Annotated in this window: 53 protein-coding genes and 2 pseudogenes (2 of these 55 running past the window's edge); 45 read left to right on the top strand and 10 right to left on the bottom strand. The window is 71.6% G+C overall.

Annotated features, from left to right (window positions below; translation table 11 throughout):
* From DLJ49_RS12840 to DLJ49_RS12815, 6 genes and pseudogenes are all read left to right on the top strand, one after another.
* Positions 1-532 carry the end of a helix-turn-helix transcriptional regulator gene (locus DLJ49_RS12840; RefSeq protein ID WP_115393953.1) on the top strand. Its footprint begins 806 nt before the window's first position, so 532 of the gene's 1,338 nt are visible here — the last part of the coding sequence; the start codon falls outside the window, past its left edge; the stop codon is at positions 530-532.
* Between the two features lie 119 nt (positions 533-651).
* Positions 652-1,119, top strand: a complete 468-nt coding sequence (locus tag DLJ49_RS12835) for a response regulator transcription factor (RefSeq protein ID WP_115393952.1) — start codon at positions 652-654, stop codon at positions 1,117-1,119.
* Positions 1,120-1,129: 10 nt separating this feature from the next.
* Positions 1,130-1,612 carry a hypothetical protein gene (locus DLJ49_RS22880; RefSeq protein WP_369932526.1) on the top strand — a complete coding sequence of 161 codons (483 nt, stop codon included), beginning with the start codon at positions 1,130-1,132 and terminating at the stop codon, positions 1,610-1,612.
* Positions 1,609-4,338 (top strand): ATP-binding protein, encoded by a 2,730-nt coding sequence (locus DLJ49_RS12825; protein ID WP_115393951.1) that lies wholly within the window; start codon positions 1,609-1,611, stop codon positions 4,336-4,338. The genes DLJ49_RS22880 and DLJ49_RS12825 overlap by 4 nt, the downstream gene beginning before the upstream one ends.
* 153 nt (positions 4,339-4,491) lie before the next feature.
* Positions 4,492-5,754 carry a flagellar motor switch protein FliM gene (locus tag DLJ49_RS22795; protein ID WP_115393950.1) on the top strand — a complete coding sequence of 421 codons (1,263 nt, stop codon included), beginning with the start codon at positions 4,492-4,494 and terminating at the stop codon, positions 5,752-5,754.
* A gap of 446 nt (positions 5,755-6,200) precedes the next feature.
* Positions 6,201-6,734, top strand: a pseudogene (locus DLJ49_RS12815) (IS5 family transposase); the annotation flags it as partial.
* Between the two features lie 48 nt (positions 6,735-6,782).
* Here the strand turns inward: DLJ49_RS12815 and DLJ49_RS12810 are convergent.
* The 8 genes from DLJ49_RS12810 to DLJ49_RS12775 all read right to left on the bottom strand — a co-directional run bounded on the left by DLJ49_RS12810 (position 6,783) and on the right by DLJ49_RS12775 (position 13,749).
* The gene (locus tag DLJ49_RS12810; protein ID WP_115393949.1) at positions 6,783-7,325 is read right to left on the bottom strand and encodes a TIGR02444 family protein; all 543 of its coding nucleotides are present in this window, start codon (positions 7,323-7,325) and stop codon (positions 6,783-6,785) included.
* Complete coding sequence (locus DLJ49_RS12805; protein ID WP_115393948.1) at positions 7,322-7,903, bottom strand: UbiX family flavin prenyltransferase; 582 nt, start codon at positions 7,901-7,903, stop codon at positions 7,322-7,324. The genes DLJ49_RS12810 and DLJ49_RS12805 overlap by 4 nt, the downstream gene beginning before the upstream one ends.
* Before the next feature lie 108 nt (positions 7,904-8,011).
* A complete protein-coding gene (locus tag DLJ49_RS12800; protein ID WP_115393947.1) occupies positions 8,012-8,515 on the bottom strand; it encodes a hypothetical protein in 504 nt (167 codons plus the stop codon).
* A complete protein-coding gene (locus tag DLJ49_RS12795) occupies positions 8,512-9,045 on the bottom strand; it encodes a permease (RefSeq protein ID WP_199533366.1) in 534 nt (177 codons plus the stop codon). The genes DLJ49_RS12800 and DLJ49_RS12795 overlap by 4 nt, the downstream gene beginning before the upstream one ends.
* A 96-nt stretch (positions 9,046-9,141) precedes the next feature.
* The gene (locus DLJ49_RS12790; RefSeq protein ID WP_115393946.1) at positions 9,142-10,128 is read right to left on the bottom strand and encodes an NADPH:quinone oxidoreductase family protein; all 987 of its coding nucleotides are present in this window, start codon (positions 10,126-10,128) and stop codon (positions 9,142-9,144) included.
* Positions 10,125-10,559: a PaaI family thioesterase gene (locus DLJ49_RS12785; protein WP_115393945.1), complete on the bottom strand. Its 435-nt coding sequence runs from the start codon at positions 10,557-10,559 to the stop codon at positions 10,125-10,127. Before DLJ49_RS12785 ends, DLJ49_RS12790 begins: the two co-directional genes overlap by 4 nt.
* Positions 10,559-12,250 carry a class I adenylate-forming enzyme family protein gene (locus tag DLJ49_RS12780; protein WP_115393944.1) on the bottom strand — a complete coding sequence of 564 codons (1,692 nt, stop codon included), beginning with the start codon at positions 12,248-12,250 and terminating at the stop codon, positions 10,559-10,561. Before DLJ49_RS12780 ends, DLJ49_RS12785 begins: the two co-directional genes overlap by 1 nt.
* A 191-nt stretch (positions 12,251-12,441) precedes the next feature.
* Complete coding sequence (locus tag DLJ49_RS12775; protein ID WP_115393943.1) at positions 12,442-13,749, bottom strand: amidase; 1,308 nt, start codon at positions 13,747-13,749, stop codon at positions 12,442-12,444.
* A gap of 141 nt (positions 13,750-13,890) precedes the next feature.
* Between DLJ49_RS12775 and DLJ49_RS12770 the strand changes: the two genes are divergently transcribed.
* From DLJ49_RS12770 to tcuB, 19 genes are all read left to right on the top strand, one after another.
* On the top strand, positions 13,891-14,787 hold the full coding sequence (locus DLJ49_RS12770) for a helix-turn-helix domain-containing protein (protein WP_115393942.1): 897 nt from the start codon (positions 13,891-13,893) through the stop codon (positions 14,785-14,787).
* A gap of 235 nt (positions 14,788-15,022) precedes the next feature.
* On the top strand, positions 15,023-17,401 hold the full coding sequence (locus DLJ49_RS12765) for a xanthine dehydrogenase family protein molybdopterin-binding subunit (RefSeq protein WP_115393941.1): 2,379 nt from the start codon (positions 15,023-15,025) through the stop codon (positions 17,399-17,401).
* Positions 17,398-18,114: a class II aldolase/adducin family protein gene (locus DLJ49_RS12760; RefSeq protein ID WP_115393940.1), complete on the top strand. Its 717-nt coding sequence runs from the start codon at positions 17,398-17,400 to the stop codon at positions 18,112-18,114. Before DLJ49_RS12765 ends, DLJ49_RS12760 begins: the two co-directional genes overlap by 4 nt.
* Positions 18,111-18,998 (top strand): FAD binding domain-containing protein, encoded by an 888-nt coding sequence (locus tag DLJ49_RS12755; RefSeq protein ID WP_158547462.1) that lies wholly within the window; start codon positions 18,111-18,113, stop codon positions 18,996-18,998. Before DLJ49_RS12760 ends, DLJ49_RS12755 begins: the two co-directional genes overlap by 4 nt.
* Complete coding sequence (locus DLJ49_RS12750; protein ID WP_115393938.1) at positions 18,995-19,477, top strand: (2Fe-2S)-binding protein; 483 nt, start codon at positions 18,995-18,997, stop codon at positions 19,475-19,477. The genes DLJ49_RS12755 and DLJ49_RS12750 overlap by 4 nt, the downstream gene beginning before the upstream one ends.
* 10 nt (positions 19,478-19,487) lie before the next feature.
* The gene (locus DLJ49_RS12745) at positions 19,488-20,372 is read left to right on the top strand and encodes a polysaccharide deacetylase family protein (protein ID WP_115393937.1); all 885 of its coding nucleotides are present in this window, start codon (positions 19,488-19,490) and stop codon (positions 20,370-20,372) included.
* 236 nt (positions 20,373-20,608) lie between these two features.
* Positions 20,609-21,484 carry an FAD binding domain-containing protein gene (locus DLJ49_RS12740; protein WP_115393936.1) on the top strand — a complete coding sequence of 292 codons (876 nt, stop codon included), beginning with the start codon at positions 20,609-20,611 and terminating at the stop codon, positions 21,482-21,484.
* Positions 21,481-21,963 (top strand): (2Fe-2S)-binding protein, encoded by a 483-nt coding sequence (locus tag DLJ49_RS12735; protein WP_115393935.1) that lies wholly within the window; start codon positions 21,481-21,483, stop codon positions 21,961-21,963. The genes DLJ49_RS12740 and DLJ49_RS12735 overlap by 4 nt, the downstream gene beginning before the upstream one ends.
* A 71-nt stretch (positions 21,964-22,034) precedes the next feature.
* Positions 22,035-23,021, top strand: a complete 987-nt coding sequence (locus DLJ49_RS12730; RefSeq protein ID WP_158547461.1) for an ABC transporter substrate-binding protein — start codon at positions 22,035-22,037, stop codon at positions 23,019-23,021.
* Positions 23,022-23,052: 31 nt separating this feature from the next.
* A complete protein-coding gene (locus DLJ49_RS12725; protein WP_115393933.1) occupies positions 23,053-25,338 on the top strand; it encodes a xanthine dehydrogenase family protein molybdopterin-binding subunit in 2,286 nt (761 codons plus the stop codon).
* Positions 25,339-25,576: 238 nt separating this feature from the next.
* A complete protein-coding gene (locus tag DLJ49_RS12720) occupies positions 25,577-27,025 on the top strand; it encodes a UbiD family decarboxylase (RefSeq protein ID WP_147277308.1) in 1,449 nt (482 codons plus the stop codon).
* A gap of 165 nt (positions 27,026-27,190) precedes the next feature.
* Complete coding sequence (locus DLJ49_RS12715) at positions 27,191-28,693, top strand: tripartite tricarboxylate transporter permease (RefSeq protein ID WP_115393931.1); 1,503 nt, start codon at positions 27,191-27,193, stop codon at positions 28,691-28,693.
* Complete coding sequence (locus DLJ49_RS12710) at positions 28,690-29,193, top strand: hypothetical protein (protein ID WP_115393930.1); 504 nt, start codon at positions 28,690-28,692, stop codon at positions 29,191-29,193. The genes DLJ49_RS12715 and DLJ49_RS12710 overlap by 4 nt, the downstream gene beginning before the upstream one ends.
* Before the next feature lie 47 nt (positions 29,194-29,240).
* Complete coding sequence (locus DLJ49_RS12705; protein ID WP_115393929.1) at positions 29,241-30,275, top strand: Bug family tripartite tricarboxylate transporter substrate binding protein; 1,035 nt, start codon at positions 29,241-29,243, stop codon at positions 30,273-30,275.
* A gap of 172 nt (positions 30,276-30,447) precedes the next feature.
* Complete coding sequence (locus tag DLJ49_RS12700) at positions 30,448-31,443, top strand: Bug family tripartite tricarboxylate transporter substrate binding protein (RefSeq protein ID WP_158547460.1); 996 nt, start codon at positions 30,448-30,450, stop codon at positions 31,441-31,443.
* 81 nt (positions 31,444-31,524) lie between these two features.
* Positions 31,525-33,051, top strand: a complete 1,527-nt coding sequence (locus tag DLJ49_RS12695) for a tripartite tricarboxylate transporter permease (protein ID WP_115393927.1) — start codon at positions 31,525-31,527, stop codon at positions 33,049-33,051.
* Complete coding sequence (locus DLJ49_RS12690; RefSeq protein ID WP_115393926.1) at positions 33,041-33,487, top strand: tripartite tricarboxylate transporter TctB family protein; 447 nt, start codon at positions 33,041-33,043, stop codon at positions 33,485-33,487. Before DLJ49_RS12695 ends, DLJ49_RS12690 begins: the two co-directional genes overlap by 11 nt.
* Positions 33,488-33,808: 321 nt before the next feature.
* Complete coding sequence (gene tcuA / locus DLJ49_RS12685; protein ID WP_115393925.1) at positions 33,809-35,206, top strand: FAD-dependent tricarballylate dehydrogenase TcuA; 1,398 nt, start codon at positions 33,809-33,811, stop codon at positions 35,204-35,206.
* Positions 35,196-36,314 carry a tricarballylate utilization 4Fe-4S protein TcuB gene (tcuB, locus tag DLJ49_RS12680; RefSeq protein ID WP_115393924.1) on the top strand — a complete coding sequence of 373 codons (1,119 nt, stop codon included), beginning with the start codon at positions 35,196-35,198 and terminating at the stop codon, positions 36,312-36,314. The genes tcuA and tcuB overlap by 11 nt, the downstream gene beginning before the upstream one ends.
* A gap of 175 nt (positions 36,315-36,489) precedes the next feature.
* On the opposite strand, the gene glmS is transcribed toward tcuB, so the two are convergent.
* Complete coding sequence (glmS, locus tag DLJ49_RS12675; RefSeq protein ID WP_115393923.1) at positions 36,490-38,304, bottom strand: glutamine--fructose-6-phosphate transaminase (isomerizing); 1,815 nt, start codon at positions 38,302-38,304, stop codon at positions 36,490-36,492.
* Between the two features lie 3 nt (positions 38,305-38,307).
* On the bottom strand, positions 38,308-39,654 hold the full coding sequence (glmU, locus tag DLJ49_RS12670) for a bifunctional UDP-N-acetylglucosamine diphosphorylase/glucosamine-1-phosphate N-acetyltransferase GlmU (protein ID WP_115393922.1): 1,347 nt from the start codon (positions 39,652-39,654) through the stop codon (positions 38,308-38,310).
* Between the two features lie 134 nt (positions 39,655-39,788).
* Here glmU and DLJ49_RS12665 point away from each other — a divergent pair, with 134 nt between their 5' ends.
* From DLJ49_RS12665 to DLJ49_RS12575, 20 genes and pseudogenes are all read left to right on the top strand, one after another.
* Entirely contained in the window at positions 39,789-40,451 is a 663-nt protein-coding gene (locus tag DLJ49_RS12665; protein ID WP_115393921.1) for an HAD-IA family hydrolase, read from the top strand.
* A 367-nt stretch (positions 40,452-40,818) separates the two neighbouring features.
* Positions 40,819-42,033 (top strand): DegT/DnrJ/EryC1/StrS family aminotransferase, encoded by a 1,215-nt coding sequence (locus DLJ49_RS12660; protein ID WP_115393920.1) that lies wholly within the window; start codon positions 40,819-40,821, stop codon positions 42,031-42,033.
* Between the two features lie 87 nt (positions 42,034-42,120).
* A complete protein-coding gene (locus DLJ49_RS12655) occupies positions 42,121-42,639 on the top strand; it encodes an EF-hand domain-containing protein (RefSeq protein ID WP_115393919.1) in 519 nt (172 codons plus the stop codon).
* 140 nt (positions 42,640-42,779) lie between these two features.
* The gene (locus DLJ49_RS12650) at positions 42,780-43,943 is read left to right on the top strand and encodes an isovaleryl-CoA dehydrogenase (RefSeq protein ID WP_115393918.1); all 1,164 of its coding nucleotides are present in this window, start codon (positions 42,780-42,782) and stop codon (positions 43,941-43,943) included.
* Between the two features lie 6 nt (positions 43,944-43,949).
* A complete protein-coding gene (locus DLJ49_RS12645) occupies positions 43,950-44,459 on the top strand; it encodes a lysozyme inhibitor LprI family protein (RefSeq protein WP_115393917.1) in 510 nt (169 codons plus the stop codon).
* 128 nt (positions 44,460-44,587) lie between these two features.
* Positions 44,588-45,100 carry a lysozyme inhibitor LprI family protein gene (locus DLJ49_RS12640; protein ID WP_115393916.1) on the top strand — a complete coding sequence of 171 codons (513 nt, stop codon included), beginning with the start codon at positions 44,588-44,590 and terminating at the stop codon, positions 45,098-45,100.
* Between the two features lie 79 nt (positions 45,101-45,179).
* On the top strand, positions 45,180-45,578 hold the full coding sequence (locus DLJ49_RS12635; RefSeq protein ID WP_115393915.1) for a DUF1622 domain-containing protein: 399 nt from the start codon (positions 45,180-45,182) through the stop codon (positions 45,576-45,578).
* A complete protein-coding gene (locus DLJ49_RS12630; RefSeq protein ID WP_115393914.1) occupies positions 45,575-46,333 on the top strand; it encodes a flavodoxin family protein in 759 nt (252 codons plus the stop codon). The genes DLJ49_RS12635 and DLJ49_RS12630 overlap by 4 nt, the downstream gene beginning before the upstream one ends.
* Entirely contained in the window at positions 46,330-47,931 is a 1,602-nt protein-coding gene (locus tag DLJ49_RS12625; RefSeq protein WP_115393913.1) for an AMP-binding protein, read from the top strand. Before DLJ49_RS12630 ends, DLJ49_RS12625 begins: the two co-directional genes overlap by 4 nt.
* A complete protein-coding gene (locus DLJ49_RS12620; protein WP_115393912.1) occupies positions 47,928-48,737 on the top strand; it encodes an EcsC family protein in 810 nt (269 codons plus the stop codon). The genes DLJ49_RS12625 and DLJ49_RS12620 overlap by 4 nt, the downstream gene beginning before the upstream one ends.
* Before the next feature lie 130 nt (positions 48,738-48,867).
* Positions 48,868-50,472 carry a carboxyl transferase domain-containing protein gene (locus tag DLJ49_RS12615; protein ID WP_115393962.1) on the top strand — a complete coding sequence of 535 codons (1,605 nt, stop codon included), beginning with the start codon at positions 48,868-48,870 and terminating at the stop codon, positions 50,470-50,472.
* A gap of 222 nt (positions 50,473-50,694) precedes the next feature.
* A pseudogene (locus DLJ49_RS22875) lies at positions 50,695-50,844 on the top strand (pentapeptide repeat-containing protein); the annotation flags it as partial.
* The gene (locus DLJ49_RS21780; RefSeq protein ID WP_233488991.1) at positions 50,845-51,396 is read left to right on the top strand and encodes a thermonuclease family protein; all 552 of its coding nucleotides are present in this window, start codon (positions 50,845-50,847) and stop codon (positions 51,394-51,396) included. It abuts the pseudogene before it with no gap.
* Between the two features lie 43 nt (positions 51,397-51,439).
* Positions 51,440-51,973, top strand: a complete 534-nt coding sequence (locus DLJ49_RS12605; RefSeq protein ID WP_115393911.1) for a hypothetical protein — start codon at positions 51,440-51,442, stop codon at positions 51,971-51,973.
* On the top strand, positions 51,966-52,475 hold the full coding sequence (locus tag DLJ49_RS12600) for a macro domain-containing protein (RefSeq protein WP_115393910.1): 510 nt from the start codon (positions 51,966-51,968) through the stop codon (positions 52,473-52,475). The genes DLJ49_RS12605 and DLJ49_RS12600 overlap by 8 nt, the downstream gene beginning before the upstream one ends.
* Entirely contained in the window at positions 52,472-54,433 is a 1,962-nt protein-coding gene (locus tag DLJ49_RS12595; RefSeq protein ID WP_115393909.1) for an acetyl/propionyl/methylcrotonyl-CoA carboxylase subunit alpha, read from the top strand. The genes DLJ49_RS12600 and DLJ49_RS12595 overlap by 4 nt, the downstream gene beginning before the upstream one ends.
* 119 nt (positions 54,434-54,552) lie before the next feature.
* Positions 54,553-54,918, top strand: a complete 366-nt coding sequence (locus DLJ49_RS12590; protein WP_115393908.1) for an NADH-quinone oxidoreductase subunit A — start codon at positions 54,553-54,555, stop codon at positions 54,916-54,918.
* Between the two features lie 188 nt (positions 54,919-55,106).
* Positions 55,107-55,640 carry a NuoB/complex I 20 kDa subunit family protein gene (locus tag DLJ49_RS12585; RefSeq protein ID WP_115393907.1) on the top strand — a complete coding sequence of 178 codons (534 nt, stop codon included), beginning with the start codon at positions 55,107-55,109 and terminating at the stop codon, positions 55,638-55,640.
* Positions 55,641-55,643: 3 nt separating this feature from the next.
* Positions 55,644-55,910 (top strand): YodC family protein, encoded by a 267-nt coding sequence (locus DLJ49_RS12580; protein WP_115393906.1) that lies wholly within the window; start codon positions 55,644-55,646, stop codon positions 55,908-55,910.
* Between the two features lie 75 nt (positions 55,911-55,985).
* Positions 55,986-56,040: the 5' portion of a sulfotransferase gene (locus DLJ49_RS12575; RefSeq protein ID WP_115393905.1), read on the top strand. Its footprint extends 860 nt past the window's final position; the window shows 55 of its 915 coding nt (coding positions 1-55); its start codon is at positions 55,986-55,988; its stop codon lies off the right edge, out of view.

Below are 56,040 nucleotides of genomic sequence, written 5' to 3'. Positions count from 1 at the left end.
GCGGGAGGCCGTGGCGGAGCACGGGGTCGATCCCGCCGCGATCTCGGCGCGTTTCGGTGTCGATCTCCCGGCCGTCTTCCGCCGCCTCGCCGCCCTGCCGGAAGACGCGCTCGGCGGCATCGTGGGGCTGGTGGCCTGTGATGGCTCGGGCACCCTGACCTTCCGCAAGCCGGTCACCGGGTTCGCGCTGCCGCGCTATTCCGCCGCCTGTCCGCTCTGGCCGCTCTACGAGGCTCTGTCGCGGCCCATGGCGCCCGTGCGCCACGTGGTCGAGGTGGCCGGCCGCGCGCCGGGCCTGTTCGTCGCCTACGCGCTGTGCCGGCCGGCGCAGCCGGTGGGCTTCGGAGGCCCGCAGGTGCTGGAGGCGCTGATGCTGCTCGTGCCGCTCGATCTGGCCGATGCGCACCCTGCGACGGCCGTGCCCGAGACCTTGCGCACCGCGCCGCTGGCCGTCGGCACATCGTGCCGGATCTGTCCGCGCCCGGCCTGCGCGGCCCGCCGCGAGCCCTCGATCATGGCCGAACTCGGCTGATCCGGAGAAGGCGGCCGACGCGACGCCGCTTTGACACGCTCCCGCACATGCGCGATGGTCCGTGAAGCGGGCGCGACCGGACGACAGAATCCGGCGGGCCGGCGGGAGGAGACGGCCGAATGATCAAGCGCATCCTTCTGGTGGAGGACGAGCCGAACATCATCGAGGCGATCCGCTTCATCCTGTCGCGCGACGGGTGGCATGTGACCACCCATTCCGACGGGACGACGGCGCTCGAGGCGATCGGGCGGACCGGGCCGGACGTGCTGGTGCTCGACGTGATGCTGCCGGGCCGGTCGGGCTTCGACATCCTGCGCGACCTGCGGGCCGACCCGGCCACGAGCGATCTGCCGGTGCTGATGCTGACGGCCAAGGGGCAGGCGCGCGACCGCGAGCAGGCCGAGCGCTATGGCGTCACCCGCTTCATGACCAAGCCGTTCGCCAACTCCGACGTGCTCGCCGCCGTCAACGCCATGCATGCCGCGCCCGGCCGGGACGCGGCGACGGAAGAGGGCAGCGGCGCCGCGGCGGACGAGCGCGCCGAGGGGCGGGCCGTCCTGCGCTCTCCGGTCGGGCGCGAAGGCTGAGGGCAGGGCGATGGCCGCGCCGCCGCCCCCCGAGACCGAAGGCGCGCACGCGGGGGACGGGCCGCGTGCGGGTGAGGCGGGCACCGCCCCCGACGCGCGCCCGACCGACGCGCCGCGCCCCACCCCGTCCCGCGGCCAGGCCCTCGACCCGATCGGTGCCGTCCGCGGCCGGGCACCGCTCTTTCTCCACCGCGAGACATACCGCCACCGCCGGGTGATGGATGCCGCGCGCCTGCTGCCCTTCTTCGGAACGGCGCTCCTGCTGCTGCCGCTGCTCTGGGCCGACGAGCACGCGACCGCCTCCGGCGCGGTCTATCTGTTCCTCGCCTGGTTCGGCCTCATCGTGGCGGCCGGCCTTCTCGCCCGCCGGCTCGCCGCGCCCCTGCGCGCCCGCGACCAGGCGCGCGCCATGCCGGCCGACCGGACGGGGCGGGGGACGGAGGGGGCAGGCGCCGGCCCGGCGCGCGCCCCGGCGCGAGACCGCGCGCCGTGACCTTCAACCTGCTCGTCGTCCTGTCGCTGGTCTACGTGGCGTTCCTGTTCGTCGTCGCCGCCGCGGCCGAGCGGGGAGCGCGGGGGGGAAGGGCGGGCTGGCTGTCCTCGCCGCTCGTCTACACGCTGTCGCTGTCGGTCTACTGCACGGCCTGGACCTTCTACGGCGCGGTGGGCTACGCGGCGCGCTCGGGGCTGGAATTCGTGACGATCTATCTCGGCCCCACCCTCGTCTTCACCGGCTGGTGGCTGCTGCTGCGCAAGCTCGTGCGCGTCGGACGCGCCCAGCGGATCACCTCGATCGCCGACCTGATCTCGTCGCGCTACGGCAAGTCGACGCTGCTCGGCGGCATGGTCACCGTGCTGATGCTGGTGGGAACGACGCCCTACATCGCGCTCCAGCTGCAATCGGTCACCCAGTCCTTCGGGGTGTTCTCGGAGGACGGGCTGCCGGGCGAGGGGCCGGCCGCCTCGGGCCTCTGGGTGGCGGCGGGTCTCGCCGTCTTCACCATCCTCTTCGGCACCCGCAACCTCGATGCGAACGAGCGCCATCACGGCGTGGTCATGGCCATCGCCGTCGAGGCGGTGGTCAAGCTGATCGCGCTGCTCGCCGTGGGGGTCTTCGTGGTCTGGGGCCTCGGCTCGGGCCCTGCCGACGTGCTGGCGAGGATCGACGCCTCGCCGATCGCGACCTGGGGGGGCGACCCGGCGCGCTGGGCGGGCCTCGTCTTCTGCGCGGCGGCGGCGGTGATCTGCCTGCCGCGCATGTTCCAGGTGCTGGTGGTCGAGAACGCCGACGAGGCGCATCTGGCGACCGCCGCCTGGGCCTTTCCGCTCTACCTCTTCGCCATGTCGCTCTTCGTCATCCCCATCGCCGTGGTGGGGCTCGAGCGGATGCCCGAGGGCGCCAACCCCGACATGTTCGTGCTGACGCTTCCACTGGCCGAGGGGCGCGAGGGGCTGGCGCTGCTCGCCTTTCTCGGCGGCTTCTCGTCGGCCACCTCGATGGTGATCGTCGCCTCCATCGCGCTCGCCACGATGGTGTCGAACCACATCGTGATGCCGATCTACCTCGCCCGACAGGAGGGCGCGGTGGTCTCGGGCGACGTGCGGCGCGTGGTGCTGCGCGCGCGCCGCTTCGCCATCGCGGGCGTGCTGCTTCTCGGCTACCTCTACTTCCGTCTTTCGGGCGGCTCGGCGGCGCTGGCCGCGATCGGGATAATCGCCTTTGTGGGGACGGCCCAGGTGCTGCCGGCCACGATCGGCGGGCTGTTCTGGCGGGGCGGCACGCGGGCGGGCGCGGCGGCGGGCCTCGCGGTGGGCTTCGCCATCTGGCTCTACGCGCTGTTTCTGCCGAGCTTCGGCCTTGCCGGGCCGTTGCCGCCCTCGGTGCTCGAGCACGGCCTCTTCGGCCTCTGGTGGCTCCGTCCGCAGGCGCTCTTCGGCATCGAGGGGATGGACCCGGTGGTGCATGCCGTCTTCTGGTCGATGCTGCTCAACACCGGCGCCTACTGCCTCGTCTCGATCCTCACCTTCCCCACGCCGCTCGAGCGGTTGCAGGGTGCACAGATCGTCAACGTCTTCGAGCACACGCTGGGCGAGCGCGGCTGGGCGCGGGGCAACGCCCCGGCCGAGGACCTGCTGATGATGGCGCAGCGCATCCTCGGCGCCGAACAGGCGCAGGAGCTGTTCCATTCGGCCGCCGCCGAGCAGGGCAAGGCCGGCTATCTGCCCGATACCACGCCCGCCTTCCTCGCCCGGCTCGAGCGCGAGCTCGCCGGGTCGGTCGGCTCGGCCACGGCCCACGCAATGGTGGCGCAGATCGCCGGCGGCTCGAACGTGCTGGTGGAAGACCTGATGCGCGTTGCCGACGAGGCGCAGCAGATCCTCGAATACTCCTCGCAGCTCGAGGCCAAGTCGGCCGAGCTCGCCCGCACCGCCCGCCAGCTCCAGGCGGCCAACGCCAAGCTGACCGAGCTGTCGCACCAGAAGGATGCGTTCCTCAGCCAGATCAGCCACGAGTTGCGCACGCCCATGACCTCGATCCGCGCCTTCTCGGAGATCCTGCGGGAAGGGGGCGTGGACGAGGCCGACCAGGTGCGCTTCGCCGGCGTCATCCATGACGAGGCGCTCCGTCTCACGCGCCTGCTCGACGACCTGCTCGACCTGTCGGCGCTGGAGAACGCGAGCGTGCGCCTCAACCTCTCCACCGTCGCCGTCACCGAGCTTCTCGACCGGGCAGAGGCGGCCTCGGGCGTGCTCGAGGGCAAGGGCGGGCTGGTCGTGCACCGCGACCGGCTGGCCGAGGCGGGGCTGATGCTGCGGACGGATGCCGACCGGCTGGTGCAGGTCTTCGTCAACCTGATGGGCAACGCGCGCAAGTATTGCGACGCGCCGCGCCCGGAGCTGACGGTGCGGGCCGCGCGCACGAAGGGCGGCGTGCAGGTCGACTTCGTCGACAACGGGTCGGGCATCCCCGAAAAGAGCCGCGAGATCATCTTCGAGAAGTTCTCCCGCCTCTCCGATACCTCGGCCGCCGGTGGCACCGGCCTCGGCCTCGCCATCTGCCGCGAGATCATGGCGCGGCTCGGCGGCGACATCGCCTACCTGCCGGGGCAGGGCGGCGCAGGCTTCCGCCTGCGCCTGCCGCTCGCCGCGCCCGAGGGCCAGCCGACCCCGCAGCAGGCTGCGCGCCAGGCAGAGGCCCGGCAAGCCGCGGCGGAATGAGCCGCCTCTGGCTGACGTGGCGCGAGCGAAGCTGCGTTAACCATTTCCGAAGAGGTAGCGGGGCAAGGTGCGCGCAGGGCAGGGCGCGGCCGCGCCACTGCCAGGGCCGGCCGCAGGGCCGGGCGCCGGGACGGGGCAGGGCACGCGAGCGGCATGGGCAACGAGGAAGCGAACACGGCGCTCAGGCGCAAGGTCGAGGCGGGACGCACCTCCGTCACCGCCTCCCGCCAGGTCACGCCGGCCAAGGCGCTGTCGACCGCCTTCGTGCAGGCCTGCGACCGCCGGCTTGGCCTCGTGGCCAACGTCACCTCCTGCAGCGGGCGCACCGGCACGCTGGCCGAGCTGCTCGACACGATCCCCGAGGGCGGTCTGCTCGCCGTGCTCGAGGGGCCGGGCGAGGCACAGGGGCTCATGGTGTTCGACCCCGCGCTGCTCTCGGCCGTGATCGAGAAGCTGATGACCGGTCAGCTGGCCGACCGGCCGCCGCGACCGCGCCGCCCCACCCGCACCGACGCCGCGCTCGCAGCCGATGTGATCGACGAGATCCTGCGCGGCTTCGAGGCGCCGTTCCTCGGCCTGCCGCCCGCGCGCTGGGCGGCCGGTTTCGGCTACGACAGCTTCCTCGACGACCCGCGCCCCCTCGGTCTGATGTTCGACGATATCGACTACCGCGTTCACCGGCTCGTGGCCGATCTCGAGGGCGGCCGTCGCACCGCGAACATGGTGCTTGCCGTCCCCCTCGAGGGGCGCGGCCCTCTTGGCCAGTCCGCCGCCGCCCCGTCACGGGGCGCGGCCGCCCCCGCCCCGGTGGCCGAGCCCGAGGCGCCCGACGATGCCGTGCCCTGGTCGGAGGCGCTCGAGGCGCAGGTGCTGCGGGGCACCGTGGCGCTCGAGGCCGTTCTGCACCGCCTGCGCCTTCCGCTCGCGGCGCTCGAGGGCCTGCAGCCGGGCCACGAGCTGCCGATCCCCGGCGCCGCCCTCGACGAGACGACGCTCGTCGGCGCCGACGGCTGCGCCATCGCGCACGGCCGCCTCGGACAGAGCGGCGGGCGCCGCGCCGTGCGCCTTTCGGGCGGGCTCGCCGAAGACAGCGCCGCTGGCGCGCCCGCGCAGGAGCAGCCGGCCGGTGGCACCGCCGGCCCGGCGTTGCCAGGGCCCGGCCTGCCGCCCATGCCCGATTCCGGTGCCGGCGAGGGCGCCGACCTCTCCGATCCGCCTTCTCCCGGTGACCTCGCACCTCCAGGCGATCTGCCCCTGCCCGGCGATCTGCCCGGCCTCGGCGACGGCCTGCCGGCGGGCGACGACGGCGATCCCCTCGCCGGCCTGCCGGATCTCGCCGACCTGCCCTCGTTCGGGACGTCGGAGGAGCCGGGGGAGGGCGAGCTTCCCGCGCTGCCGGACCTGCCAAAGATCTAGCCTGCTGCCGACGACGGGTGACGGCGCGGGGCGCTGACGCATCGGTCGACGCCCGGTGCGTCGCGCCGTGCCTCCCCGCCGAGCGATGCCTGGCCAGGGATGGCGGCGCGCTGCGGCCAGCTGGGCGTCGATCACGTCGCGTACCAGGGCATGCCTCAGCCGTGCCGGCGCGACCGGAAGGCGTGTGACCGTGCCGTTCCGGCCGAGCGCGGCGTCGATGGCCGAGGCGGTAGCGGCGCCGACGGCCGTGGTGCCGCCCTCTCCCGCGCCCTTCACGCCAGGGGGCCCATGGCCTCGGGCAATCCTCGGCGATCAGCGCCTCGGGGGCCGGCACCTCGGCCGAACTCGGCATCAGGTGGTCCGCCAGCCTCGTAGAGAGCGGCTGCCCCTGCGCATCGTAGGAGGGACCGTGGCGCCAGTGGCGCCGCGTAGGCCCGGAGGACACCATCCTCAACTTCTGCCACCTCCTGGAGACCCACGCGCTGACCGGGAAGCTGTTCGCCGAGGTGAACCGCCACCTGGCCGAGCAGGGGATCACGCTGCGCTCGGGCACGCTGGTGGACGCCACGATCATCGACGGTGAGCGATGGAACGCCACCGGTCCGAGTGACATCGCGAACGCGTCGACGAAGAACGAAATCAAGGCCCGCGACCCCGAGATGTCGTCGACGAAGAAGGGCAATACCTGGTATTTCGGTATGAAGGACCATTTGGGCGTCGATGCCGATAGCGGCATCGTGCATAGCCCCGAGACGACGACCGCGAAGGTGCACGACAGCCAGGTCCGGGACGCGCTCCTGCATGGCGGGGAACGGTCGGTGTGGGCCGACAAGGGCTATGTCAGCACCGCGCGGGAGGCCGCGTTCTCCGGCCCCGGCAAGGTCTGGGGCGTCATGCGCAAGGCGCCGACGGGCGGCGCGCTGCATCCCGTCGACGCGGACACCAACCGGATCATCGCCATGGTGCGGGCGCGGGTCGAGCACCCCTTCCGGGCGCGACGCGGGCCCGTTTTCCAGGCGATCCCGCCCCTATGCCTCTGCGCCGTCCGGGCGCGCGGCCCCGATCGCGCGGGCAAGCCTCGCGAGCGCCGCCTCCGGCAGGTCCGCGCCCAGATGCGCGCCATAGGCGCGCCATGCGGCGCCCCTTGCCGCCCCGGGGGCCTGCGCTGTGCCGGCCATCTCGGCGCCGAGGCGGGCGAGCGCCATCTGCTGCAGCCGCTCGGCCTCCAGCTCGGCGGACTTGATGCGCTGCCGCAGGCGGTCGTCGTCGGCGGCGATCCGGGCCAGCGCCTCGGCCTTGAGCGCCCGTCGCACCCCGCGCAGCGGGCGCACCACCGCGTCGCGCCAGGGGGCGAGCGCGGCGTCGAGCCGGGCGATCTCGCCGGCGTCGAGCGCCACACCTCCGGTGGCCCGGAAGAGCAGGTAAAGCAGCATGTTGACGTCGACGCCGTGCGCGTCCTGCAGGGCGAGGCAGATGTCGGGCACACCCTCTTGCCCGTAGACCGACAGCGAGAAGCGCCAGAACGCGGCGCCCGGCTCGGCCCCGTCTCCGGTCGTGCTGTGCGTGGTCATTCGCCGTCCTCCTTCCAGCGGGGGATGCGCGCCGCCTCGATCCCGAACAGGTCGAGCGCGCGCACGACCGAATGGGTCACGATGTCGTCGAGGCTGCGGGGGCGGGCGTAGAAGGCCGGCACCGGCGGCATGATCACCGCGCCCGCGTCGGTCGCCTGCTGCATCAGGCGCAGGTGCCCGGCATGGAGCGGCGTCTCGCGCAGCATCAGCACGACGCGCCGGCGCTCCTTCAGGCAGACGTCGGCGGCGCGCACGATGAGCTGGTCGGCGTAGGAATTGGCGATGCCGCTCAGCGTCTTGATCGAGCAGGGGGCGACCAGCATCCCCTCGGTGCGGAACGAGCCCGACGCGATGGCGGCGCCGATATCCCTGAACGAGTGCTCCACGTCGGGCAGCGCGCGGATTTCCTTCGCGGTCATGTCGAGCTCGCTCTGCGCGGTGACGAGCGCGGAGGGCGAGATCACCGCGTGGGTCTCGATGTCGGGCACGTCGCGCAGAAGCTGAAGGCTCCGCACCCCGTAGACCACCCCGGACGCCCCGGTGAGGCCGACGATCAGACGTCTCTTGCGTTGGGTCATGTCGGCGCTCCTCCAGCGGCGGGGGGCCCGTCGGCTATTCTGCAGAAGACCGCGACGGGCGGTAGAGCTCTTCGGCCGGGGCCGGTCGGGGTGGTCAAGTGCCCCATGTCAGAACGCGGGAACGAGCGGGATGAGGGCGAGGGCGATCAGCCCGGCGAGCGGCGGCAGGTACCACGCCGACAGGAGGCGCAGCGCCACGAACCGGCCCCCCATCAGCGGCAGTTCGAACGACAGGATGCGGTGCACCGCGAAGATCGACCACGAGACGAGGAAGGCGACGATCTGCGCCTTGCCCGCGCCCATGTCCCATACCAGGAGCGCGATGGGAAAGGTCACCATCGGGCCGCCCGGCATCATCGCGCCGAAGGCGGTGGCCGCGAGAATGCCGCGCACCCCGCTCTCGGGGCCGATCACCGGCCCGATCGCCTCGCGCGGGATCAGCTGTGCCAGCACGGTGGCGATGAAGATGCCCAGCGGGATGCGCAGCCCGATCTTGCGGCCCTGCCTTGCGGCATCGGCGAGCGCCGGCCCCAGCTGACGCGGCGCCCGGCGCACCACCAGCAGACCGAGCACGAGGGTCAGCCCCAGCAGGAACAGAAGCGGCCCCGTCATGCGCCGTCCTTGCCGGGCATGTCGAGTGCGGGAAACGACCGCACCAGCGCGTTTGCCGCGAGGCCGGCCAGCAGGGGCAGGGGCAGGGTGCTGCACAGGCGCAGCAGGCCGAACTGGGTGCCGAGGAAGGGAATCTCCCAGATGAACAGCCGGTTCACGCCCACGCAGGACCACGCCACGAGGAAGGCCACGACCGCGCCGGCGCCTGCCCCGGCGCGGTAGAGCGCATGGATGACCGGGAAGGCCGCGAACGGCCCGCCCGGCATGAAGGCGCCACCGAGGCTGGCGATGGCGAGGCCGGCGAGGCCCGATTCTGCCCCGACCCAGCGGATCAGCAGGTCGCGCGGTAGCAGCACGCCGACGAAGGCGCCGATCATCAGGCCGCAGGCCAGTTGCGGCAGGATCTGCAAGGACAGGAGCGCGGTGTCGGTGGCGCCTTGCGTCACCACGGAAGCGCCGCCCAGCCACAGCCCGAGCGCGGCCGCGACCGCCGCTGCCGCGAGGAAGCCCAGGGTCGTCGCGTCAGGCACGCGACGCTCGCGCGCGCGCGGCGCGGAGGTGCGCGCGGACGTGTCGGCCGAATGCCGCCGGAGCTCGCGCCCGGGCGCACCACGCCGCGCGCCCGGTCATGGTTGCAACAGCGCCCGCCCGCGGCAGGTGCGGGCGACCACGTCGCCCAGGGCCTGCGCGAACGAGTCCAGCGGATAGCAGGTGCGCTCGCCCGGGCGGATGCGCCCCTCGGCGGCGAGCGCGAACACCTCGGCGAAGCATTCCCGCATCAGGTCCGGCATCCGCTTGCGGTAGTCGCTCACCTGAACGCCGCTCACCTCGATGTTCTTGAGCATCAGGTAATTTACCCTGACCTCGGGGATGCGGCCGGCGGCGAAGCCGACGACCACGAGCCGGCCGCGCCACGCCACGCAGCGCAGGGCCGCATCGAAGACGTCGCCCCCGAGCGGGTCGACCACCACGTCGGCGCCGCGGCCCTCCGTGACATCGTACACCTGGGCGCGCAGGCTTTCGCGCAGGTCTGGCGCAGACAGGTCGACGACCGCGTCGGCGCCGGCAGACCGCACCGCGTCGGCCCTTGCCATCGACGCGACCGCCGCGATCGTGCGCGCCCCGCGGGCACGGGCGAGCTGCAGCGCCGCGCTGCCCACCGCGCCCGTCGCGCCGAGCACCAGCACCGTCTCGCCGGCCGCCAGACGCCCCCGCTCGAACAGCGTGACCCAGGCGGTGTCGTAGGCCAGCGACATCACCGCGGCATCCTCGAGCGACACCTTCTCGGGCAGGACGTAGCTGTGCACCGCGGGCACGAGCGCCTGCTCGGCATAGCCGCCATGCTCGGCCATGCCGAGCACGCGGTCGCCCGCGGCGAACCCCTCGACGCCCTCGCCCACGGCGCGCACCGTGCCGACCGGCCCCTTGCCCGGCGTGAACGGGCGCTCGGGCAGGAACTGGTAGCGCCCCGTGAAGACGAGGCTGTCGACGTAGTTGACCGGTGCGAAGGCCACGTCGATCAGCAATTCGCCGGGCCCGGGCCGCGGCTCGGGCAGTTCGCGCAGGGCGGCGCGCTCCGGCGGGCCGAACTCATCGACGACGACGGCCTTCATCGCGTGCCCTCCCGTTCGGCATCGCCCGGATTGGCGAAGGTGCCACGCCCCAGCGCGATCAGCCGCTCGCCGGCACGGATCTCGACATCGGCGCGGCTCATGCTGCGGCCGAGCCGGCGCAGCAGGGCCGTGGCGGTCAGGTCGGGGCCCGGGGCGGGGCGCAGGTAGTCGATGGCGAGCGCGATCGTCGGCGCCGGGCGGGCCTGCTCGACAGCCACCACGGCGTGCCCGGCGATGTCGATCAGCGCGGCGATCACCCCGCCGTGGACGAGCGGCGGATCGGCCTGGTGGCAATGTTCGGGGCGCGCCCTGAGCCGCAGCTCGATCCGCCCCTCCCCGGCGCAGACCGGCTCGGGCGACAGCCAGCGGTTGAAGGGCGGCCGCTCCAGCTCGGCCCGCAGGCGCACCATCCGGTCCCCATGCGCCGCCATCAGGCGTCTGTCTCGCCGAAGCGGACAGGATCAGGGCGGAGCTGGCCCGACGCGATGTCGGGCACGAGCGCCCGTTTCAGGATCTTGCCCGAGGGAGAGAGCGGGATCTCGGGCACGTTCAGCAGGTACTCGGGCATGTCGAAGCGCGACAGGCCCGCCCTGTCGAGGTGGGGCAGGATCTCGCCCGCGGTAATCTCGCCGCCGTCCTTCGACATGAGCACCAGGCACACCTTCTCGCCCAGCCGTTCGTCGGCCACGCCCAGGGCCGCGGCACGTTCCACGCGGGGGAATTTCATCGCCAGTTGCTCGATCCGGGCCGGGTGAATGTTGTGGCCGCCGCGAATGATGATCTCCTTCAGGCGACCCGTGATGGTGATGTAGCCGTCGGCGTCGATCCGGCCCAGATCGCCGGTCATGAACCAGCCGTTGCGGTTGAAGGCGCGCTCGGTGGCGCGCTGATCGTCGAAATAGCCGAGCATCAGGCTGGTGCCGCGCCCCCCGATGTGGCCCACATCGCCGGCGGGCAACGGGCGGTCGGGGTCGTCGATGTCGAAGATCATCGCCTCGTAGCCGGGGCAGGCGCGGCCGGAGGTGCTGGCGATCCGCTCCGGCGGGTCGTCGGGCAGGGTGTAATGGTGCGAGCAGCCCTCGGTCATGCCGTAGCCGCTCTGCGGGACGATACCGTAGCCCTGCATCTTGTCGGCCAGCCACGTGGGCACCGCCGCGCCCGAGATGCGGAAGCCGCGCACATGGTCGAGCTTGGCCTCGGGGCGGCGGTCGAACTCGGCCAGCAGGTCCATCGCGTGGGCGGGCACACCGAAGATGAACGTGGCCCCCGCCTCGTGCAGCCGGTCGATCAGGCTGATGCCGCGCGCACCGTCATGCAGCACGAGTTCCCCGCCGACGAGCAGCGTCAGGATCAGCGCGCCGAAACCCAGATTGTGGCTGAGCGGCCCGAAGGTGTAGATGACGGAGGTGTCGGAGAAGCCCCAGTCGCCGGCCATCGCGCGCGCGTTGGCCAGAAGCGTGTTGTTGGAGTGGAGCACGCCCTTGGGCTCGCCGGTCGTACCCGAGGTGAAGGCGATGTAGACCACGTCGTCGGCCCGCGCCGCGTCGCATGTGGGGGCAGGATCCGCCGGCAGGTCGAGCGCGCGGGCGATCCCCTCGGCGTCGCGTGGTGCGACAGGGTCGAGCCCCTGCGTGCGCACGCGCGCGCCCTGCTCGGTCAGCACCGCGTCGATGTTGCGGCGCTCGGCATCGGCGCCGTAGCCCCGCTCGAAGACGAGCAGACGCGCGTCCATCCGGTCGAGCAGGCGCGCGATCTCCTCGGCGGTATGGTTGCGGTGCAGCGAGGGGCAGAAGACGAGGCTGCAGCGCGCGCAGGCGAGCAGCAGCACGGCGATCTCGCAGCGGCTCGATATCCAGGCGGCGACGCGCTCGCCGGGCTTGTAGCCCTCGCTCGCGAAGCGGGCTGCCATCCGGTCGGCGAGGTCGACGAGGTCACGGTAGGTCAGGGCGACACCGCGATCGCGGATCGCCACCTGTTCGGGTCGGGCCTCGGCCACGGCGCGCGCCCGATCGTAGATCGTCTCGTCGCCCCAGAAGCCCTGCGCGCGGTAATGTGCGGCCATGCCAGGCGTCAGGCGCGTCAGCAGGTTCTGCCGGGAGAAGTGCGGTTGCGTGAGCGCCATCAGGACCCTGGGTTCTTCGACGTGTCGTGCGCGGAGTGTATTTTACCGTAGATTGTTCTAATAATGGAACGGTAGGCCGGCACAAGCCCTTTTTGGTACTCGTTCCGCGCATGGCCCACGCCGATGCCGCGCGCGCGGCCGCGCGGTTCGTGTGGCCTCGACAGGCGGTCGGGCGCGACAAGGAGGGGGAGTCAGGCCGTTTCGGCGATGCGCCCGCCGAGGGCGGCTTCGGCCACCCGCGCCGCGCCCAGTAGGTGCGCGTCCGCGTAGGCCGGGCCGATCAGCTGGACAGACAGCGGCAGCCCGGTCGGCCCGGTGCCGCAGGGGAGGCAGAGCGCCGGCAGGTGGAGGGTCGTCCACAGTTCCTGCAGGCGCGGATCTCCGGTCGAGTGCAGGCCCGCGGGCGCCTCGCCGGGCGTCGCCGCCGTCAGGAGCACATCGACGCGGTCGAACAGGGAGGCCGCCGCGCGCCGTGCGTCGTCCACGGCCCGGCGGGCCTCGAGATAGGCATCGCCCGAAACGGCGCGCCCGGCCTCCCACGTGGCCTGCGTCTCGGGCCGGAACCCCTGACCATGCGCCAACGCTTCCGGCGCGAGGGCGCGGTGACGCTCGAACGCATTGATGACGGCCCGGTGCGCGGTGAGGCCGCTCAGCCAGCCCGGCGCGGCGACGGTCTCGACGGGGCAGCCCGCCTCCGCCAGCCGCGCCGCTGCCCCCTCGAGCGCGACCGCCGTGGCGGGGTCGACCGTGTCGTCGAGGTGGGTCGCCAGCAGGCCGAAGCGGACCGGCCCCGCGGCCGCCTCGGGCGGCGTGTCGAGGAAGACGGAGTGCAGCAGGGCGGCATCCGCCGCCGTCCGGGTGAACAGCCCCACCGTGTCGAAGCTCTGCGCCGCCATCTTCATCCCGTCGACGGGATAGAGCCCGAAGGTGGGCTTGAATCCGACCACGCCGCAGAACGCGGCCGGGCGGATGACCGAGCCGCCGGTCTGCGTGCCGAGCGCGAAGGGCACCATGCAATCGGCGACCGCGGCCGCCGACCCGCTGGACGAGCCGCCCGGCGTGTGGGCGGGGGCCTCGGGGTGGCAGGTGTCGGCGGGGGCCGTGCCGGCATATTCGGCCGTCGCGGTCTTGCCGAGCATGATGCCGCCCGCCGCGCGCAGCACGGCCACGGCCGCCGCGTCGAAGCGGTGCGTGGCCCCGGCATGGGCGTCGGCGCCCATCTCCGTGGGGCAGCGCGCGGTGCGGAAGACATCCTTCACGCCGAAGGGAACGCCCTGAAGCGGGCCGGTATGCTGCTTGTCACGGGCCGCGGACCGCGCGCCTTCCGCGTCGACCGAGATCCATGCGCGCACCTGCGGGTCGCGCTCGGCGATCCGCGCGAGGCAGGCCTCGACCACCTCGGCCGCGGAGAAGGCCCCGGCATCGAGGCCGGCGCGAATCTGTTCGATCGTCAGGGTGTTGAGCGCGCCCGTCACCGTTGCCTCCCGGTCGCGGCGCATGCGGCGGCCTCGCCCCGCATCGTTCTCAAATTGCACTTCATGCTCAAATTTGGATAGGCGGCGGCGGAAGCATGGTCAATCCTGCAGAAACGGTCAGACGCCCGCCGGGCGTGGCCGCGGAGAGGGCGAGCGGAGGGCGTAGTGGGCATTTCATACGAGGAGATCGGGCAGCGTCTGCGCGCCTTCCGGCTGGGCACGGGGATGAGCGCCGAGGAGATCGCCCGCAAGCTCGGCATCTCGCGCACGGCGGTCTACCGGTTCGAGAAGGGCGGCGTCGTCAAGATCGAGACCCTGCTCAGCCTCGCCGATCTGCTCCAGGTGTCGCTGCCCACGCTGCTCGGCGTCGAGACGGAATACATCTCGTCGTCGGTCACCTATTTCGAGCGGCTGCGGCAACTGGAGGAGAGCGCCGAGCGGATCACCATCCTTGCCGGGCCGCTGTCGCTTCTGCTGTCGTCCGACGAGTTCGTGGCGCGGCTCGAAGCGCTGCTGAAGGAGACGGCGCCGGAAGAGACCGAGATCCGCGACCGGACGGAACGCGACGTCGACCGGATCGTCGAGATCCTGCGGGAGCGGCGGGCGAACTACCAGCGGCGCAAGCCCACGATCGTCAACCTGATCTCGGCGCTCGACATCGTGCGGCTGCTGCATTCGGGATTCGTCGGGCGGCCCTTCATGCCCCGCCCCGACCTGAAGGAGCGGCAGAAGAGCGCGCGCGAGGAGATCGAGCACATCATTCGCCTGATGGAGGAGCAGCCGATCGGCGTGCAGATCGGGCTCGTCACGGGCACCCTGCCGCATGTCGGCTTCCAGATCTTCCGCTCCGGCGAGAAGCGCACGCTGTCGGTCAGCCCGTTCCGCCTCGGCGAGCAGCCCAACATCCGCCTGGGCGTGGCGATGATCACCTCGACGCCCGAGGCGGTCGCGCTGCACGAGAAGGTGGTCGAGCAGATGTGGGCCGAGTCGCTGAAGGGAAAGACCGCCGGGCGCTACCTGCGCGACCTGATCGCCTCGGTCGACGGGGATCTGCCGCGCTGACGAGGGGGGATCGGCCGGCCCCCGAGTCTCTTATGTGCCAAAATCGGGATTTTCGTTGAAAGAGTGCGATTAATGTGACAAGTCAAGGATCGTGGAATGCATCTCCCGGTCGGCGCCTGCCGGCCGGACTTGCGCCAGAGTGTCTTGCCCGGCCCGGAGAGTTGATCTTGCGTCCTGCGTCTGGAACGAACCGCGACCTGTGGCCCGGCCTCTGCCGCGCGGCGGCTGCGGCCCCATGAACGAGGCGCCGCGTCAGGGGTCGAGCGCCCGGCCGGGTGCCGGCGAGAGGCTGTTCGGCCGCGCCGTCCCCCGCCTCGAAGACACGCCGCTTCTGACCGGCCGCGGGCGCTTCGTCGATGACGTGCAGCTCCCCGGCCTGCTGGCCGTGGCCTTCGTGCGCAGCCCCTTCGCCCATGCCCGGATCCGTGCCGTCGATTGCACCGACGCGCGTGCCATGCCGGGCGTCGCGGCGATCCTGACGGCCGACGACCTGTCGCCGCTGCTCACCTCCGACGTGGTCGCCGGCGCCATGCCCTCGGCCGCGATCCGGCACGAGGTGTACCGGCCCGTCCTCGCGCGCGACGAGGTGGCCTATGCGGGCGAGGCGGTCGCGCTGGTCGTGGCCGCCACCCGCCACGAGGCCGAAGACGCCGCCGAGGCGGTGGCGGTGGAGTACGAGCCGCTCTTCGCGGTGGCCGACGGGCCGTCGGCGCTCGAGCCCGGCGCGCCGGCCGTGCACATGCGGCTGCCCGACAACCTTCTGGCGACCTTCGATTTCCACTATGGCGAGGTCGATGCCGCGTTCGCTGCGGCGGCGCATGTCGTGCGGGCCGACTTCGACCTGCACCGCGGCGGCGGCCACTCGATGGAGGGGCGGGGCGTGGTCGCGGCGCCCGACCCGGTCGAGGATCGCCTGCGCGTCTGGAGCTCCACGCAGACGCCACATGCGCTGAAAGCCGCCTTGTGCACCATGCTGGGGCGCGGCGACGACGACATCTCCGTCTCGGTCCCCGATCTCGGGGGCGGCTTCGGGCCCAAGCTCGTCACCTATCCCGAGGAGATCGCGGTGACGGCCGTCGCGGCGCATCTGGGGCGCCCGCTGAAATGGATCGAGGACCGGCAGGAGCATTTCCTCGTCTCCACGCAGGAGCGCGACCAGCACTGGCGGATGGAGATGGCGCTGGAGGCCGACGGCCGCATCGCCGGCATTCGCGGCGCGCTGACCTACGACATCGGCGCCTATACCGCGCGCGGCCTGAACGTGCCCTACGCCTCGGGGATGATGCTGACGCTGCCCTACAACGTGCCGAGCTACCGGCTCGACATCGCGGTGGCGCTGACCAACAAGGCGCCGGCCACGCCGGTGCGCGGCGCGGGCCAGCCGCAGGCGACGTTCGTGATGGAGCGGCTGCTCGATCTGGCGGCGGCCGAGCTGGGCCTCGACCGGGCCGAGATCCGCGACCGCAACCTCGTTCGGGCCGAGCAGATGCCCTGCCGCAAGCCCCTCAAGCTGCGCGGCGGCACCGACGTGGTGCTCGACAGCGGCGATTACCCGGCGACCCAGCGCGCGGCGCTGGCGCAGGCCGGCTGGGCCGGCTTTGCCGCCCGCAAGGCCGCGGCGCGGGAAGAGGGCCGCTCGATCGGCCTGGGGCTGGCGAACTACGTCGAGGGCACCGGGCGCGGCCCCTACGAGACGGTGACGGTGCGCGTCACCCGGCAGGGGCGCGTCCGGGTCAGCACCGGCGCCACGGCGATGGGGCAGGGGCTCCAGACGGCGATGATGCAGATCGTTGCCGACCATCTGGGCGCCGATCCGGCCAATATCGACATCCATCTGGGCGACACCGCCGAGCCCTACGGCTTCGGCGGGTTCAACAGCCGCCAGACGGTCGTCGCCGGCGCCTCGGCCGACGCGGCGGCGCGCGCGGTGCGGCACAAGGTGCTGTCGGTCGCCGCGCACAAGCTGGGGGTCGAGGCTCATGCGCTCGACATCGCCGGCGATCTGGTGGTCGAGACGGGCGGCGGCAACCGCAGCCTGACCCTCGCCGAGGTGGCCGTCGCCGCCCAGGGGATCGCCGGGTTCCGGCTGCCGGGCATCGACACGCCGGGGCTGCAGGCGACCGAGCGGGTGGTGATCGACGACATGGCCTATGCAAACGGCTGCGCCGTGGCCGAGGTCGAGGTCGACCGCGCGACCGGCGGCGTTCGCGTGACGCGGCTCGCCTTCGCCCACGATTGCGGCGTCATGGTCAACCCCGCCATGGTCGAGGGGCAGTTGATGGGCGGGATCGCCCTCGGCCTCGGCAACGCGCTGTTCGAGCGGATGGCCTACGACGAGGCCGGCCAGCCGCTGACCACCACCTACGCCGATTACCTGCTCGTGACCTCGGCCGAGATGCCCGAGGTTGCCGTCAGCCACACCGAATCGCCCACCCATCTCAACGCGCTCGGGGTGAAGGGCGTGGGCGAGTCGGGCGTCATCCCGATGGCGGCCGCCATCGCCTCGGCCATCGACGACGCGCTCGACGACCTCGGCGTGCGGGTGCTGCGCGCGCCCGTCTCGCCGCAGGAGGTGCGCGCGGCGATCCGCGCGGCAGAGGGCGGGGCGCGATGAGCGGCAACCCCGCCCCGGATCTCGTGACGGCGAGCCGCATCCTCGTGGCGCAGGGGGTGCTCGACGCCTTCGGCCATGTCAGCCTGCGCGACCCGGGCGACCCGTCGCGGTTCTGGATGTCGACAGCGCGGCCGCCCTCCACCGTTACGGAAGACGACTTCCTTCGGTTCGACCTCTCGGCCGAGCCGGTCGAGGCGACCGATGCGCCGCTCTTTTCCGAGGGCGTGCTGCACGCGGCGATCTACGCCGCGCGGCCGGGGGCGATGGCCGTGGTCCACCACCATGCGCCCGCGCTGATGCCCTTCTGCCTCGGGGCGGGGCGGCTCTACCCGGTCACGCAGACCGGCGGTTTCATGGGCGGGCCGGTGCCGGTCTGGGACAGCGCCGACGATTTCGGCGCCACCAACATGCTGGTGACGACGATGGAGCAGGCCCGCTCGGTCGCCACGGCGCTCGGCGAGCGGCCGCTCGTTCTGATGCGCGGCCACGGCGCCACCCTCGCCGCGGGCGGCCTGCGCGAGCTGGTCTTCATGGCGGTCTATAGCGCGCGGGAGGCCGAGCATTTCCTGCGCGCTGCCGCCTTCGCGCAGCCCGTCGCGCTCTCGGCGGGCGAACTCGCCCTGACCCGCCGGCCGGCGCGGCCGGCCATCGACCGGGGATGGGAGCACTGGGTCGCCACGCTGCCCGCCGATGCCAGGGGAGACAGCCGATGAAAGCACCGCCCTTTACCCTGCACCGACCGGCGACCGTCGACGAGGCGGCGGGCCTGCTGGCCGCGCTGGCCGACGAGGGGGCGCTGGTGCTCGCGGGCGGCCAGAGCCTCGTGCCCATGATGGCGCTGCGGCTGGCCTACCCGCCCGACCTGATCGACATCAACGGCATCGCCGGGCTCGACCGGATCGAGCTGTCGGGCGACCATCTTGCCATCGGCGCGCTCGCCCGCCACCACGATTTCCGGCGGTCCGTCGTGCCGGGGCCGTTCGGCGCGCTGCTCGCCCGCATCTCGCACGAGATCGCGCATTACCCGATCCGCACGCGGGGCACCTTCTGCGGCAGCCTCGCCCATGCCGATCCGGCTTCGGAATGGTGCCTGACCGCGGCGACGCTCGGCGCCGAGATGGTGCTGCGGTCGCAGGCAGGTGAGCGCGCGGTGCCGGTGGCCGACTGGTTCGAGGGCGCGATGGCCACGGTGCGCGAACCCGAGGAGCTGCTCGTCGAGGTGCGCCTGTCGCGCCCGGCCGAGGGCTCGGCCTGGGGCTTCTACGAATTCAACCGGCGCGCGGGCGATTTCGCCATCGGCGCGGCGCTGGCGGGCTACCGGCTGGAGGGCGGCGCGATGCGCGACGTGCATGTGGGCATCGGCGCGATCGAGGAGGTCCCGCGCCGGCTGGGCGAGGTGGAGGCCGCGCTCGAGGGGCAGCCGCCCGGCCCCGAGGCGTTCCGCACGGCGGCCCGGATCGCGGCTGGCGCCGTCGAACCGCTGGAGGATTTCGCGACGCCGGCAGATTACCGGCGCGATCTTGCCGTGACGGCGATCGAGCGGGCGCTCGCCGAGGCGGCATTGGCGCAACCCGGCCAGAGGGGGATGGCGGCATGAGCGGGCAGACCTTCCAGCTCCACGTCAACGGCACGTCCTACGCGGTGACGGCGCCCGACCGGAAGACCCTGGGCGACGCCCTGCGCGAGGATTGCGGGCTGACCGGCACGCATCTGGGCTGCGAGCAGGGCGTGTGCGGCACCTGCACCGTCATCGTCGACGGCCGCCCCGTGCGCTCGTGCCTGATGTTCGCCCGCCAGGCCGAGGGCGCGCAGATCCGCACCGTCGAGGGGCTGGCGCAGGGCGAACGGCTGCACCCGCTGCAGCAGGCCTTCATCGACGCCCATGCCCTGCAATGCGGCTTCTGCACGCCGGGCTTCCTGATGCTGATCGTCGGCGCGCTCGAACAGGACCCCGACATGACGGAGGACGAGCTGGCCGAGGTGCTGTCGTCGAACCTCTGCCGCTGCACCGGCTACGCCGCGATCGCGAAGGCGGCTCTGGCGGCGTATCCGCGTCCGGCGACGCCGGCGGAGTGAGGGTGCGGCCATGCCCCTGATGCGCCTGCGCGACCACAACCGCTACGATTACGTTCCGCTGCCCGAGCGGGCGCAGTTCGATTGGCCCGGCGGCAAGCGGCTGGCCTTCTACGTCTGCAACAATATCGAGGTGTTCAGCTTCGGCGAGGGGATCGGCAGCGACAGCGCCATCGTCGGCGCCCCGCAGACGAGCCGCAACTACGCCTGGCGCGACTACGGCAACCGCGTGGGCCAGTGGTACGTCTTCGACCTGCTCGACGACCTTGGCCTGCCCGCCGCCGGGAACGTCAATTCGCTGGTGTTCGAGCGCTGCCCGCAACTGGCCGAGCGGATGGTGGCGCGCGGCGACGAGTTCGTGGGCCACGGGCGCACCAACGCCGAGCGGCAGGACGTGCTGGACGAGGCGGAGGAACGCGCGCTGATCGCGGAGTCGCGCGAGGCCATCCGCGCCCATACCGGCACCGCGCCGCGCGGCTGGATGGGGCCGTGGCTCGCCCATTCCGACGTGACGCTCGACCTGCTGCGCGAGGCCGGCTTCGACTACGTGATGGACTGGCCGGCCGACGATCAGCCCTTCCACATGCGCACGCGCAGCGGGCCGATCCTGTCGGTGCCCTACACGATCGAGGTGAACGACAGCCCCGTCATGGCCTTCCGCCAGCAATCGCACACCGATTTCGAGCGGATGATCGTGGATCAGTTCGACGAGATGCTCGAGCAGTCCGAGAAGTATCCACTGGTCTGTTCGGTCGTGCTCCATTCCTTCGTGATCGGGCAGCCCTATCGGCTGCGCGGCCTGCGCCGCGCGCTGCGCCACGTCCTCTCCCATGCCGGCGACGTCTGGACCACGACGCCGGGCGCGATCGCCCGCCACTACCGGGCGCTTCAAGGGTGAGCGGGTCGCTCTGGCGGCTTCGCCACCCGCGGGAGGGCGCGGCCACGACCAGATCGTGAACGGCCTCGTCACGGAGCGCCCGCGGGGTCTTGACGAACAAAAAGAAGACGTATTTCATTTTTGGAACAGTCCCGGCGGGCAGCGCCGGCGGGGAGAGCGGGAGCCGCAGCGATGACACGGACACAGCGATGCAGCCTTGCGGGTCTTGCGCCGTCACGCCCCCGGCGGCCCGCCGCATGAAGCTGCCGGCCTTCGACTATGCCTGCCCCGAGACGCTGGACGAGGCGACGGCGCTGCTCGCCGAGGCCGGTGGCGACGCCAAGGTGATCGCCGGCGGTCAGAGCCTCTTGCCCTTCATGGCCTTCCGCCTCGCCGCGCCGAGCCTGCTGGTCGACCTGCGCAAGATAGCCGGCCTCGACGGCATCGAGGTGGCCGATGGCGAGATCCGCCTCGGCGCCATGGTGCGCTGGCGCGACATCCTCGACAGCGCAGCCCTCGCCCGCGCGCTGCCCCTTCTGCCCGCCGCGATCGGCCATGTCGCCCATTACCAGATCCGCAACCGCGGCACGCTGGGCGGCAGCCTCGCCCATGCCGACCCGGCCTCGGAGTTCCCCTGCATCGCCGTTCTCTGCGGCGCCTCGGTCGACGTCGTCGGCGCCGGGGGGCATCGCACCATCCCGGCCGACGAGCTTATTGCCGGCCCGATGGAAACCACGCTGGAGGACGACGAGATCATTGTCGCCGTCCGCTTCCCGCGCTGGCCGGAGGGGCGCCGCTGGGCCTTCGACGAGTTCGCCCTGCGCCACGGCGACCTCGCCATCGCCGCGGTCGCCGCGGCCTACGACATGGACGGACCGCACATCGCGCACGCCCGCGTCGCCGTCATGGGCGCGACCGACACGCCGCAGCGTGTGCCCCCGGCCGAAGATGCGCTGAACGGGCGCGCGCCCGATGACGACACATTCGGCGCGGCCGCCGCGGCGGCCTCGGCCGCGATAGAGCCCACCGAAGACCTGCACGCCGGCGCCGCCTACCGGCGCGCGCTGGTGGGCACGCTGTTGCGGCGCGCCCTCGCGGAGTCCTGCGCGCGCGAAAGGGAGGCCGCCGAATGAAGATCGCCCTCACAGTGAATGGCCGGCCCGCCGCGCTCGATGTCGCGCCCCGCACGACGCTGGCCGATTGCCTGCGCCACGCACTCGGGCTGACCGGCACGCACCTTGCCTGCGAGCACGGCGTGTGCGGCGCCTGCACCGTCATCGTCGACGGCGCGGCGGTGCGCGGCTGCCTCACCCTCGCGGTGCAGGCCGACGGGGCCGAGGTGACGACGGTCGAGGGGCTGGCCGGCGACGGCGCCCTGACGCCGCTGCAGGAAGCGTTCCGCCGGCATCACGCGCTGCAATGCGGCTTCTGCACCGCCGGCATCCTGACCACGCTCCATGCCCTGCTGACGGAGAACCCGGATGTCGAGGCCTGCGAGATCCGCGAGGTCCTGAGCGGCAACATCTGCCGCTGCACCGGATACATCCCGATCGTGGAGGCCGCACTGGAGGCGCGCGCCGCCTATCGCCGGGGGGGCGACCCGGCCCAATGACCCGCGGCCCGACCCGGGGCCCGACCCGCGTCACATGGCGCAGGCATCGAACGACACACCGAGGACACGCGATGAAAAAGATCGAACTGACCCTTGCCTGCGGCGATTACGAGATCGTGCGCCCCCTCAAGGAAGGCATCGTGAAGCCCGACGGGATCGACCTGATCGTGCTGACGGGGATGGATTCCACCACCCGGCACTGGCGTTTCCTGCGCAATGGCGATTTCGACATGTCCGAGACCTCGGCCTCGTCCTACGTCGTGGCGCGCGACTACGGCTACCCGATCACCGCGCTGCCGGTGTTCCTGCATCGGCGGTTCCGGCACGGCTTCGTCTACGTGAACACCTCGAAGGGGATCGAGACGCCGAAAGACCTGATCGGGCGCAAGGTGGGCATCAAGTCGTTCCTCGTCACCGCCGGCCACTGGATGCGCGGCATCCTCGAGCACGAATACGGCGTGCCGCACAAGTCGATCGACTGGTATGCCGAGCTCGACGAGGACGTGGATTTTGAGCCGCCCGCCGACCTCAAGCTGACGCGCCTGCCCGACGACAAGTCGGTCGAGCGGATGCTGGCCGAGGGCGAGCTCGACGCGGTGATCCATTCGAGCCTGATCAAGCCGATCCTCGAGAAGGATCCGCGCGTCGCCCGGCTGTTTCCCGACTACAAGGCCGAGGAGCAGAAATACTTTGCCAAGACCGGGATCTTCCCGATCATGCATGTGCTCGGCCTGCGCAACGAGGTGGTCGAGAAATACCCCTGGGTGCCGGTGAACATGTTCAACGCCTTCCAGGAGGCGAAGAAGATCGCCATGAAGCGGATGGAGAACCCCCGGATCGTGCCACTCGCCTGGTACCGCGAGGCCTGGGAGGAGCAGGAGGCGATCCTCGGCCCCGACCCGTGGGAATACGGCCTGACAGAGCGCAACCGCCACACCCTGGAGACGCTGGCGGGCTATTCCCACGAGCAGGGCCTCATCCGCAGGCCAGCCAGACTCGACGAGCTGTTCGTCGACGTCTCGCAGGGCCGCAAGCGCGGCGACGAGTTCCGCATCTGAGCCACCGGCCGATCACGAGGAGCGCCCGCGCATGAACACCCCCAACACCTATATCGGCGGCCATGTCGAACGGGTGGAGGACGCGCGCTTCCTCCGCGGTGCGGGCCGCTACATCGACGACGTGACGCGCGAGGGGATGCTGCATGCCTGCGTCGTGCGCAGCGCCGTGGCGCATGGGCGCCTCGTGTCGATCGACGCCGAGGAGGCGCTCGCCATGCCCGGCGTCCACGCGGTGCTGACGGCCGCCGACGTGACCGGCGAGATCCCGACCATCCCCTTCCGCCGCCCCAACCCCAAGATCGGCCCCTACGCGCAGCCCGTCATCGCCCGCGAGCGGGTGCGCTATTTCGGCGAGCCGGTGGCGCTGGTGCTGGCCGACAGCCCCGAGCTGGCCGAGGACGCCGCCGAGCTCGTGCTGCCGGAGATCGAGCCGCTGCCGGCCGTCGTCACGCGCGACGCGGCCCTCGCCGCCGAGCCGCTGCTGTTCCCCGGCACGACCGAAGACAATCTCGCTGCGGTTTTCACCGCCGGCAAGGGCGATGCCGAGGCGGCCTTCGCCGGGGCCGCGCTGGTGGTGGGCGACAGCTTTTCCACCCAGCGGCAGACGGCGCTGCCGCTGGAGACGCGCGGCCTGCTGGCGGAGTGGGACGCGGACGCGCAGCACCTCACCGTGCACGGCGCGGCCAAGCTGCCGTTCTTCAACCGCCGCGCCATGGCGAAGATGATGGACCTGCCCGAGACGTCGGTCGACTATGTCGAGCACGACGTGGGCGGCGGCTTCGGCGCGCGGGGAGAGTTCTACCCCGAGGACTTTCTCGTGGCGCTGGCCGCGCGCATCACCGGCCGCCCGGTGAAATGGGTCGAGGACCGGCGCGAGCACTTCGCCGCCATCGCCCATTCGCGCGAGGCCGAGGCGCAGGTCGAGCTGGCGCTCGATGCCTCGGGCCGCATCCTCGGGCTGCGCGGCGAGATGTTCATGAACGTGGGCGCCTATGTCCGCCCCAACGGGATGACGCCGGTGCGCAACTGCGCGCAGTTCATGTCGGGGCCCTACCGCGTGCCGAACATCGCCCTGCAGGCGACGGCCTATGTTGCGAACAAGACGCCCGCCGGCACCTTCCGCGGCCCCGGGCGCTACGAGGGTTCGTTCTTCATCGAGCGGCTGCTCGACATGGCCGCGGCGCGGCTCGGCCTCGACCGCCGCACGATCCGCCAGGTCAACCTGCTGACGAATGCCGAGATGCCCTATCCGCTCGCCCAGATCCGGCCCAGCGACGGCTCGCGCGCCGAAACCTCGTGCGACAGCGGCGAGTATTCCGAGGCGTTCCACCGCTGCCTTCAGGCCTTCGACTGGGAGGAGAAGGAAAAGCTCGACGGCCGGCTGATCGACGGGCGCTACCACGGCATCGCGGTGTCGTGCTTCATCGAGGGCGGCGCGTCGGGCCCGGCCGAGACGGCGCGCATCCAGGTGGCGGGGGATGGCGGCGTCGAAGTCTATGTCGGCTCGTCGGCGATCGGGCAGGGGCTGGAGACGGTGATGGCGCAGATCGCTGCCGACACGCTCGGCCTGCCGATGGAGTGCATCCGCATCTACCACGGTTCGACCACCTATCTGGCCGAGGGCTGGGGCTCTTACGGGTCGCGCGCCACCGTGATGGGCGGAAACGCCGTGCGCGAGGCGGCCCTTGCCCTGCTCGCCCGGTTCCGCGCGCTGGCCGCGAGGCGGCTCGGGGTCGGCGAGGCCGAGGTCAGCGTCGTCGGCGGGCAGGCGGTCGGGCCGGACGGCGCCGTGCTCGACCTTGCCGATCTCGCGGCGGAGGGGCTTGCCGGCGAGGCGAAGTTTCTCAATTCCGACGCGACCTATACCAACGGCACGGCGGCGGTGCATGTGGCCGTCGACCCGGAAACGGGCCGGGTCGAGGTGCTCGATTACGTCGTCTGCGACGAGGTGGGCCGCATCGTGAACGCGCTGACCCTGCACGGGCAGGTCACGGGGGCGGCAGTGCAGGGCTTCGGCAGCGTCTTTGGCGAGGAACTGCCCTACGATGACGACGGCGCGCTGCTCGTGGGCACGCTCGCCGACTATCTCGTGCCTCTGGCGACCGACTATCCGCGGGTGCGCTGTCTGTCGCTCGAGTCCTATCCCTCGCCCACGAATCCGCTCGGCGCCAAGGGGGCGGGCGAGGGCGGCATCATCCCCGTCGGCGGCGCCGTGGCGAATGCCGTCGCGTCGGCCTTGCGCGCGTTCGGCGTGGCGCCGAACCACCTGCCGCTCTCGCCGGCGCGGGTCTGGGCCTTGCTCAACCCCCCGGACTGAGCCGGCGGCCGCCCCCGACGACCCTCGTTCGCACCGCGCTCCTCGCCCGGTGTCGGGCACCGGGCGCGTGCACGGGCTGACGCGCGATTAGGCAGCACGTCGCGCTGGGCAGTTTTTTGGTGCCGTCTTGTTTGTGAGACGGACTCGCCCTTGACGAATAAAAATTGGACGTGCTTAACTTTTTGAAACAGCCGCGGGGACAGCTCGTGGCACGACAAGCCGACAGGGAGAGCACGCGGTGGAACAGAGCACGCCGAGCCGTCAGGATCTGAGAACCTGGGTGGCGACAATGGAGGAGGCGGGCGAACTGCTCCGCGTCTCCGGCGCCGACCGGGAGAACGAGATCGGCGGCATCGTCGACATCTACCAGCGGCGGATCGGCGGCCCGGCGCTGCTGTTCGACCAGGTTCCCGGCTATGACCCCGACTACAGGGTGCTCGCCAACCTGTTCATGTCGGTCAAGCGGATCGCGCTGACCTTCGGCCTGCCGGAAAACACCCGCGAGGTCGACCTAGTGGGGTTCTGGCGCGATGCGTTCCGCAATCCGCCCACGATCCCGCCCGTCGAGGTCGAGACCGGCCCGATCCTCGACAACGTCGAGACGGGCGACGAGATCGACATGCTCAAGATCCCCACGCCGCGGTGGCACGAGGGCGACGGCGGCTACTACATGGGCACCGCCGTCATGGTCATCATGAAGGACCCCGACAGCGGCTGGATCAACTACGGCGCCTACCGGGTGCAGGTGCACGACAGGAAGCTTGCCACCGTGATGGCGTCGAAGGGCAAGCACGGAGACCAGCTGATGCGGAAGTATTTCGAGCGCGGCGAGCCGTGCCCGATCGCGGTGGTCGTGGGCGTGCACCCGGCGATCTTCTCGGTCGCCGGGCTGGAAGTGCCCTACGGCAAGAACGAATACGACCTCGCCGGCGGCCTGATCGGAGAGGGGGTGCGCGTGATCCGCGCGCCCAAGACCGGGCTGCCGATCCCCGCCGAGGCGGAAATCGCGTTCGAGGGGTTCATTCACCCTGACGACCGGATCGACGAGGGCCCGCTGGGAGAGTGGACGGGCTATTACTCGGGCGGTGTCGAGCAGCACCCCGCGATCCGCGTGGAAACCTTCATGCACCGCGACAACCCGGTGCTGACGGGCTGCATCCCCGCCGTTCCGCCCAACGACGACACCTTCTATCGCGGCACCTACCGCGCCGGCGCCGTCTGGCACGAGATGGAGGCGGCCGGCGTGCCCGAGGTGCGGGGCGTCTGGGCCCACCCGGCGGGCGGCAGCCGGATGTGGCTGACCGTCTCGATCAAGCAGCAATATGCCGGCCACGCCAAGCAGGCCGGCCTCGTCGCCTCGCAGTGCCACGCGGGCGCCTACGCCAACCGCGTGGTGATCGTCGTCGACGAGGACATCGACCCCGCCGACATCGACCAGGTGATCTGGGCGATCTGCACCCGGTCGGATCCGGGCGAGGATCTCGACGTGCTGCGTAATTGCTGGAGCACCAAGCTCGATCCGCGCGCCTACCCGGCCGGTGCGGGAATGGTGAATTCGCGGATGATCCTGCAGGCGGTCAAGCCCTGGAGCCGGATGGCCGACTGGCCGGCCATCGTGCGCTCGAGCAAGGAGCTCGACGACCATGTGCGCGGGAAGTTCGCCAAGTATCTCCCGGCGGATTTCTGAATGCCGATGTCGCCGGGAGAGCGCGGCTGCCGCCGGGCCCGGGGCTCATGACCTGCCGGGGATCGAGCGACGCGTCTGCACGGAACCGCGTGCCGGTGCCCACGTCGCGGCTGACGCGGCGCAACGGCTGGGCGAAGACCACGGGATCGGCGGGGGTGCTCGCCCATGCTTGAAGCGTCCCTTGCCGGCCTGACCTCGATCCTCGATCCCGGCACCCTTCTCGTCATCCTGTTCGGCGTGATGATCGGGCTGATGTTCGGGGTCGTGCCGGGGCTGGGCGGGACCGTTCTGCTCGCCGTGCTCATCCCGTTCATCTACCCGATGGACGCGCACATGGCGCTGGCCTTCCTGCTGGCGTCGAACGCGGCGGTCGTGTTCGGCGGCTCGATCACGGCGATCCTGTTCAACGTGCCGGGCACCGCGCAGAACATCGCCACATGCTTCGACGGCTACCCGATGACGCAGAAGGGGCAGTCGGCGCGGGCGCTCGGCATCTCGGCCACGGCCTCGCTGATCGGGGGGCTGTTCGGCGTGGTGGTCCTGACGGCGCTCATTCCGCTGGTCCGGCCGATCCTGATCTATTTCGGCCCCGCCGAGCTGTTCGCGCTGACGATCTTCGGCCTCGTCATCATCGCGTTCCTCGGCGAGGGCTCGATCGTGAAGGGGGTGATCGCGGGCGGCTTCGGCTTGCTTCTGTCGTTCGTCGGCGCCGATCCGATCACCGGAATCAGCCGCTTCAACCTCGATCAGACCTGGCTGCTCGACGGCCTTGATTTCGTGGCGGTCGTCATCGGCATCTTCGCGATCTCGCAGGTGATCGAGCTCTACGTCAACAAGGGCTCGATCGTGCAGGACACCGGGGCGGTCGAGCGCGGGCGATCGAGCGTCTGGGAAGGAGTGCGCGACGTGCTCGGCCGGCCGTTCATCACGCTTCGCAGCAGCGCGCTCGGCGCCTTCATCGGTATCATCCCCGGCGTCGGCGGCACCGTCGCCAACATCCTCGCCTACGGCCAGGCGATGCAGATGTCGAAGGATCGCAGCGACTTCGGCAAGGGCGCGGTCAACGGCGTGCTCGGCCCCGAAGCCTCGAACAACGCCACCGACGGTGGCTCGCTCTTGCCGACGCTGGCCTTCGGCATTCCCGGTGGCGAGGCGACGGCGATCCTGCTCGGGGCTTTCATCCTCAAGGGGATCGACACCGGCCCATCGATGCTGACCGAGAATCTCGACATCGTGTTCGTGCTGGTCTGGGCGATCGCCATCGCCAATGTCATCGCCTCGCTCGTCGGCCTGCAATTCGCGCTCCGCATGGTGCGCTTCACCTTCCTGCGGGGCGAGATCATCGGGCCGTTCATCCTGACGGTCGGCGTCGTGGGCGCCTTCGCGGCCGAAGGGCACTTCGCGGCGGTCTGGGTGGCGCTGGCCTTCGGCGTACTCGGCTACTTCATGAAGAAATACGGCTTCCCGAAGGCGCCGCTGGTGATCGGTCTCGTGCTCGGCATCATCACCGAACGGTATCTGCAGATCTCGCTGCGCACCTACGGCGACGCCTTCTTCCTGTTCGACCGTCCGCTCGCGCTGGTGCTGATGATCGTGGCGCTCGGCGTGCTGGTGTTCCCGTTCGCGACGAAGCTCTTGGGGTCACGGCAGGCGGGGGCCGCGAAATGAGGAACAAGGGCCTGCTGATCTTCGAGTGCTTCCTGCTGGGCGTGGCGATCTTCTTCATCGTCGAGGCGCTCGGTTACAACGAGCGGGCCCGGCTGGTGCCGCTCCTGGTGGGCGTGCCCACCGCGCTGCTGATCGCCTTCCAGATCGCGATCGACCATGTGCCGGGGTTCGAGCGGTTCGCCCCGGCGCAGGTGAAGCCCGGCTTCGTCGACCGCGACAAGATCGGCCGGAAAAGCGCGGCGGCGCTTCCGGCAGACGAGGTCCGCCGGCGCGAACTAACCGCGCTCGGCTGGGTCCTGGGCCTCGGCGTCGCGCTGACGCTCTTCGGCTTCTACATCGTCCTGCCGCTGTTCCTCATCGGTTTCCTGCGCGTCCTCGCCGGGCTCGACTGGACCAGGACGCTGGTCAGCACAGCGGTGGCGATCGGCATCCTCTACAGCGCATTCGTCTGGTTCCTGCGCGTCGACCTGTATCCGGGCCTGTTCCCGCTGGTCGGCTAGCAAGCGGGCAAGAAACTACCAACAGGAAGCGAAGAAAGGGGAGTAAGATGCTACAGTTCAAAGGGTTCATCCGCGCGGCCCGTTCCTCGGCCGTGGCCGCGGCAACGCTCGCCATCGCCTGGGGCTCCGGGCCGGCCGCCGCGCAGGACGACTTCTACGAGGGCGAGACGGTCGAACTGATCGTGCCGCACGGCGCGGGCGGCGGCTTCGATACCTATGCGCGCGCCTCGGCCCGCTTCCTCGAGGAGTATCTCGGCGCGACGGTCGTGGTGAAGAACGTCACGGGGGCCGGCGGCAATATCGGGCGTAACCAGCTCTACCGGGCCGAGCCCGACGGGCTGACCATCGGATTCTCCAGCTTCCCGTCGATGATCTTCAGCCAGTTGTCGGGCGCCGACGGCATCCAGTACGACGTGAACGAATGGGAAATCCTCGGTCGCGTGGTGGCCGAGTCCGAGGTGATCTCGGTGCCTGCGGCTGCGAAGTACCAGAGCCTGGACGAGTTGCGCAACGCGGATGGCCCGGTGCGCATTCCGCTGTCGGGCGTGGGCGACGATACCTTTTTCAAGGCGATGATCGTGGCGCGCGGCCTCGGCATCGACGTGGTGCCGGTCACCGGCTACGACGGCGCGAGCGAGGCCTTCGCCGCCGGCATGCGCGGCGATGGCGAGATCCTGTCGAGCTCGATCGGCTCGTCGCTGCAACTGATCGAGGCCGGCGAGATCAAGCCGATCCTGCAGATCTCGCTGGTGCCCTCGACCTCGCTCGAGGGCGTGCCGCTGGCCTCCGAGGTGATCGAGGACGAGGTGATGGCCTCCTTCGTGCGGTCCGTCGCCGGCATCTCCGCGCTCGACCGGTCGTTCTTCGCGCCGCCGGGCGTGCCCGAGGAGCGGCTGGAGACGCTGCGCGCCGCCGTGGCGGCGACGATGGAGAACCCCGACTTCCTCGCCGAGATGGAGCAGCTCGGCCGCGCGATCGACTTCATGCCGGCCGACGAAGCGAGTGCCGTGCTGGAAGAGGCGATGGCGAACGCGGACGCGCTCGTGCCGCTGCTGGCGGACGCGCTCGAAGCGGCCCGCTGAGGCAGACCTCGCGTCGGCGCCCGGCCTCTCGCCCGGGCGCCGACGCGGACCCGCCCGCGCGCGATGCCCGCCGCGGGCGCAGGAACGGCCACCCCGAAGGACGGGGGCACCAGGGGCCTCTCCGGCATGCGGGCGGGCCCGACGGAACCGACAGGAGAGAAGGAGTGGATCGGTGAACCTGAAACTCGACAACCTGAAGACATCGCTCGCCGGGGGTGCGGCCGGGCTGACGCTGACGCTGGCGCTCGGCGTCGCGGCCGTGCCGGCCGCCGCCGCCGACTTTCCCGAGGCGGGATCGACGATAACGATCGTCATCCCGAACTCGCCCGGCGGCAGCACCGACACCTCCGCGCGGCTCTTCGCCGACGCGCTGTCCAAGAACCTGCCCAACCAGCCCAACGTCGTCGTCCAGAACCGGACGGGCGGCAACGGGATGATCGCGCTGAACGACATCATGCGCGCCGATCCCGACGGCTACACGCTGGGCATCCTCGAGGCGACGTCGGTGGTGCTGCCGCCGGTTCTCGAGGGGCGCGACTACGACCCGCTCTCCCTCGAGTGGATCGCCCAGATCAACAACCCGCTCTACCTCGCCGTGGCGTCGAAGGCGTCGGGCCTCACCTCGGTCGAGCAGATGGCTGGCACCGGCGAGACCTTCGTGCAGGCCTCGACCGGCGGGCGCCTCGACGGCTCGACGCTGGGCGCGCGCATGACGGGCATGGCGATGGGGTTCGACGTCAACCCCATCCCGCATGACGGGGCCTCCGAGGCGCTGCTGGCTGTCATCCGCGGCGATGTCGACTGGATGCAGGGTACCTTCCCCACGATCTACGCCCAGATCGACGATGTCGTGCCGCTGTTCACCTATACCAGCGAGCGCATCCCCAACCTTCCCGACGTGCCCTCGGTCGCCGAACTCGGCCACGAGGAGTTGCTGAAGCTGAACGGGCTGCAACTGGTGCTGGGTGCGACGCCAGGCACGCCGGACGACGTGATGGCGACGCTGAACGCCGCGGCCGAGGCCGCCTTCATGGACGAGACCTTCCAGGAGGGCATGGTCAAGGCGAACCAGAACGCCGAATGGCTCGACGCCGGCGAGACGCGCGAGCTGATCCAGGCCAAGATCGACCTGTTCAGCGCCGCGCGCGACGAGCTCCTCGAGGAGTGACAAGCCCACGATCCGGGCGGCGGCGCTCCCGAGGCGCCGCCGCCCTTTCCGTTGCGACTAGCAGCTTCAGGGACGAGCCGCGTGTACGATGCAATCCTGCCCGCCCTCGGCGTGATCTTCAGCTGGCCGGGGATCGCCTTCCTGATCGGGGGAACCCTGATCGGAATGGTCTTCGGCATCCTTCCGGGCCTGGGCGGCGGACAGGTCCTCGCGCTCCTGCTGCCGGTGACCTTCGCGCTCGAACCCGAATACGCCATCATCATGCTGATCGGCGCGGCGGGGGCCGTGCCCACGGCGGGCTCGGTCGCCGGCATCCTGCTCAACACGCCCGGCTCGGCCCAGAACGTCGCCACCACCTTCGACGGCTATCCGCTCGCGCGGCAGGGCAAGGCGGGCTACGCCATCGGGGCCGCGGCCACCTCGTCGCTGCTGGGCGCGCTCGTGGGCGCGTCGGTGCTCATCATGATCCTGCCGCTCGGCCGGCAGATCGTGCTGTCGTTCTCCTACCCCGAATACTTCATGATCACCGTCATGGGCCTGTGCCTGATCGCCCTGCTGGGCGAGGGCACGATGTGGAAGGGCGTCATGTCGGCCGGGCTGGGCCTGATGCTGGCCTTCGTCGGCGCCGACCCGATCGAGGGGCTGGTGCGCTACGATCTCGGCACCGACTATCTCTACGACGGCATCAAGCTGGTGCCGGTGATGATCGGCCTATTCGCCATCTCCGAGGCCCTGTCGCTGCTGCTCGACAAGAAATCCGTCGCCGGAGAGCGCATCGAGTTCGGCATGTCCGGCGTGTGGCGCGGCAGCCTCGCGGTGTTCCGGAACTTCGGCACGTTCCTGCGCGGCTCGATCCTCGGCACGCTGATCGGGATCATCCCCGGCGTTGGCGGCGCGGTCGCCAACCTGATCGCCTACGGCCAGGCCAAGGCCACCGCGAAGGACAAGTCGTCCTTCGGCAAGGGCGACATCCGCGGCGTCATCGCGCCGGAATCGGCCAACAACGCCAAGGACGGCGGCGCCTTCGTGCCGACGCTGATCTTCGGCATCCCCGGCAGCCTCGACATGGCGATCCTGATCGGCGCGCTGATGGTGTTCGGGATCACGCCCGGCCCGCGGCTGATGCTCGACAGCCCCGACATCATCATGGTGCTGATCGGCACGCTCGTCTTCGGCAACGTGCTGGCCGGGATCATCATGCTGGGATGGGCGCCCTATCTCGCCCGCGTCACCGCGCTGCGCAGCACCACCGTCGCGCCAGTGATCCTGGTGCTGGGGCTGCTCGGCTCGTATGCCACCTACGGCAATTTCGGCGACATGATCGTGGCGCTCGTCTTCGGGCTGGTGGGCTACTTCTTCCAGGCCTACGGGTTCTCGCGGGTGGCGCTGATCATCGCGCTGGTGCTGGGCGGCCTGATCGAGAAGAACTTCTACCAGAGCATGCTGGTCTTCGGGATCGAGGGCTCGCTGACGCGGCCGATCACGCTGGGCCTGCTGCTGGCGACCATCGCCATGCTCGTCTATCCCGCGCTGCGCGCCAGCCCGGGCGCGCTCCTGTCGCGCGCCGCCCGGCGGTCGCGGAGCAAGGAGTCGAAAGATGAAGGCTAGGCACGTTTTCACCCTGCTTGTCGCCACGCTGTCGGCGGCGATGCTCGCCGGGGCGTTCGAGTATGCGGGAACGGCGGCGTTCGGCTTTCCCTTCGCCGTGTCGGGGCTGGTGCTCGTCATGGCGCTTGCGCTCCTCGTGGCGGATCTCCGGGCCGACCGGGCCGCCGCCGCCGCAGGGCAGGCCCCCGACGCCCCGACCCCACCGCCAGAGCAGGACAGGCCCGTCGACTGGGCGGGCCTCGCGCGGATCTACGGCTTCCTCGCGGGCTTTCTGGTGGTCGCCCATTTCGTCTCCTACCTGGTGGCGGTGCCGGCTTTCCTGTTTCTGTTTGGCGTGCTTTTCTGCAATGAGCGGAAGGTGCCGAGCGCGGTGCTCGCCGCGAGCGTCGGGCTTGCCGTCTTCGTGATCTTCGACCAGTTCCTGCCCTCGTTCTGACCTTGCCCGCCCCGCATCCACGACCAGGAGCACCCGGTTCAGCCCGGCCCGGAGGATACCAACACGGGGCGGCCGGGCGCGGAGGCGCCACCGGGGGCAGGGCGCCCCCGCATGGGCGCCGCGGGCAGGCGCAGGGTGCAGGGCAGGGGGCGATGCAGGCTCCGCGCCCTTGGCCTGCCGCCGCGGCCGCATGGGCCGGGCATCCGCGGGGCGGGGCAGATGGCGCGGGGCGAGGGCGTCGATACGGGCCTGGAGTCCGCCTCGGGCGGGCGCGATGATCGCGGCAGGGCCGGACGAACGGGACAGGGAAGCGGGAGCGCGATGAACGGGACGCTGGAATCGACATTGTGGGACGTGATCGTCGTGGGCGGAGGCAATGCCGGCCTCTGCGCGGCGATCGAGAGCGCCGAGGCGGGGGCGCGGGTGCTGGTGCTCGAAGGCGCGCCCGAGCCCTATCGCGGCGGCAATTCGCGCCATACCCGCAACTTTCGCTGCAAGCACGAGGCGCCGCTCTCGGTCCTGACCGGCGCCTACCGCGAGGACGAGTATTTCGACGACCTGATCCGCGTCACCGGCGGCAAGACCGACGAGGCGCTCGCCCGCATGACGATCCGCACCTCCGAGGAGTGCCTGCCCTGGATGGAGCGGCACGGCGTGGCGTTCCAGCCCTCGCTCTCGGGCACGCTGTCGCTGTCGCGCACCAACGCCTTCTTCCTCGGCGGCGGCAAGGCGCTGGTGAACGCCTACTACAACACCGTCGAGGATCTGGGCGTGACCGTCGCCTACGAGGCCGAGGTCACCCATGTCGCGGTCGAGGGCGGCCGGGTGCAGGGCCTCGACGCGACGATCGGCGGGCAGACCGTCCGGCTGGAGGCGCGCGCGCTGGTGCTCGCCTCGGGCGGCTTCCAGGCCAATCTCGACTGGCTGGCGAGCGCCTGGGGCGAGGCGGCGCGCAACTTCCTGATCCGCGGCACGCCCTACAACCGCGGCGCGGTGCTGCGCGACATGCTCGACCAGGGCGCCGACAGCGTGGGCGACCCCACCCAGTGCCACGCGGTCGCCATCGACGGCCGTGCGCCCAGGTTCGACGGCGGTATCGCCACGCGGCTCGACTGCGTGCCGTTCTCTGTGGTGGTCAATCGCAACGGCGAGCGGTTCTACGACGAGGGCGAGGATGTCTGGCCCAAGCGCTACGCGATCTGGGGCCGGCTGGTGGCCGCGCAGCCCGAGCAGGTGGCCTATGCCATCATCGACGCCGGGAGCCTCGAGCTGTTCATGCCTTCGCTCTACCCGCCCGAGAAGGCCGACACGATCGAGGGGCTGGGCCAGCGCCTCGGCATCTCGGGCCCGAAGCTGCGCGAGACGGTCGACGCCTTCAACGCCGCCTGCCGCGACGGCGCCTTCACGCCGACCGAGCTCGACGGGCTGGCCACCGAGGGCCTCGACCCGCCCAAGACGAACTGGGCCCGCCCCATCGTCGAGCCGCCATTCTACGGCTACACGCTCCGCCCTGGCGTCACGTTCACCTATCTCGGGCTCAAGGTCGACGAGACGGCCCGCGTCTCGGCCGGGGGGGCGCGGCTGGCCAATGTCTGGGCGGCGGGCGAGATCATGGCGGGCTCGATCCTCGGCCAAGGCTATCTGGCCGGCTTCGGCATGACCATCGGAACCGTCTTCGGACGCATCGCGGGACAGGAGGCTGCCGCCCATGTCGCTTGATTTCACCCGGGGCGAGGCCCCCGTCGCCCTCAGCCCCGAAGAGCGCGGGCAGGACGCGATCGAGGAAGCGCGCCGGCAGGTCCAGATCTGCAACGCCTGCCGCTATTGCGAAGGGTATTGCTCGGTCTTTCCCGCGATCACCCGCGAGCGTGCATTCGCCGACGGCGACATCACGCAACTTGCCAATCTCTGCCACAACTGCCGCGGCTGCTACTACGCCTGCCAGTATGCCGAGCCGCACGAATTCGCCGTCAACCTGCCGCGCGCGCTGGCCGAGGTGCGCAGCGACAGCTGGGAGCGGTTCGCCTGGCCGCACGGGCTGGCGGGCACGTTCCAGCGCAGCGGCGTGGCGCTGACGGCCGCGCTCGTCGCCGGCATCGCGGCGCTCTTCCTCGCGCTCGCGGCGCTGGCGCCCGCTTCGGGCGAGGGCTTCTACGCCTATCTCTCGCACGCGGCGATGGTGGCGATCTTCGCCCCGGCCTTCCTGTTCCCGGTCGTCGCGCTCGGGGTGGGCGTGCGCCGCTACTGGCACGAGACGGGCGGCGGCCCCGTCCGGTGGGCGCACCTGAAGGAGGCCGCGCTCGACGCCGGCCGGCTCAAGAACCTGTCGGGCGGGCCGGCGCAGGGGTGCAACTACGAAAACGGCGACCGCTTCGGCAACGCCCGTCGCCATTCGCACCAGGCGGTGCTCTGGGGCTTCCTGCTGTGCTTCGCCTCGACCTCCTCCGGCACCGTGCTGCACTACGTCTTCGACGCGCCCGCACCCTATCCGCTGTGGAGCCTGCCGAAGCTGTTCGGCGTGCCGGGCGGGCTGCTGCTGACGGTGGGCGCCTTTGCGCTCGCCTGGCTCAAGACGAAGGCCGACCCCGCGCTCGGCGCACCGTCACGCTGGGGCGGCGAGATGGCTTTCGTGCTGCTTCTCGGTCTGACGGGCCTGTCCGGGCTCGTTCTCTATGCGGCGACGGGCACAGTCCTGGTGCCCGCCCTGCTGGCGCTGCATCTGGGGGCGGTGCTGGCCCTGTTCCTGACGACGCCATATTCCAAGATGGCCCATGGCGCCTACCGCTTCGCCGCGCTCGTGCGCGACGCGCAGGGGCGCGCGGCCTAGCAGGCCGGGCGGGCGCGAGCGGCGTGTCACCGGGGCTCTCGTGAGGGCGCGTCCGGGCTAGCTCGAAGCGCCGCCATCGTTACGTCTGGCGGCGCCTTGCGAACGTCGGACGCCCCGCTCCGGGCCGGCCAGCCCCCCTGGCGTGGCGTTCCGTGGCGTGCAGCCCCCTGGGCGGTCACTCCACGGTGACGGATTTCGCCAGGTTGCGCGGCTGGTCGACATCGGTGCCCTTGGCGACGGCGGTGTGGTAGGCTAGCATCTGCGCCGGCAGGGCATAGAGGATGGGTGCCAGCAGGTCGTCGACCGAGGGCATGGCCACGCTCTCCCACACGCCCGCGCCCGCCTCGGCGATGCCGGCGGCATCGGACACCAGCAGCACCCGGCCGCCACGCGCCATCACCTCCTGCATGTTCGACACGGTCTTGTCGAACAGCCCGTCGCGAGGCGCCAGCACCACCACCGGCACCGTGTCGTCGATCAGCGCGATGGGGCCGTGCTTGAGCTCGCCCGATGCATAACCTTCAGCATGGATATAGCTGATTTCCTTGAGTTTCAGCGCGCCCTCGAGCGCCAGCGGGTACATCGGGCCGCGCCCGAGGAACAGCACGTCGTCGGCCTCGGCGATCCGCCGCGCCACGCGGGCGATCTCCGGGCCGAGCGCGAGCGCGTGGCTCATCAGGCCGGGCAGGGCCTGCAGCGCAGCGAGATGCGCGGCCACCGCGCTCGCGTCGAGCGTGCCCCGGTCGCGCCCCGCCCTGACCGCCAGCAGGAAGAGCACGGCCAGCTGACAGGTGAACGCCTTGGTCGAGGCAACGCCGATCTCGGCGCCGGCATGGGTGGGCAGCACCAGCGCCGATTCCCGCGCCATCGTGCTCTCGGGCACGTTGACGACCGAGGCGACCTGCGCCGCCTTCGGCGCGGCATAGCGCAGCGCCGCCAGCGTATCCGCCGTCTCGCCCGACTGGCTGACGAACAGCGCGAGCGTGCGCGGCGGGATCGGCGGCTCGCGATAGCGGAACTCCGACGCGACGTCGACCTCGGCGGGCAGCTGCGCGATCCGCTCGAACCAGTAGCGCGCGATGGCGCAGGCGTAGGAGGCGGTGCCGCAGGCCGACATCGCCACGCGATCGACCTCGGCAAAGTCGATCCCCGGCTCGGGAAGCACGATCTCGTCACCCAGGTAATGGGCCAGCGTGTCGGCGAGCACGGTGGGCTGTTCGGCGATCTCCTTCGCCATGAAGTGCCGGTGCCCGCCCTTCTCGATCTGTCCCGCGTCGAGATGCACTGTCCGGGCCTCACGGTGGACAGGCCGCCCCTCGCCGTCGCAAATGTCGATGGAGGCGCGGGTGAGAATGGCCCAGTCGCCTTCCTCGAGATAGGTGATCCGGTCGGTCAGGGGCGCGAGGGCGATGGCGTCGGAGCCGACATAGACCTCGCCTTGCCCGTGCCCGATGGCCAGAGGCGAGCCCTTGCGGGCAACGATCATCAGGTCGTCCTCGCCCTCGAACAGGAAGGCCAGCGCGAAGGCGCCCTCGAGGCGGGCAAGCGTCGCCTGCGCCGCTTCGCGCGGGCTATGTCCTGCGTCGAGGTGGCGGCGGGCGAGGAGCGCGATCGTCTCGGTGTCTGTCTCGGTCTCGCTGGCATAGCCCGCTGCGTGAAGTTCCTCCCGCAACGTCTTGAAATTCTCTATGATCCCGTTGTGAACCACCGCCACCGGCCCGGCGCGGTGCGGATGGGCGTTGACCTCGGAGGGCGCACCGTGGGTGGCCCAGCGGGTGTGCCCGATCCCCGACTTGCCGGCGAGCGGTTCGTGCACGAGCCGGTCCGACAGGTTGACCAGCTTGCCCACGGCGCGGCGCCGGTCGAGCCGGCCGCCCTGCACGGTGGCGATGCCGGCCGAGTCGTAGCCGCGATACTCGAGCCGCTTCAGCGCCTCCACCAGCAGCGGCGCCGCCTCGTGATCGCCCAGAACGCCGACGATTCCGCACATCGCCTAGCCCCTTTCCGCCCTGGCGGCGCGCAGCCGCTCCATCAGCCTGCGCCCAAGCCCCGGCCTGGTCTCCTGCCGCGCGCGGCCAAGCGCGAGCGCCCCCGCCTCGACGTCGCGCGTGACGACCGAGCCCGAGCCGGTCACAGCCTCGGCCCCCACCCGCACCGGCGCGACCAGCATCGTGTCCGACCCGATGAAGGCGCGCTCTCCGATCACCGTGCGGTGCTTCGAGACGCCGTCGTAATTGCAGGTCACCGTGCCCGCGCCTATATTGGCGCCCGCCCCCACCTCGGCATCGCCGATATAGGTCAGGTGGTTGACCTTCGCCCCCGCCCCGATCTCGGCCGCCTTCACCTCGACGAAGTTGCCGATGCGCGCGTCCTCGCCGATCTCGGCGCCGGGGCGCAGGCGGGCGTAGGGGCCGATCACCGCCCCGGCCGAGACATGGCAGCCCTCGAGATGGCTGAAGGCGCGGATGCGCGCCCCGGTCTCGACCGTCACGCCGGGGCCGAAGACGACCATCGGCTCGACCTCGACGTCGCGGCCCAGCACCGTGTCGTGGGCGAAATGCACCGTTTCTGGCGCGGTCAGCGTCGCCCCCGTCTCCAGCGCCCCGGCCCGCGCGCGCGCCTGAAAGGCGGCCTCGGCCCGGGCGAGATCGGCGCGCGAGTTCACCCCCAGCGTCTCGGCCTCGTCGCAGCGCACCACCCCACACGAGAGGCCGCCCGCCCGGGCGAGTCCCACGATGTCGGTCAGGTAGTACTCGCCGCTGGCATTGGCGTTGCCGATCTGCGGCAGCAGTTCCTCGAGCAGCGCCGTGGCACAGCAGATCACTCCGGAATTGCAGAGCCGCACGGCGCGTTCCGCCTCGGTGGCGTCCTTCCACTCGACGATGCGCTCGAGCGTGCCGTCGGCCGCCTGCACGAGCCGCCCGTAGCGCCCCGGATCGGCGGCCTCGAACCCAAGCACCACCACGTCGTGCTGTGCCCGCGCGGCCTGCATGGCGGACAGGGTTTCCTCGCGCAGGAACGGCGTGTCGGCGTAGAGCACCAGCGTGTCGCCGCCGGCGCCGGCGATCTCGGGCAGCGCGACCGAGACGGCATGCGCCGTGCCGAGCCGTTCCTCTTGCGTGACCACCGCCGCCTCGGGGACGATCTCGCGTGCGGCCGCGCCCACCGCCGCGCCGCCGTGGCCCACGACGAGGGCGACGCGCGCGGGCCCCAATGCCAACCCGGCGCGCAGCGCATGGTGCAGCAGCGGCGCATGGGCCACCTCGTGCAGCACCTTGGGGCGGTCAGAGAGCATGCGGGTGCCCTCTCCGGCCGCAAGAACCACCAGTTGCAGCGCCATGGCCCCGCGCCCCCTGCCTCTTTCCATCCGCCTCGCGGCGTATTACCGCCCGTATCGCGCGGCGCCGGCCCTGCCGCAAGGCCCGCGCGGGTCACGCTGCGTTTCGACAGGTTTCACGGGAAGGGGCAGAGACGATGCGCAGCGTCATCTTCGATCTCGACGGCACGCTGGCCGACACGTCGGCCGACCTCATCGCCGCCGCCAACGCCTGCTTCGACGCGATGGGCGCGGCCGTGCGCCTCGACCCGGCGGCGGACGCGGGCATCGCCTTCCGCGGCGGGCGCGCGATGCTGCGGGCCGGACTCGCCCGCACGGGGCTGGACGACGAGACCGAGGTCGACCGCTGGTATCCCCGCCTGCTCGACGCCTACGAGGCGCGCATCGACGCCGAGACCATGCTGTATCCCGGGGCGCTCGACGCGGTCGAGGCGCTGCGGCGCGCGGGCTTCGCCGTCGGAATCTGCACCAACAAGCCGGAGCGCCTCGCCCGCCTGCTGCTCGACCGGCTGGACATCGCCCCGACCTTCCCCGCCCTCGTGGGCGCCGACACGCTGCCGGTGCGCAAGCCCGATCCGGCGCCGTTTCACGAGGCGGTGGCGCGGGCCGGCGGCACGCGGGGGCGCGCGATGCTCGTCGGCGACACGGTGACCGACCGCGACACCGCCCGCGCCGCCGCCGCGCCCGTCGCCCTCGTCACCTTCGGCCCCGAGGGCCGCGCCGTGGCCGACCTCTCTCCCGACGCGCTGCTCGACGCCTACGACGCCCTCCCGGCCCTCGCCGCCCGCCTGCTCCCCTGACCGCCCGTGTCGCCGGCCGGACGCGCGGACCTCGCCTTCGGCATCGGCCCGCCCGCCCGGCAGCCCTCGCCTGCGCGCGCCGGCCGTCGCGCCCGATTGCCCGTCGATGCGGCGCGTCCTCACGGGGGCACCATGCGGACCTGCGGGCACAGGACGCGGGCAGGGGCGCAGGGGCGCGGGGCTGAAGGCGCCCCGGCTCGTCCCATTCCGCTTCGCTCCTTCTTCTTGCGTCAAGTATCCCGGGGGGAGGCGCCCGGAACGGGCGACGGGGGGCTGGCCCCCCGACCCGGGCTGCCCCCGCCCCTGGCCCCGATTGACGGGCGGGCGCGGCCCGGGCCAGATGGCGGCGCGACACGGAGGACGGGCGATGGGCGACGAGAGGTTCATCGGCAGCTTCACCCAGCAGGAGCCGATCCCCGAGGCGGGGATCGACTCGGCGACCGAGGTGCTGCGCCACGGGCGGCTGCACCGCTACAACCTCGCCGGGGACGAGGCGGGAGAGGTCGCGCTCCTCGAGGAGGAGTTCGCCGCCTACACTGGCGCGCGCTACTGCCTCGCAGTGGCCTCGGGCGGCTATGCCATGGCCTGCGCGCTGCGCGCGCTCGGCGTCGCGCCCGGCGCGCCGGTTCTGTCGAACGGCTTCACCCTGGCCCCGGTGCCCGGTGCCATCGCGGCGGTGGGCGCGCGGCCGGTCTTCGTGGAGACGACGGAGCAGCTCACGATCGATCTCGACCACCTCGCCGCGCAGGCCGGGGCGCACCCGCAGGCGCGCGTGCTGCTGCTGTCGCACATGCGGGGCCACGTCGCCGACATGGAGGCGTTGATGGAGGTCGCCCGCGCCCATGATCTGACGGTGGTCGAGGATTGCGCGCATACGATGGGGGCGCGCTGGCGCGGCGTGCCCTCGGGGCGGCACGGGGCGATCGGCTGCTACTCCACCCAGACCTACAAGCACATGAATTCGGGCGAGGGCGGGCTGATCGTGACCGACGACGCCACGCTGGCCGCCCGCATGATCCTGCTCTCGGGCAGCTACATGCTCTACGCGCGCCACCGCGCCGCGCCGCCGCCGGAGGCGTTCGAGGGGCTGACGGCGGGCATCCCCAACGTGTCGGGGCGCATGGACAACCTGCGCGCGGCGATCCTGCGGCCGCAGCTCGCCGATCTCGACGCCCGCTGCGCCGCCTGGACGGAGCGGTATCGTGCCGTGGAGCGGGGCCTCGCCGGCACGCCGGGGCTGCGCCTCGTCGAGCGGCCCGCGGCGGAGCGGTTCGTCGGCTCGTCGTTCCAGTTCCTCCTGCCCGGTTGGGGGGCGGAGCGGATCGAGGCGTTGCTCGGCGCCTGCGCCGCCCGCGGTGTCGAGCTCAAGTGGTTCGGCGCCGAGGCGCCCCACGGCTTCACCTCGCGCTATGCCCACTGGGCCTATGCCGACCCGCAGCCGCTGCCGCAGACCGACCGCATTCTCGCGGGCCTGATCGACTTTCGCCTGCCGCTCACCTTCAGCCTCGCCGATTGCGCGCAGATCGCCCGGATCCTGCGACAGGAGGTGACGCGGCACGCGCCCGGCCTCGCCGCCGAATAGCGGCCGCAGCCGCGCTGCCCGTTGAAACAAATCCGCGCGCCTCACCGTTGCCCGCGTCCCAGCCAACGCGACAGGAAGGAGGCACGCATGACCCGCCACCTGATCACCGCCAGCGTCCTCGCGCTCGGCCTCGCCGCCGCGCCCGCCTCGGCGCAGTATCTCGAGAACTGGGAATTCGACGAGAACCCGGAAATCGATCGCGCCGAATACGAGGCCTGGTGGCAGGACGAGGGCGATTTCGACGCCTACGACGCCGATGCCGACGAGGGTCTCGGCCGCTCGGAATTCTACGTCGCCACCTACGACATGATGGATCTGAACGGCGACGGCATGCTGACCGTCGCCGAGTGGGACACCTGGGCCGACACCCGCATCGGCGAGGACGAGGTCAACCTCGACCTGTCGGAGTGGGACCAGGACGGCGACGACCGGATCACCCGCGCCGAGTACGACGAGGCCGCGGGCGAGGCGCCGTGGTTCACCGACTACGACGCCAACACCGACGACCTGATCGACGCGGCCGAATACCGTAACGGCGTGTTCGAGTGGATCGACGCGAACGACGATGGCGTGATTACCGAGAGCGAGGTCGATCTGCAGGTGTGACCATCACCTCTTCGGCGTCAGGCCCGTTCCCGGGCCGACCGGTCCGCGCCCGGCAGGGCGCGGACCGCGATTGACCGAAGGTCTTGCCCCCGATAAATTGAACGGGCGTTCAATATCTCGGGAAGGGAGGCCCGTCGCCCATGTTCACCGCATCCATGGCGTTCGATCTGGGCGAGGATGTTGCCGCCCTGCGCGAGACCGTTCACCGCTGGGCGCAGGAGCGGGTCCGGCCCCGCGCCGCCGAAATCGACGCGAGCAACGTCTTTCCCCCCGAGTTGTGGCGCGAGATGGGCGAGCTCGGCCTGCTCGGCATCACCGTCGAAGACGAGTATGGCGGGGCGGGCATGGGCTATCTGGCCCACACGGTCGCCGTGGAAGAAGTGGCGCGCGCCTCGGCCTCGGTCTCGCTCTCCTACGGGGCGCATTCCAACCTTTGCGTGAACCAGATCCGCCTGAACGGGACGGAGGCGCAGAAGCGCCGGTATCTGCCCGGCCTGATCTCGGGCGAGCATGTCGGCGCGCTGGCCATGTCCGAGGCGGGCGCGGGCTCCGACGTGGTCGGCATGACCCTCGCCGCCGAGAAGCGCAACGACCACTACCGGCTGAACGGCACGAAATACTGGATCACCAACGGCCCCGACGCCGACGTGCTGGTGGTCTATGCCAAGACCGACCCGCAGGCGGGATCGAAGGGCATCACCGCATTCCTGATCGAGAAGTCGATGACGGGCTTCTCCACCAGCCCGCATTTCGACAAGCTGGGGATGCGCGGCTCGAACACCGCCGAACTGGTCTTCGAGGATGTCGAGGTGCCCTTCGAGAACGTGCTCGGGCAGGAAGGGCAGGGCGTGCGCGTGCTGATGTCGGGGCTCGACTACGAGCGGGTGGTGCTGGCGGGCATCGGCACCGGCATCATGGCCGCCTGCCTCGACGAGATCATGCCCTACATGGCCGAGCGCAAGCAGTTCGGGCAGCCGATCGGCTCGTTCCAGCTGATGCAGGGCAAGATCGCCGACATGTACACGGCGCTCAACTCGGCCCGCGCCTATGTCTATGAGGTGGCCCGCGCCTGCGACAGGGGGACGGTGACGCGGCAGGACGCGGCGGCCTGCGTGCTCTATTCCTCCGAGGAGGCGATGAAGCAGGCCCACCAGGCGGTGCAGGCGATGGGGGGCGCGGGGTTCCTCAACGACGCGCCGGTCAGCCGGCTGTTCCGCGACGCCAAGCTGATGGAGATCGGCGCGGGCACCTCCGAGATCCGGCGCATGCTGATCGGCCGCGAGCTGATGGCGGCGATGGGGTAAGGCAGGATGCGCTGCCTTGTCGCCCTCGCCCTGCTCGCCGCGCCCACGGCCGCCCAGCAGCAGCCCGACCCGGCCTTCGACATCGTCCCGACACGCGACTGCATCGAGGCCGGCGGCGCCCGGGCGTGCATCGGCCGTGCGGCCGAGAGTTGCCAGGCCCAGCCGGGGGGCGAGACGACCGTGGTCATGTCGTTCTGCTTCTGGAAGGAACTGGAATGGTGGGACGCGCGGCTCAACGCCGTCTATGGTCGCCTGATGGCGCAGGAGCAGCGGATCGACGCGGAGATCGCCGGGCTTTCCGATGCACCGCCTGCCTCGCGGGCAGACGCCCTGCGAGCCATGCAACGGGCGTGGATCCCGTTCCGCGACGCGGCCTGCGACTACGAGCGGTCGCAATGGGGCGGCGGGACGGGCGGAGGTCCGGCGACGTATGCCTGCCTGATGCACGAGACCGCGCGGCAGACCCTGCGGCTGGAGCGCACGCTGGGTGCGGAGGCCCCCGTTGTCGGCCGCTGAGGGCACAGACCCTGCCATGCACATGCCGCATGGCAGGGCGCGCATCCGCGCCCGCGACGTCACGCTGCGCTGCAGAGGCGCGCGCAATGTTGTAGCCGCCGAGCGCACAACGACGACGGAGTTATCGCATGCGCACCGCCCTTGCGCTCGCCGCCCTCATCCTCGCCGCGCCCCTCGGCGCGCCCGCCCAGGAGGTCGACTTCGACATCCAGCCCACGCTCGACTGCATCGAGGACGCGCGGCGTTCCGACCATCGTCCGCTCTGCGTGGGCGAGGCGGCGCAGGCCTGCGTGCGGGGCATCCCCAACGCCGGCGCGGTCGACGTCTCGCTCTGCATGGAGCGCGAGACGCGCTACTGGGCGCGGCGGATGCAAGCCGCCTACGACGCGATGCACGAAAAGGCCGAAGCGGCCGATGCCGCCTTCGCCCGGACCGAGATGGCGAAGAAGGTGCCCTTCAAGCTGACGGAGGATCTCGCGCTGATGCAGGACGCCTGGAAGGACTGGCGCGAGAAGCGCTGCGCCTTCGAGGCGATGCTGCACCGGGGCACGCCGGAGGCCTCGATGTCCGCCGCCTGGTGCATGGTGCGCCAGACGGGCGCGCAGGCGCTCTTCCTCGAGCGCTCGGCGGCGAAGGACTGAGAGGCGCCCGCCGCCGGGCGGCGGCCCGTGACGCCACGGGCGTATCGCGTCGCCCCAGCAGACGCACCCCGGGGGACGCATGGACGGGATGACCGATCTCGGCGGGACGGAGGGCATCCTCCATTCCGAGCTCGCACATGTGGTGCATGCGCTCGAATGGGTGGCCGCCAGCGTCGACCTGCTCGCCATCGCAGTCATGCTGATCGGCACGGTACGTTTCCTGCGGGGCTTCGTCGGAGCCGAGTTCAAGCACAAGGAGGCGGCGCGCGCCCGCGTCATCAACCGCGAGCGGGTGGAGCTGGGCCGCTACATCCTGGCCGGTCTCGAGCTGTTCATCGTGTCCGACATCATCCACACCGCGCTCAGCCTCGCCCTCGGCGACCTGATTTTTCTCGCGCTGCTCGTCGCGATTCGGTCGGCGATCAGCTACTTCCTCGACAGGGAGATCCGCGAGATCAGGGAGGACCCCGAGCGATGACCCTCAGCGACCGCCAACAGGCCCTCTGCGACGGCAGCCACGATTTCACCGGCCTTCGCGCCATCCTGTTCAACTGCTCGCTCGAGCGCGACGCGCATGCCAGCCACACCCGGCTGCTGCTCGACGTGGTCGCCGAGATGATGGCGAAGAACGGCGTGCATGTGGAGCACGTGCACATGGCCGCCTCGGGCGTCGTCCCCGGCGTCTATCCCGACATGACCGAGCACGGGTACGAGGCCGATGGCTGGCCGGCCCTCTGGGAGCGGGTGCAGGAGGCGCAGATCTGCATCGTCGGCACGCCGATCTGGCTGGGCGAGGAAAGCTCGCTCTGCCGGATGCTCATCGAGCGGCTCTACGGCATGTCGGGCGAGCTGAACGAAAGGGGGCAGTCGGTCTTCTACGGCAAGGTGGGCGGCGCCGTCGTCACCGGCAACGAGGACGGGGTCAAGCATGTCGCGATGTCGGTCTGCTACGCGCTCTCGCACCTTGGGCTGACGATCCCGCCGCAGGCCGATTGCGGCTGGATCGGCGAGGCGGGGCCGGGCCCCTCCTACGGCGACGCGCTGGAGGACGGCACCCGCGCGGGCTTCGACAACGAGTTCACCCAGCGCAACACCACGATCATGACGTGGAACCTGATGCACATGGCGCGGATGCTGGCCGAGGCCGGGGGCCTTCCGAACCACGGAAACGACCGGCGCGCCTGGGCCGCCGGCTGCCGCTTCGACCACGCCAACCCGGAGCACCGTGCATGAGCCTGCCGCCCGGACATCCCGGCGCGCTCTATCCGCGCCTTGCCGCCGGCGAGGGGTGGCGGCTGCCCGCGCGGCTCAACATGGCCGAGGAGGCGTGCGACCGCTGGGCCGAGGCGGATCCCGACCGCCCGGCCATCCTGGAGCCGGCGGGCGGGGAGCTTTCGGTCACGACCTACGGCCAGTTGCGCGCCATGGCCGACGCGCTGGCCCGGGCGCTCGCCGCGCAGGGCGTGGGCCGCGGCGACCGGGTGGGCGTGCTGCGCGCGCAATCGCCCTGGACCGCCGCCGCCCATGTGGCGATCTGGAAGCTGGGGGCGATCTCGATCCCGCTTTTCGTGCTGTTCGGCGACCGGGCCCTCGCCGAGCGGCTTTCCGATTCGAGCGCCCGCGCCGTGGTGGCGGACCCCGAGAGCGCGGCGCGCCTGTCGGGGCTGGCGGCCGAACTGCCCGATCTTGCGGACATCCTCGTGCCCGAGGAGATGGACCTCCGTTCCGGCGGGCCGCCGATGATCCCCGCCGCGACCGGCCCCGACGACCCTGCCGTGCTGATCTACACCTCGGGCACCACGGGAGGGCCCAAGGGCGCGCTGCACGGCCACCGCGTGCTGCGCGGCCACCTGCCGGGCGTCGAGATGTCCCACGACCTGCTGCCCAGGGCCGGCGACGTGCTCTGGACGCCGGCCGACTGGGCGTGGATCGGCGGGCTGTTCGACGTGCTGATGCCGGGGCTGTTCCATGGCGTGCCGGTCGTCGCGGCCCGGCTGCGCAAGTTCACGCCGGAGGGCTGCATCGAGGTCGTGCGCAGCTGCGGGGTTCGCAACGTCTTTTTCCCGCCAACTGCCCTGCGCGCGCTCCGGGCGGCCGACCTGCGCCTGCCCGGCCTGCGCTCGGTGGCGAGCGGGGGCGAGCCCCTCGGCGCCGAGATGCTGGCCTGGGGGCGGCGGGCCTTCGGGCTGACGATCAACGAGTTCTACGGCCAGACCGAATGCAACATGGTCGTCTCCTCCTGCGCGGCCCTTTTCGAGGCGGTGCCCGGCGCCATGGGCCGCGCCGTGCCGGGGCACGAGGTCGCGGTGATCGACGCCGAGGGGCGGCCGACCGAGGGCGAGGGCGACATCGCCGTGCGGCGCGGCTCGGCCTCGATGTTTCTCGGCTACTGGAACGATCCGCAGGCCACGGCCGCCAGGTTCCGCTGCGAGTGGATGCTCACGGGCGACCGCGGGCTGCGCGAGGGCGCGGCGCTGCGCTTCGTCGGCCGCGAGGACGACATCATCACGTCGTCGGGCTACCGCATCGGACCGGGCGAGGTGGAGGACTGCCTGCTGACGCACGCGGCGGTGGCGAGCGCCGGCGTCGTCGGCACGCCCGACGCCGCGCGCACCGAGGCCGTCACCGCCTTCGTCGTCCTGCGCGAGGGGCACCCGCCCTCGGAGGCATTGCGCGCGGCGCTGCAATCCCATGTAAGAGAGCATCTCGGGGCGCACGAATACCCGCGCCTCGTCCATTTCGTGGAGGATCTGCCGATGACCGTCACCGGCAAGGTGATCCGCCGGGCGCTCAGGGCGCGGGCGGCAGAGCTTGCGGAGGAAGAGGCATGAGCGCGCCGACCGGTCCGCACGATCCTTCGCTCGCCGGGGTGGTGGCCGAGGCGCTGCGCGCCCAGCGCGCCTACGAGGAGGCGCGGCGCACGCGCCTCGGCAGCGGCGCGGAACGCATCACCCGCCCGCTTGGCGGCGCCTTCGCCCGCGCCGTGCCGCCCGAGATGGTGCGCGCCGCCCTGGGTGCGGCCGACCGGGTGGCGGGGGCGACGCTGTCGGCGCTCGACCACGACCCGTCCGACCTCGCCGCCTGCGAGGCCGAGGCGCGGCGCGTGCAGGCCTGGGCCTCGGGCGGCAACGCCGCGAGCGGCTTCGCCGCCGGCTGGTTCGGGGCGGCGGGCGTCACCGCCGACATTCCCGCGACGCTGACGCTGGCTGCGCGCAACGTGCGCGCGACGGGCCTCGCCTACGGGGTCGAGGGTCTGGGCGAGGAGGAGGCCGCGTTCCGCCTGATGGTGCTCGAAGTGGCGACGAGCCAGGCCGACGAGGGCCGGCAGGAGCGGCTGGCGGAGCTCAACCGCATGGCCGAATGGCTCAACTCGCCCGGCGGGCGGCTGGTGCTCGAGAAGGGGGGCGAATGGGTGACCGAAAAGATCGTCGAGCGGGTGGCGCGCCAGCTGGGCGCGAGCCTCGCCGGCCGCAAGGCGGGCCAGGTCGTGCCCATCGTCGGGGGGGCCGTGGCGGCGGTGGTCAACGCGAGCTTCCAGACCGACGTGAGCCGCGCGGCCCGCTACGCCTACCGCAACCGCTGGCTGATGGCGCGGCGCATGATCGGCGGGTCCTCGACGGAGGCGCAGCAGGGATGATCATCGAGCGATGGCCCGCGCGCCGCAGGCGCGGCCCAATTTCCTTGGCAAGGAAATTGCAAATTCCTTGTGAAGGAATTTGGCCGTCGCGCGGGCGGCGACCGGGCCCGTCCAGTCCGACGGGGTGCACATGAAGATCGTCAGTCAGGTCGCTCCGGGTGCGCCCGGTTTTGCCGCCAATCGCGAGGCGCACCTGGCGGCGCTCGCCGAGATCCGTGCGGTTGCGGAGGCGGCCGCCGCCGGCGGCGGGGAGGCTGCGCGCGTCCGTCATGTCGCGCGGGGGAAGATGTCGCCGCGCGCCCGCGTGGCCGGGCTGCTCGACGCGGGCTCACCCTTCCTCGAGATCGGGGCCACCGCCGCGCATGGCATGTATGACGGCGCAGCGCCCTGCGCGGGCGTCATCGCCGGCGTCGGCCGGGTCGCGGGGCGCGAGGTGATGGTGGTGTGCAACGACGCCACGGTGAAGGGCGGCACCTACTACCCGATGACCGTCAGGAAGCATCTCCGCGCCCAGGAGATCGCCGAGGAAAACCGGCTGCCCTGCGTCTATCTCGTCGATTCGGGGGGGGCGAACCTGCCCAACCAGGACGAGGTGTTTCCCGATCGCGACCATTTCGGCCGCATCTTCTACAACCAGGCGAACATGAGCGCGCAGGGCATTGCGCAGATCGCCGTGGTGATGGGGTCGTGCACCGCCGGCGGTGCCTACGTGCCGGCGATGTCGGACGTGACCATCATCGTCAGGGAGCAGGGCACGATCTTCCTCGCCGGCCCGCCGCTGGTGAAGGCCGCGACGGGCGAGGTCGTTTCGGCCGAGGACCTCGGCGGCGGCGACGTGCATACCCGTCTCTCCGGTGTCGCCGACCAGCTCGCCGAGGACGACGCGCACGCCCTCGCCCTCGCCCGGCAGGCCGTCGCCTCGCTCGGCCCCGTGCCCGACCCGCGCCGCGACTGGGCCAGCCCCGAGCCGCCGGCCTACGACCCCGAGGAGATCCTCGGCGTCGTTCCAGCGAGTCTCTCCACCCCCTACGACATCCGCGAGGTGGTCGCACGCCTCGTCGACGGCTCGCGGCTCGACGAGTTCAAGCCGCGCTTCGGCGAGACGCTGGTGACGGGCTTCGCCCATGTCGCGGGCTGCCCGGTGGGGATCGTGGCCAACAACGGCGTGCTGTTCTCCGAGAGCGCGCAGAAGGGCGCGCATTTCGTCGAGCTGTGCTCGCAGCGGAAGATCCCGCTGGTGTTCCTGCAGAACATCACGGGTTTCATGGTCGGCCGCCGCTACGAGAACGAGGGAATCGCGCGCAACGGCGCCAAGATGGTGACGGCCGTGGCCACGACCGCGGTGCCCAAGATCACCATGCTCGTCGGGGGCTCGTTCGGGGCGGGGAACTACGGCATGGCGGGCCGGGCCTATTCGCCGCGCTTCCTGTGGACGTGGCCCAACTCCCGCATCGGCGTGATGGGCGGCAGGCAGGCGGCCGGCGTGCTCGCCACCGTGAGGCGCGCGGCGATCGAGAAGGCGGGCGGCACGTGGTCGGACGACGAGGAGGCCGCGTTCCGCCGCCCGACCGAAGAGATGTTCGAGCGTCAGTCGCACCCGCTCTACGCCTCGGCGCGGCTCTGGGACGACGGGGTGATCGACCCGCGCCGCGCCCGCGAGGTGCTGGCGCTCTCGCTCTCGGCCGCGTTCAACGCGCCCATCGGCGAGACACGCTTCGGCGTGTTCCGGATGTGAGCGGGTCAGGCGCCATCGGGGCGTGCCGCGCCGTGTCGCGCCTCCGTTGCCGGGGGGCGCAGTCCGTCGTCGTCGTCGACGAGCTGCGCGCGCTCTGCGGCGACTTCCGCGGTCGCATCCGGGCGGGGGGCATGACGGCAATCCCCGGCGCGGCGCGGGGCGGGACCCGCGACCAGGGCCGGGCAGCGCGGTGCCGGCCCGCTGCGGGCCGGCTGCACGAGGATGGACGGTGCCGGGATGGACGGTGCCGTGATGGACGGTGCCGGATTGGACGGTGCCGGGATGGATGGGGCCAGATTGGACGGGGCCAGATTGGACGGGGCCAGATTGGACGGGGCCACGATTGATGGGGCCGGGATGGAAGGGGCCAGCATGAGCGAGGCAGGGCGCAGGCGACGCAAGCAGCGCCTGAGCGATGCCGAACGCATCCGCCGGCAAGAGGCCTGGCGGCGGCGGCTCAAGATGGCCGCTTTCGCGTCTGGCGGCGGGCTGATCCTCCTGCTCGTCGCGCCGCTCGCGTCGGACGTCGCGATGGGGGCCGCCAAGCGCGCGGGCGAATGCCGCATCGTGAGGGTGCTCGACGCCGACCGCTTTCGCCTGTCCTGCGACATCGTGGGGCGCCAGACGGCCCGCCTGCTCGGGGCCGACGCGCCGGCCTCGCTCGGTGTCGATTGCCCCGACGAGTTCTACGCCGGGCAACGCGCGAAGTGGGCGGTGCGGGCGCAGCTCTGGGCGGCGGACGAGGTGCGCGCCGATCTCGACGGGTTCGGCTGGCGCGAGACGCCGCTGGTCGTCGTCACGGTCGACGACCGCCGTCTCTCGGGCTGGCTGGTCGACGAGGGGCTCGCTCGCGCGGACGACGGCTACGGTCGCGGCGGCTGGTGCCAGGGCGAGATCGACGCCCTGCGAGGTGGACCCTCGTGAGGGGCCCGCGCCAGATGGCCCTGCGAGCCTGGAGGGAGGCAGCATGAGCGACGACCGCCGCATCGTGCGCACGGTGGCCGATGCCAACGGGGCGCAATGGGTCCATCTCACGCGCGAGGAGGCCGAGGCCCATCCCAAGGGGCGGCCCGGCCTCGTGCTCTGGGCTCTCGCGGCGTGGTTCGCGGCCTCGGGCGGGCTGGAAGTGGCGCTGGCGCTGGCCGCGGGGGCGCCGGTCTGGACCGGGGCGCTGGGGCTTGTGTCGCTGGTGGCGGCGGTCGGCCTGATCCTGCGGGTGCCGTGGGCCTACGTGCTGGCGGTGCTGCTGCCCGCGCGCTTCGTCATCGGTTTCGTGCAGACGATCGGCGGCGGGGCGCAGGAGCTGACGGGCGCGCCGCAGGCCGAGCAGGTCTTTGTGCTGGTTCAGGCGGCGATCGCGGTGCTGGCGATCTTCTACCTCGTCGAGGGCGAGCGGCCGAACCTGATCTACCGCCATCGCTTCCGCTCCTACACCGCCGAGCGGCAGGTCGAGGAAGAGCGTCGGCGCCGCGAGGAAGAGGAGGAGAAACGCGATGGCTGAGATCCGGCTCTGGCGGGGCGACATCACCACGCTCGCGGTGGACGCGATCGTGAACGCGGCGGACGAACGGCTGAGCGGCGGCGGCGGGGTCGATCTCGCCATTCATCGTGCCGCGGGGCCGGGGCTGGCGGAAGAGTGCCGGCGTGTGGGCCGCTGCCCCACGGGCGAGGCGCGGCTGACCGCAGGGCACGCGCTGAAGGCGGCGCGGGTGATCCACACCGTCGGGCCGGTCTGGGCCGGGGGCGCACGCGGCGAGGCGGGCCTGCTCGCCGCCTGCTACGACAGCGTCGTGCGGCTGGCCGATGCCGCGGGATGCCGGACGCTTGCCTTTCCGGCCATCTCGACCGGGGTGTTCGGCTTTCCGCGCGAAAGGGCGGCCGGGATCGCCGTGGCCACGCTGCGGCGCGTGCTGCCGGGCACGGGCCTCGCGACCGTGACGCTCGTCGCCTTCGACGCGGCGGCCGAGCGGGTGCTGTCCGGCGCGCTGGAGGCCCACGCATGATCCGCCGCCTGCTGATCGCCAATCGCGGCGAGATCGCCGTTCGCATCGCGCGCACCGCCCGGGCGATGGGGCTCGAGACGGTCGCCGTCCATTCCGACGCCGATGCCGGCGCGCTGCATGTCGCGGCGGCCGACCGCGCGGTGCGGATCGGCCCCGCCGCGCCGTCCGAGAGCTATCTCGACGCGGCGAAGGTGATCGAGGCGGCGCGGGCGACGGGCGCAGACGCGATCCACCCCGGCTACGGCTTCCTCTCGGAGAACCCGGGCTTCGTCGAGGCGGTCGCGGCGGCGGGGCTGGTCTTCGTCGGCCCGCCCGCCGCCGCGATCCGGGCGATGGGGCTCAAGGACGCCGCCAAACGCGCCATGGCCGAGGCGGGCGTGCCGGTCGTGCCCGGCTACCACGGCGAGGCGCAGGACGACGACCATCTGGAGGGCGCGGCCGAGGCGATCGGCTACCCGGTGCTGATCAAGGCCGTGGCGGGGGGCGGCGGCAAGGGGATGCGCCGGGTCGCCGACCCGGCCGGCTTCCGCGAGGCGCTGGCGAGTTGCCGGGCCGAGGCGCGGGCGGCCTTCGGCGACGACCGGGTGCTGGTGGAGAAGTGGATCGAGAGCCCCCGGCACGTGGAGGTGCAGGTCTTCGCCGACGCGCATGGCAACGTCATCCACCTGAACGAGCGCGACTGCTCGCTCCAGCGCCGCCACCAGAAGGTGATCGAGGAGGCGCCCGCGCCCGGCATGAGCCCGGAGGTGCGCGCCGCGATGGGGGCGGCGGCGGTGCGCGCGGCCGAGGCCATCGGCTATGTCGGGGCGGGCACGGTCGAGTTCATCGCCGACGGCGCGCGCGGGCTGCGCAGCGACGGCTTCTGGTTCATGGAGATGAACACCCGCCTGCAGGTCGAGCACCCCGTGACCGAGGCTGTCACGGGCCTCGACCTCGTGGAGTGGCAGCTGCGGGTGGCGGCGGGCGAGCGCCTGCCGCTCGCGCAGTCCGAGGTGCCGCTCGAGGGCCACGCGATGGAGGCGCGGCTCTATGCCGAGGATCCGGCGGCGGGCTTCCTGCCGGCCACGGGGCGGTTGACCCACCTGCGCTTTCCGGCAGGGGTGCGGGTGGATACCGGCGTGCGGTCGGGAGATACGGTCTCGCCGCATTACGACCCGATGATCGCCAAGGTGATCGCCCACGGCCCCGACCGCGAGACGTCGCGCCGCCGCCTCGTCCAGGCGCTTCGGGCGACCGAAGTGGCGGGCTGCGTGACGAATCTGGGCTTTCTCGCGCGCCTCGCGGACGAGGCGGATTTCGCCGCCGGCGCTGTCGACACGGGCCTGATCGAGCGGGCCGGCAAGGCGCTGATGGCCGAGCCGGCGCCCTCGGCCCGCGCGATGGCCGCCGCCGCGCTCGCCGTCGCGCGCCCCGAGGCGGCCGGGCCTCAGGCGGGGTTCACCCTCTGGGCGCCGCTTCTGCACGAGGTGCGTCTGCTGCACGCGGGCGAGGAGATCGTCGTCGGCCTGTCGATGGGGGGGGCGGACAGGGCGCAGCTCGTCGCTCTCGGCGTGACGGTCGCCGCCGAGCTGCGGTCCGGCGGCTGGTGGCTCGACGGCTCGCCCGCGCCCGCGGCCCATGTCGAGGGCGCCCGCGTCACCGTGTTCGACGGCGGCCCCGTGCCCTTCGCCGTGCCCGACCCGCTCGCCCGCGGCGCCGCTGCCGGGCCTTCGGGCGACGTGGTCGAGGCGCCGATGCCCGGCCTCGTGCGCGCGCTCCTGGTCGCGCCGGGCGACACGGTGTCGGCGGGCCAGCGCCTCGCCGTGCTGGAAGCGATGAAGATGGAGCACGCGCTGGCCGCGTCCCGTGACGGGGCGGTGGCCGAGTGCCTCGTCGCCGAGGGCGCGCAGGTCGAGGCGGGCGCCGCGCTGATCCGCCTCGCCCCCGAGGGCGGGCCGGAAACCGAGGCGGCAGAGTAGGGCGGCACCGCGCCTGCGCCGCCGCCGCCGGCGGGGATGCGGCAAGGGTGCGACGGGGGCGCGGTTGACCGCCGCGCGCCGGCCCGATACCCGGAACATCACGCGCGAAGGAGAGGGCGATGGACGCGTTTCTCGCAGAATACACGCCGATCGTGGTGTTCATGCTGCTGGCCATCGGGCTGGGGCTGATCCTGCTGCTGGCGGCGGCCGTGCTGGCCGTGCGCAACCCCGACCCGGAAAAGGTGTCGGCCTACGAAAGCGGCTTCAACGCCTTCGACGACGCGCGGATGAAGTTCAACGTCCGCTTCTACCTCGTCTCGATCCTGTTCATCATCTTCGACCTCGAGGTGGCGTTCCTGTTTCCGTGGGCCGTTGCCTTCGGCGAGATCTCGATGGCGGCCTTCTGGTCGATGATGGTCTTCCTCGGCGTGCTGACCGTGGGCTTCGCCTACGAATGGAAGAAGGGCGCGCTCGACTGGGAGTGAGCGAGGCGCTCGCCCCCTGGGAGGCCGGCCCCCGTCGGACGGCGCATCGCGTCGCGGTGTCGGCCCCCCTCGCCGCCGGACACGGAGGCCTGTAGACTTGTCGCGTTGAAACACCCCATGCGGTCGGCTACCTCCCTGACATGGAGAGCGCCCGCGGGCGCCCGACGCGCGAACAGCCAGGATACGCCATGACCGTCGCCACCAACGCCTACGACGCAGGGCCGGACCGCGAACAGGTTCCCAAGCTCCTCGGGCGGGAGCTTGAGGATCGCGGCTTCCTCGTCACCTCGACCGCCGACATCATCAACTGGGCGCGCACCGGCTCGCTCCACTGGATGACCTTCGGGCTGGCCTGCTGCGCGGTCGAGATGATGCAGACCTCGATGCCGCGCTACGATGCCGAGCGCTTCGGCGTCGCGCCGCGCGCCTCGCCCCGCCAGTCCGACCTGATGATCGTGGCGGGCACGCTGACCAACAAGATGGCGCCGGCGCTGCGCAAGGTCTACGACCAGATGCCCGAGCCGCGCTACGTGATCTCGATGGGATCCTGCGCCAACGGCGGCGGCTACTACCACTATTCCTACTCGGTGGTGCGCGGCTGCGACCGGATCGTGCCGATCGACGTCTACGTGCCGGGCTGCCCGCCCACCGCCGAGGCGCTGCTCTACGGCATCCTGCAGTTGCAGCGGAAGATCCGCCGCACCGGCACGATCGTGCGCTGAGCGATGCCCAGCTTGCGCGTGGGAGACATCGTGCGCCTCCGCTCCGGGGGGCCGGACATGACGGTCGAGGGCCTGCGCTCGGGCGGCCTCGTCGATTGCGTGTGGTTCGACGAGGGCAGCCGGCAGGCCGCTGCCTTCCATTTCGCCACTCTGCTCGTGGTGTCGTCCCTGCGCCCCGCGCCGAAGCCCGGCGACAAGTCCAAGGGCAATGGCGACGCCGCGGATACATCGGACCGGCCTGCGGGCAAGCCGCGCCGGACGTTACACTGATGCGCCGCGTCATCCTGCCAAAGTCAAACGTTGCCGCAGCCAGCGACGTCGGCGAGCCGACTTTCCGGTGACTGCATGAGACCTCGTCTTCTCATCTGCCTCGGTGCACAGAAGTCTGCGACGACGTGGG

It is taken from the genome of Rhodovulum sp. 12E13 (assembly GCF_003340565.1).
In the GTDB taxonomy this organism is placed as follows: domain Bacteria; phylum Pseudomonadota; class Alphaproteobacteria; order Rhodobacterales; family Rhodobacteraceae; genus HLUCCA09.
The sequence above is the reverse complement of the archived record's forward strand: the minus strand, read 5'-3'. Positions and strand labels throughout refer to the sequence as shown.

Bases quoted from the DNA above. Each gene is read 5' to 3' on its own strand.
- DLJ49_RS12835 (WP_115393952.1), top strand. From the start codon at position 652: ATGATCAAGCGCATCCTTCTGGTGGAGGACGAGCCGAACATCATCGAG.
- DLJ49_RS22880 (WP_369932526.1), top strand. From the start codon at position 1,130: ATGGCCGCGCCGCCGCCCCCCGAGACCGAAGGCGCGCACGCGGGGGAC.
- DLJ49_RS22795 (WP_115393950.1), top strand. From the start codon at position 4,492: ATGGGCAACGAGGAAGCGAACACGGCGCTCAGGCGCAAGGTCGAGGCG.
- DLJ49_RS12810 (WP_115393949.1), bottom strand. From the start codon at position 7,325: ATGACCACGCACAGCACGACCGGAGACGGGGCCGAGCCGGGCGCCGCG.
- DLJ49_RS12805 (WP_115393948.1), bottom strand. From the start codon at position 7,903: ATGACCCAACGCAAGAGACGTCTGATCGTCGGCCTCACCGGGGCGTCC.
- DLJ49_RS12800 (WP_115393947.1), bottom strand. From the start codon at position 8,515: ATGACGGGGCCGCTTCTGTTCCTGCTGGGGCTGACCCTCGTGCTCGGT.
- DLJ49_RS12790 (WP_115393946.1), bottom strand. From the start codon at position 10,128: ATGAAGGCCGTCGTCGTCGATGAGTTCGGCCCGCCGGAGCGCGCCGCC.
- DLJ49_RS12785 (WP_115393945.1), bottom strand. From the start codon at position 10,559: ATGGCGGCGCATGGGGACCGGATGGTGCGCCTGCGGGCCGAGCTGGAG.
- DLJ49_RS12780 (WP_115393944.1), bottom strand. From the start codon at position 12,250: ATGGCGCTCACGCAACCGCACTTCTCCCGGCAGAACCTGCTGACGCGC.
- DLJ49_RS12775 (WP_115393943.1), bottom strand. From the start codon at position 13,749: ATGCGCCGCGACCGGGAGGCAACGGTGACGGGCGCGCTCAACACCCTG.
- DLJ49_RS12765 (WP_115393941.1), top strand. From the start codon at position 15,023: ATGAACGAGGCGCCGCGTCAGGGGTCGAGCGCCCGGCCGGGTGCCGGC.
- DLJ49_RS12760 (WP_115393940.1), top strand. From the start codon at position 17,398: ATGAGCGGCAACCCCGCCCCGGATCTCGTGACGGCGAGCCGCATCCTC.
- DLJ49_RS12755 (WP_158547462.1), top strand. From the start codon at position 18,111: ATGAAAGCACCGCCCTTTACCCTGCACCGACCGGCGACCGTCGACGAG.
- DLJ49_RS12750 (WP_115393938.1), top strand. From the start codon at position 18,995: ATGAGCGGGCAGACCTTCCAGCTCCACGTCAACGGCACGTCCTACGCG.
- DLJ49_RS12745 (WP_115393937.1), top strand. From the start codon at position 19,488: ATGCCCCTGATGCGCCTGCGCGACCACAACCGCTACGATTACGTTCCG.
- DLJ49_RS12740 (WP_115393936.1), top strand. From the start codon at position 20,609: ATGAAGCTGCCGGCCTTCGACTATGCCTGCCCCGAGACGCTGGACGAG.
- DLJ49_RS12735 (WP_115393935.1), top strand. From the start codon at position 21,481: ATGAAGATCGCCCTCACAGTGAATGGCCGGCCCGCCGCGCTCGATGTC.
- DLJ49_RS12730 (WP_158547461.1), top strand. From the start codon at position 22,035: ATGAAAAAGATCGAACTGACCCTTGCCTGCGGCGATTACGAGATCGTG.
- DLJ49_RS12725 (WP_115393933.1), top strand. From the start codon at position 23,053: ATGAACACCCCCAACACCTATATCGGCGGCCATGTCGAACGGGTGGAG.
- DLJ49_RS12715 (WP_115393931.1), top strand. From the start codon at position 27,191: ATGCTTGAAGCGTCCCTTGCCGGCCTGACCTCGATCCTCGATCCCGGC.
- DLJ49_RS12710 (WP_115393930.1), top strand. From the start codon at position 28,690: ATGAGGAACAAGGGCCTGCTGATCTTCGAGTGCTTCCTGCTGGGCGTG.
- DLJ49_RS12705 (WP_115393929.1), top strand. From the start codon at position 29,241: ATGCTACAGTTCAAAGGGTTCATCCGCGCGGCCCGTTCCTCGGCCGTG.
- DLJ49_RS12690 (WP_115393926.1), top strand. From the start codon at position 33,041: ATGAAGGCTAGGCACGTTTTCACCCTGCTTGTCGCCACGCTGTCGGCG.
- tcuA (WP_115393925.1), top strand. From the start codon at position 33,809: ATGAACGGGACGCTGGAATCGACATTGTGGGACGTGATCGTCGTGGGC.
- tcuB (WP_115393924.1), top strand. From the start codon at position 35,196: ATGTCGCTTGATTTCACCCGGGGCGAGGCCCCCGTCGCCCTCAGCCCC.
- glmS (WP_115393923.1), bottom strand. From the start codon at position 38,304: ATGTGCGGAATCGTCGGCGTTCTGGGCGATCACGAGGCGGCGCCGCTG.
- glmU (WP_115393922.1), bottom strand. From the start codon at position 39,654: ATGGCGCTGCAACTGGTGGTTCTTGCGGCCGGAGAGGGCACCCGCATG.
- DLJ49_RS12665 (WP_115393921.1), top strand. From the start codon at position 39,789: ATGCGCAGCGTCATCTTCGATCTCGACGGCACGCTGGCCGACACGTCG.
- DLJ49_RS12660 (WP_115393920.1), top strand. From the start codon at position 40,819: ATGGGCGACGAGAGGTTCATCGGCAGCTTCACCCAGCAGGAGCCGATC.
- DLJ49_RS12655 (WP_115393919.1), top strand. From the start codon at position 42,121: ATGACCCGCCACCTGATCACCGCCAGCGTCCTCGCGCTCGGCCTCGCC.
- DLJ49_RS12650 (WP_115393918.1), top strand. From the start codon at position 42,780: ATGTTCACCGCATCCATGGCGTTCGATCTGGGCGAGGATGTTGCCGCC.
- DLJ49_RS12645 (WP_115393917.1), top strand. From the start codon at position 43,950: ATGCGCTGCCTTGTCGCCCTCGCCCTGCTCGCCGCGCCCACGGCCGCC.
- DLJ49_RS12640 (WP_115393916.1), top strand. From the start codon at position 44,588: ATGCGCACCGCCCTTGCGCTCGCCGCCCTCATCCTCGCCGCGCCCCTC.
- DLJ49_RS12635 (WP_115393915.1), top strand. From the start codon at position 45,180: ATGGACGGGATGACCGATCTCGGCGGGACGGAGGGCATCCTCCATTCC.
- DLJ49_RS12630 (WP_115393914.1), top strand. From the start codon at position 45,575: ATGACCCTCAGCGACCGCCAACAGGCCCTCTGCGACGGCAGCCACGAT.
- DLJ49_RS12625 (WP_115393913.1), top strand. From the start codon at position 46,330: ATGAGCCTGCCGCCCGGACATCCCGGCGCGCTCTATCCGCGCCTTGCC.
- DLJ49_RS12620 (WP_115393912.1), top strand. From the start codon at position 47,928: ATGAGCGCGCCGACCGGTCCGCACGATCCTTCGCTCGCCGGGGTGGTG.
- DLJ49_RS12615 (WP_115393962.1), top strand. From the start codon at position 48,868: ATGAAGATCGTCAGTCAGGTCGCTCCGGGTGCGCCCGGTTTTGCCGCC.
- DLJ49_RS21780 (WP_233488991.1), top strand. From the start codon at position 50,845: ATGAGCGAGGCAGGGCGCAGGCGACGCAAGCAGCGCCTGAGCGATGCC.
- DLJ49_RS12605 (WP_115393911.1), top strand. From the start codon at position 51,440: ATGAGCGACGACCGCCGCATCGTGCGCACGGTGGCCGATGCCAACGGG.
- DLJ49_RS12600 (WP_115393910.1), top strand. From the start codon at position 51,966: ATGGCTGAGATCCGGCTCTGGCGGGGCGACATCACCACGCTCGCGGTG.
- DLJ49_RS12595 (WP_115393909.1), top strand. From the start codon at position 52,472: ATGATCCGCCGCCTGCTGATCGCCAATCGCGGCGAGATCGCCGTTCGC.
- DLJ49_RS12590 (WP_115393908.1), top strand. From the start codon at position 54,553: ATGGACGCGTTTCTCGCAGAATACACGCCGATCGTGGTGTTCATGCTG.
- DLJ49_RS12585 (WP_115393907.1), top strand. From the start codon at position 55,107: ATGACCGTCGCCACCAACGCCTACGACGCAGGGCCGGACCGCGAACAG.
- DLJ49_RS12580 (WP_115393906.1), top strand. From the start codon at position 55,644: ATGCCCAGCTTGCGCGTGGGAGACATCGTGCGCCTCCGCTCCGGGGGG.